Origin of the sequence: Nonomuraea sp. NPDC050310 (assembly GCF_040655795.1) — a bacterium.
In the GTDB taxonomy this organism is placed as follows: Bacteria; Actinomycetota; Actinomycetes; order Streptosporangiales; family Streptosporangiaceae; genus Nonomuraea.
Map to the genome: position 1 here is coordinate 1236996 of NZ_JBFAKP010000001.1, position 56700 is coordinate 1293695.

General features: G+C 71.6%; 51 protein-coding genes. 28 read left to right on the plus strand and 23 right to left on the minus strand.

Annotated elements, in window-relative coordinates:
* Positions 1-126: 126 nt before the first annotated feature.
* On the minus strand, positions 127-1413 hold the full coding sequence (locus AB0I67_RS05825; RefSeq protein ID WP_357918153.1) for an MFS transporter: 1287 nt from the start codon (positions 1411-1413) through the stop codon (positions 127-129).
* Between the two features lie 314 nt (positions 1414-1727).
* Here AB0I67_RS05825 and AB0I67_RS05830 point away from each other — a divergent pair, with 314 nt between their 5' ends.
* From AB0I67_RS05830 to AB0I67_RS05855, 6 genes are all read left to right on the plus strand, one after another.
* Positions 1728-2357 carry a metalloregulator ArsR/SmtB family transcription factor gene (locus AB0I67_RS05830; RefSeq protein WP_357918156.1) on the plus strand — a complete coding sequence of 210 codons (630 nt, stop codon included), beginning with the start codon at positions 1728-1730 and terminating at the stop codon, positions 2355-2357.
* A gap of 323 nt (positions 2358-2680) precedes the next feature.
* Positions 2681-3616: a 30S ribosomal protein S2 gene (gene rpsB / locus AB0I67_RS05835; RefSeq protein WP_357918159.1), complete on the plus strand. Its 936-nt coding sequence runs from the start codon at positions 2681-2683 to the stop codon at positions 3614-3616.
* A 560-nt stretch (positions 3617-4176) separates the two neighbouring features.
* A complete protein-coding gene (gene tsf / locus AB0I67_RS05840; RefSeq protein ID WP_357918162.1) occupies positions 4177-5010 on the plus strand; it encodes a translation elongation factor Ts in 834 nt (277 codons plus the stop codon).
* 105 nt (positions 5011-5115) lie between these two features.
* Positions 5116-5814 (plus strand): UMP kinase, encoded by a 699-nt coding sequence (gene pyrH / locus AB0I67_RS05845; protein ID WP_357918165.1) that lies wholly within the window; start codon positions 5116-5118, stop codon positions 5812-5814.
* A 57-nt stretch (positions 5815-5871) separates the two neighbouring features.
* On the plus strand, positions 5872-6429 hold the full coding sequence (gene frr / locus AB0I67_RS05850; RefSeq protein ID WP_357918167.1) for a ribosome recycling factor: 558 nt from the start codon (positions 5872-5874) through the stop codon (positions 6427-6429).
* 279 nt (positions 6430-6708) lie between these two features.
* Entirely contained in the window at positions 6709-7548 is an 840-nt protein-coding gene (locus AB0I67_RS05855) for a phosphatidate cytidylyltransferase (RefSeq protein ID WP_357918170.1), read from the plus strand.
* 27 nt (positions 7549-7575) lie between these two features.
* On the opposite strand, the gene AB0I67_RS05860 is transcribed toward AB0I67_RS05855, so the two are convergent.
* Entirely contained in the window at positions 7576-8604 is a 1029-nt protein-coding gene (locus AB0I67_RS05860; protein ID WP_357918173.1) for a suppressor of fused domain protein, read from the minus strand.
* A 188-nt stretch (positions 8605-8792) separates the two neighbouring features.
* On the opposite strand from AB0I67_RS05860, the gene rlmN reads away from it, so the two are divergent.
* On the plus strand, positions 8793-9917 hold the full coding sequence (gene rlmN / locus AB0I67_RS05865; RefSeq protein WP_357918176.1) for a 23S rRNA (adenine(2503)-C(2))-methyltransferase RlmN: 1125 nt from the start codon (positions 8793-8795) through the stop codon (positions 9915-9917).
* 122 nt (positions 9918-10039) lie between these two features.
* Here the strand turns inward: rlmN and AB0I67_RS05870 are convergent, their stop codons facing one another.
* The 3 genes from AB0I67_RS05870 to AB0I67_RS05880 form a co-directional block, all read right to left on the minus strand.
* Positions 10040-10828: a GNAT family N-acetyltransferase gene (locus AB0I67_RS05870; protein WP_357918179.1), complete on the minus strand. Its 789-nt coding sequence runs from the start codon at positions 10826-10828 to the stop codon at positions 10040-10042.
* 238 nt (positions 10829-11066) lie between these two features.
* A complete protein-coding gene (locus AB0I67_RS05875) occupies positions 11067-11774 on the minus strand; it encodes a hypothetical protein (RefSeq protein ID WP_357918181.1) in 708 nt (235 codons plus the stop codon).
* A 23-nt stretch (positions 11775-11797) separates the two neighbouring features.
* Positions 11798-12532, minus strand: a complete 735-nt coding sequence (locus AB0I67_RS05880; RefSeq protein WP_357918184.1) for an ABC transporter ATP-binding protein — start codon at positions 12530-12532, stop codon at positions 11798-11800.
* A gap of 331 nt (positions 12533-12863) precedes the next feature.
* Here AB0I67_RS05880 and AB0I67_RS05885 point away from each other — a divergent pair, with 331 nt between their 5' ends.
* A complete protein-coding gene (locus AB0I67_RS05885) occupies positions 12864-13409 on the plus strand; it encodes a DivIVA domain-containing protein (protein WP_357918187.1) in 546 nt (181 codons plus the stop codon).
* A 29-nt stretch (positions 13410-13438) separates the two neighbouring features.
* On the opposite strand, the gene AB0I67_RS05890 is transcribed toward AB0I67_RS05885, so the two are convergent.
* The 4 genes from AB0I67_RS05890 to AB0I67_RS05905 all read right to left on the minus strand — a co-directional run bounded on the left by AB0I67_RS05890 (position 13439) and on the right by AB0I67_RS05905 (position 18269).
* The gene (locus AB0I67_RS05890) at positions 13439-14470 is read right to left on the minus strand and encodes an AI-2E family transporter (RefSeq protein ID WP_357918190.1); all 1032 of its coding nucleotides are present in this window, start codon (positions 14468-14470) and stop codon (positions 13439-13441) included.
* A 204-nt stretch (positions 14471-14674) separates the two neighbouring features.
* On the minus strand, positions 14675-16558 hold the full coding sequence (gene iolD, locus AB0I67_RS05895) for a 3D-(3,5/4)-trihydroxycyclohexane-1,2-dione acylhydrolase (decyclizing) (protein ID WP_357918193.1): 1884 nt from the start codon (positions 16556-16558) through the stop codon (positions 14675-14677).
* Complete coding sequence (gene iolB, locus AB0I67_RS05900; RefSeq protein WP_357918196.1) at positions 16555-17385, minus strand: 5-deoxy-glucuronate isomerase; 831 nt, start codon at positions 17383-17385, stop codon at positions 16555-16557. The genes iolD and iolB overlap by 4 nt, the downstream gene beginning before the upstream one ends.
* The gene (locus AB0I67_RS05905; protein ID WP_357918199.1) at positions 17382-18269 is read right to left on the minus strand and encodes a deoxyribose-phosphate aldolase; all 888 of its coding nucleotides are present in this window, start codon (positions 18267-18269) and stop codon (positions 17382-17384) included. The genes iolB and AB0I67_RS05905 overlap by 4 nt, the downstream gene beginning before the upstream one ends.
* A gap of 267 nt (positions 18270-18536) precedes the next feature.
* Here AB0I67_RS05905 and AB0I67_RS05910 point away from each other — a divergent pair, with 267 nt between their 5' ends.
* The 8 genes from AB0I67_RS05910 to AB0I67_RS05945 are packed head-to-tail and all read left to right on the plus strand — an operon-like array spanning position 18537 to position 28298.
* Positions 18537-19862, plus strand: coding sequence for an extracellular solute-binding protein (locus AB0I67_RS05910; protein WP_357918202.1), 1326 nt, complete (start codon positions 18537-18539; stop codon positions 19860-19862).
* Positions 19837-20766: a sugar ABC transporter permease gene (locus AB0I67_RS05915; RefSeq protein WP_357918205.1), complete on the plus strand. Its 930-nt coding sequence runs from the start codon at positions 19837-19839 to the stop codon at positions 20764-20766. Before AB0I67_RS05910 ends, AB0I67_RS05915 begins: the two co-directional genes overlap by 26 nt.
* The gene (locus AB0I67_RS05920) at positions 20763-21581 is read left to right on the plus strand and encodes a carbohydrate ABC transporter permease (protein WP_357918208.1); all 819 of its coding nucleotides are present in this window, start codon (positions 20763-20765) and stop codon (positions 21579-21581) included. The genes AB0I67_RS05915 and AB0I67_RS05920 overlap by 4 nt, the downstream gene beginning before the upstream one ends.
* On the plus strand, positions 21578-22636 hold the full coding sequence (locus AB0I67_RS05925) for an ABC transporter ATP-binding protein (RefSeq protein ID WP_357918211.1): 1059 nt from the start codon (positions 21578-21580) through the stop codon (positions 22634-22636). Before AB0I67_RS05920 ends, AB0I67_RS05925 begins: the two co-directional genes overlap by 4 nt.
* Complete coding sequence (locus tag AB0I67_RS05930) at positions 22633-23790, plus strand: CehA/McbA family metallohydrolase (RefSeq protein WP_357918214.1); 1158 nt, start codon at positions 22633-22635, stop codon at positions 23788-23790. The genes AB0I67_RS05925 and AB0I67_RS05930 overlap by 4 nt, the downstream gene beginning before the upstream one ends.
* Positions 23781-24623, plus strand: coding sequence for a sugar phosphate isomerase/epimerase (locus AB0I67_RS05935; protein WP_357918217.1), 843 nt, complete (start codon positions 23781-23783; stop codon positions 24621-24623). The genes AB0I67_RS05930 and AB0I67_RS05935 overlap by 10 nt, the downstream gene beginning before the upstream one ends.
* Positions 24620-25690 (plus strand): Gfo/Idh/MocA family oxidoreductase, encoded by a 1071-nt coding sequence (locus AB0I67_RS05940; RefSeq protein WP_357918219.1) that lies wholly within the window; start codon positions 24620-24622, stop codon positions 25688-25690. The genes AB0I67_RS05935 and AB0I67_RS05940 overlap by 4 nt, the downstream gene beginning before the upstream one ends.
* The gene (locus AB0I67_RS05945) at positions 25680-28298 is read left to right on the plus strand and encodes an alpha-mannosidase (protein WP_357918222.1); all 2619 of its coding nucleotides are present in this window, start codon (positions 25680-25682) and stop codon (positions 28296-28298) included. Before AB0I67_RS05940 ends, AB0I67_RS05945 begins: the two co-directional genes overlap by 11 nt.
* On the opposite strand, the gene AB0I67_RS05950 is transcribed toward AB0I67_RS05945, so the two are convergent.
* The gene (locus AB0I67_RS05950; protein ID WP_357918225.1) at positions 28299-28793 is read right to left on the minus strand and encodes an Lrp/AsnC family transcriptional regulator; all 495 of its coding nucleotides are present in this window, start codon (positions 28791-28793) and stop codon (positions 28299-28301) included.
* A gap of 163 nt (positions 28794-28956) precedes the next feature.
* Here AB0I67_RS05950 and AB0I67_RS05955 point away from each other — a divergent pair, with 163 nt between their 5' ends.
* From AB0I67_RS05955 to AB0I67_RS05980, 6 genes are all read left to right on the plus strand, one after another.
* Positions 28957-30390 carry a gamma-aminobutyraldehyde dehydrogenase gene (locus AB0I67_RS05955; protein ID WP_357918404.1) on the plus strand — a complete coding sequence of 478 codons (1434 nt, stop codon included), beginning with the start codon at positions 28957-28959 and terminating at the stop codon, positions 30388-30390.
* On the plus strand, positions 30387-31484 hold the full coding sequence (locus AB0I67_RS05960) for an ABC transporter ATP-binding protein (protein ID WP_357918227.1): 1098 nt from the start codon (positions 30387-30389) through the stop codon (positions 31482-31484). The genes AB0I67_RS05955 and AB0I67_RS05960 overlap by 4 nt, the downstream gene beginning before the upstream one ends.
* Before the next feature lie 34 nt (positions 31485-31518).
* Positions 31519-32715, plus strand: coding sequence for a spermidine/putrescine ABC transporter substrate-binding protein (locus AB0I67_RS05965; protein WP_357918229.1), 1197 nt, complete (start codon positions 31519-31521; stop codon positions 32713-32715).
* A 3-nt stretch (positions 32716-32718) separates the two neighbouring features.
* The gene (locus tag AB0I67_RS05970; protein WP_357918232.1) at positions 32719-33573 is read left to right on the plus strand and encodes an ABC transporter permease; all 855 of its coding nucleotides are present in this window, start codon (positions 32719-32721) and stop codon (positions 33571-33573) included.
* A complete protein-coding gene (locus AB0I67_RS05975) occupies positions 33570-34343 on the plus strand; it encodes an ABC transporter permease (protein WP_357918235.1) in 774 nt (257 codons plus the stop codon). The genes AB0I67_RS05970 and AB0I67_RS05975 overlap by 4 nt, the downstream gene beginning before the upstream one ends.
* A 166-nt stretch (positions 34344-34509) precedes the next feature.
* Positions 34510-35907: an FAD-dependent oxidoreductase gene (locus tag AB0I67_RS05980; RefSeq protein WP_357918238.1), complete on the plus strand. Its 1398-nt coding sequence runs from the start codon at positions 34510-34512 to the stop codon at positions 35905-35907.
* Positions 35908-35967: 60 nt separating this feature from the next.
* On the opposite strand, the gene AB0I67_RS05985 is transcribed toward AB0I67_RS05980, so the two are convergent.
* Entirely contained in the window at positions 35968-36816 is an 849-nt protein-coding gene (locus AB0I67_RS05985) for an expansin EXLX1 family cellulose-binding protein (protein WP_357918241.1), read from the minus strand.
* Positions 36817-36906: 90 nt separating this feature from the next.
* Between AB0I67_RS05985 and AB0I67_RS05990 the strand changes: the two genes are divergently transcribed.
* From AB0I67_RS05990 to AB0I67_RS06000, 3 genes are all read left to right on the plus strand, one after another.
* Positions 36907-37779 carry an alpha/beta hydrolase gene (locus AB0I67_RS05990; RefSeq protein ID WP_357918244.1) on the plus strand — a complete coding sequence of 291 codons (873 nt, stop codon included), beginning with the start codon at positions 36907-36909 and terminating at the stop codon, positions 37777-37779.
* A 71-nt stretch (positions 37780-37850) separates the two neighbouring features.
* Positions 37851-38750 carry a serine hydrolase gene (locus AB0I67_RS05995; protein WP_357918246.1) on the plus strand — a complete coding sequence of 300 codons (900 nt, stop codon included), beginning with the start codon at positions 37851-37853 and terminating at the stop codon, positions 38748-38750.
* Positions 38751-39017: 267 nt separating this feature from the next.
* Positions 39018-40265 carry an MFS transporter gene (locus tag AB0I67_RS06000; protein WP_357918248.1) on the plus strand — a complete coding sequence of 416 codons (1248 nt, stop codon included), beginning with the start codon at positions 39018-39020 and terminating at the stop codon, positions 40263-40265.
* Here the strand turns inward: AB0I67_RS06000 and AB0I67_RS06005 are convergent.
* The 8 genes from AB0I67_RS06005 to AB0I67_RS06040 all read right to left on the minus strand — a co-directional run bounded on the left by AB0I67_RS06005 (position 40167) and on the right by AB0I67_RS06040 (position 49623).
* A complete protein-coding gene (locus AB0I67_RS06005) occupies positions 40167-41654 on the minus strand; it encodes an MFS transporter (RefSeq protein WP_357918250.1) in 1488 nt (495 codons plus the stop codon). The two genes, AB0I67_RS06000 and AB0I67_RS06005, sit on opposite strands and share 99 nt — an antisense overlap.
* Positions 41655-41688: 34 nt before the next feature.
* Entirely contained in the window at positions 41689-44691 is a 3003-nt protein-coding gene (locus AB0I67_RS06010) for a BTAD domain-containing putative transcriptional regulator (RefSeq protein ID WP_357918253.1), read from the minus strand.
* Between the two features lie 7 nt (positions 44692-44698).
* The gene (locus AB0I67_RS06015) at positions 44699-45466 is read right to left on the minus strand and encodes an isocitrate lyase/phosphoenolpyruvate mutase family protein (protein WP_357918256.1); all 768 of its coding nucleotides are present in this window, start codon (positions 45464-45466) and stop codon (positions 44699-44701) included.
* Between the two features lie 49 nt (positions 45467-45515).
* Positions 45516-46160, minus strand: coding sequence for a hypothetical protein (locus tag AB0I67_RS06020; RefSeq protein WP_357918259.1), 645 nt, complete (start codon positions 46158-46160; stop codon positions 45516-45518).
* 96 nt (positions 46161-46256) lie between these two features.
* On the minus strand, positions 46257-46913 hold the full coding sequence (locus AB0I67_RS06025; protein ID WP_357918262.1) for a DUF998 domain-containing protein: 657 nt from the start codon (positions 46911-46913) through the stop codon (positions 46257-46259).
* Positions 46910-48109 (minus strand): glycosyltransferase, encoded by a 1200-nt coding sequence (locus tag AB0I67_RS06030; protein ID WP_357918406.1) that lies wholly within the window; start codon positions 48107-48109, stop codon positions 46910-46912. The genes AB0I67_RS06025 and AB0I67_RS06030 overlap by 4 nt, the downstream gene beginning before the upstream one ends.
* An 11-nt stretch (positions 48110-48120) precedes the next feature.
* On the minus strand, positions 48121-48936 hold the full coding sequence (locus tag AB0I67_RS06035) for a DMT family transporter (protein WP_357918265.1): 816 nt from the start codon (positions 48934-48936) through the stop codon (positions 48121-48123).
* Positions 48937-49002: 66 nt separating this feature from the next.
* On the minus strand, positions 49003-49623 hold the full coding sequence (locus tag AB0I67_RS06040) for a DedA family protein (protein WP_357918268.1): 621 nt from the start codon (positions 49621-49623) through the stop codon (positions 49003-49005).
* 310 nt (positions 49624-49933) lie between these two features.
* On the opposite strand from AB0I67_RS06040, the gene AB0I67_RS06045 reads away from it, so the two are divergent.
* Complete coding sequence (locus AB0I67_RS06045; RefSeq protein WP_357918271.1) at positions 49934-51046, plus strand: histidine kinase; 1113 nt, start codon at positions 49934-49936, stop codon at positions 51044-51046.
* A gap of 62 nt (positions 51047-51108) precedes the next feature.
* Positions 51109-52086: a hypothetical protein gene (locus tag AB0I67_RS06050; protein WP_357918274.1), complete on the plus strand. Its 978-nt coding sequence runs from the start codon at positions 51109-51111 to the stop codon at positions 52084-52086.
* Here the strand turns inward: AB0I67_RS06050 and AB0I67_RS06055 are convergent.
* The 4 genes from AB0I67_RS06055 to AB0I67_RS06070 form a co-directional block, all read right to left on the minus strand.
* Complete coding sequence (locus AB0I67_RS06055; protein WP_357918277.1) at positions 51994-52623, minus strand: VC0807 family protein; 630 nt, start codon at positions 52621-52623, stop codon at positions 51994-51996. The two genes, AB0I67_RS06050 and AB0I67_RS06055, sit on opposite strands and share 93 nt — an antisense overlap.
* A gap of 168 nt (positions 52624-52791) precedes the next feature.
* On the minus strand, positions 52792-53436 hold the full coding sequence (gene leuE / locus AB0I67_RS06060; protein ID WP_357918280.1) for a leucine efflux protein LeuE: 645 nt from the start codon (positions 53434-53436) through the stop codon (positions 52792-52794).
* 47 nt (positions 53437-53483) lie between these two features.
* Positions 53484-54686: a serine hydrolase domain-containing protein gene (locus tag AB0I67_RS06065; protein ID WP_357918283.1), complete on the minus strand. Its 1203-nt coding sequence runs from the start codon at positions 54684-54686 to the stop codon at positions 53484-53486.
* An 81-nt stretch (positions 54687-54767) separates the two neighbouring features.
* On the minus strand, positions 54768-55361 hold the full coding sequence (locus AB0I67_RS06070; RefSeq protein WP_357918286.1) for an Lrp/AsnC family transcriptional regulator: 594 nt from the start codon (positions 55359-55361) through the stop codon (positions 54768-54770).
* Between the two features lie 94 nt (positions 55362-55455).
* Between AB0I67_RS06070 and AB0I67_RS06075 the strand changes: the two genes are divergently transcribed.
* Positions 55456-56130, plus strand: coding sequence for a nitroreductase family protein (locus tag AB0I67_RS06075; protein WP_357918288.1), 675 nt, complete (start codon positions 55456-55458; stop codon positions 56128-56130).
* Positions 56131-56700: the final 570 nt, after the last annotated feature.

The window sequence follows — 56700 nt, forward strand, 5'->3', positions numbered from 1 at the left end:
CGAGGTGAGGCTCGCTCACCGAGATGGGGCTGGCCTGGCCAAGGTGGGGGTGGCCTGGGCGTGGTGGGGCTGGCCTGAGCGGGGTGGGGCGGCGGGGTAGGTGGCTGGAGGCGGTGGGCAGAAGGGTCAGGGGCGGCGGAGGGGGGAGGCCCAGATCCAGATGATGCTCAGGGCGATGCCGGCGGCGCAGACCCAGATGACGGGGCGGAGGCCGATGAGCTCGGCGAGGAGGCCGCCGGCGACGCCGCCAATGGCCATGACGCCCTGGGTGGCGAAGGAGATGGTGGAGTTGACGCGGCCACGGGCGGCCTCGGGGGCCTCACGGAGGAGGACGGCGCCCAGGCAGGTGGAGAAGGCGACGACGATGGCCCCGGTGATGGCGCCGGTGACGAGCAGGGCGGAGAACTTCCACCAGAGCGGGCCGTCGAGGGCGGCGACGGCGACGATGTCGAGCGGGAAGAAGAGGATCGAGCCGAGCAGGACGCGGTTCTCGCCGAAGCGCTTGACCAGGCGGGTGGTGGCCCAGGCGCCGAGGAGGCCACCGACGCCGCCGACGGCGATGAGGAAGCCGATGAGGGCCTGCGGGATGTCCAGGACGTTGACCATGTAGAGCATGTAGACCGCGATGTACGCCATGGCGAAGAGGTTGATCGTGGTGCCGGCGCCGAGGAGGGCGCGGAGCGTGGGGTGCATGACGGTGAGGCGAAGGCCCTCAAGGACGTCACGGGTGAGGCCGCGGGAGACGGCGGGCTCGTGGGTCTCGGGGGTGCGGATGGAGCGCAGGAGCAGGGCGGAGACGAGGAACGAGCAGCCCTCGACGAAGACCGCGATGGGCGCCGTCAGCGCCTGGACCAGGAGGCCGGCGAGGCTGGGGCCGGCCACCGAGGCGAGGGAGTAGGAGGCGTGGAAGCCGGCGAGGGCCTCGGTGCGCTGCTCGGCGGGGACGACGGCGGCGAGGTGGGGGAAGTTCGCGGCCTTGAAGACGGTGGCGGCCGAGCCGATGACGAGGGCGACGACGATCAGCCAGGTGACCGAGAGGTGGCCGAGCAGCCAGGCGACGGGGACGGAGAAGGCGGCGACGGCGGCGACCAGTTCGCAAGCGATCATCACCGGGCGGTGACGGCGCAGGCGGTCGGCGATGGCGCCGGAGTGCAGGCCGAGGAGCAGGGCGGGGAGGAAGGCGGCGGAGGTCAGCAGGCCCATCTGGGCGGGGGAGGCGGAGAGGAGGAGCACCGCGGTGAGGGGGATGGCGAGCTTGGAGACCTCGGAGCCGGTGATGGAGGTGGTTCGGGCCAGCCAGAGGAGGCGGTAGTCGCGCTGCTTGCGGAGGGGGGTGTGGTGGAACATCTCGGGCTCCGTGGTGTGGGGGTGGGGGCGGGTGTTGGACATCGGGCGGGTCCTCTGGTCGTGCATCGGGCGGGTCCTCTGGTCGGACACTGGGCGGGTCCTCTGGAGCGGGCGGGGATCTGGGGTGGGGGTCTTGGCCGGGAGAGCGGGTCCTCTGGGGGCGGGTCTCCCGGTCTCAGGGGGGCAGGTCCTCTGGGGACGGGTCTCCCGTGTCAGGGGCGGCGCAGGTTCTCTGTGGGTGGGCCCCGTGTTGGGATGTGGTGCGGGTCTGGGGTGAGGCGGGGTAGGGGTTTGCGGAGTCGTGAAGGGTTTGCTTCACGACTATGAAGGTAATCCTTCACAACTGTGAAAGCAACCCTTCAGATTGGTAGTCTTCACGCATGAGCGAGAGCCGACCTGTCCTGAGCGATCCCAAGGCCATGCGGGCGCTGGCGCATCCGGCCAGGCTGGCGATGATCAATCGGCTGTCGGCGGTGGGGAGCGCCACGGCCACCGAGCTGGCCGAGGTGACCGGGGTGACGCCGAGTGCGGCCAGCTATCACCTGCGGATGCTGGCGAAGTACGGGTTCGTCGAGGACGCGCCCGGGCGGGCCGACGGGCGGGAGCGGGTGTGGCAGAACGTCGAGGGCGGGTTCTCGGTCGGGTATGAGCCGGACGAGCCGATGGAGGTCCGGGCGGCCAAGGAGTTTCTGGTCGACGCGATCTGGCGGGACGCCGACGAGATGGCGCGGCGGGCGATCGAGCAGGCGGATCGGTTGCCGGCGGAGTGGCGGGACGCGGCGACGATGACGCATGCGACGCTGCTGGTCACGGCTGAGGAGATGCGCGTGCTGGGAGAGCGGATGAACGAGCTGCTTCAGCCGTACGGGGCCAATGTGCGGCGGCAGGAGGGGGTGCCGGAGGGGGCTCGGATCGTGCAGTCGCAGGTACGGATCTTCCTGCGGCCGGAGATGCGGACGCCTGGTTTGCCCACCGAGGACCACGGAGCCGCTGACGGGCCGACGGACTGACGGGCCCAGATGGCCGGCGCGGGCGGCTGGGCGCGGGGTGGCTGGGTCCAGGGGGCTGCCCCGGGTGGCTGGCGCGGGGGTTTGGGGTGGTTGGGGGGTGGGGGTGTGGGTGACGCGGGTCGAGTGCGCGCGGTCAGGAGGTACACTTTCCGATGGCCTGTAACTACGGGCCAACTTCGCATGCCCCGCAGCGAACCGGTCCTTCGGTCCTGGTGAGAGCCAGGCTGGAGCGGTTCAGGGGCATCAGGGGCGGGAGCCGTCAAAAGCCCCCGCGTGACAACCGAGAACCGCGCACCATGCGCGCCGACCTGGAGGACCAGCACATGGCCCCCGTCGTAACCATGCGACAGCTGCTCGAGAGCGGCGTTCACTTCGGTCACCAGACCCGCCGCTGGAACCCGAAGATGAAGCGCTTCATCTTCACCGAGCGCAACGGCATCTACATCATCGACCTGCAGAAGTCGCTGTCGTTCATCGACCGCGCCTTCGACTTCGTCAAGGAGACCGTCGCCCACGGCGGCACGATCCTGTTCATCGGCACCAAGAAGCAGGCCCAGGAGGCCATCGCCGAGCAGGCCACCCGCGTCGGCATGCCGTACGTGAACCAGCGCTGGCTGGGCGGCATGCTCACCAACTTCTCCACCGTGCACAAGCGCCTGCAGCGTCTGAAGGAGCTCGAGGAGCTCGACTTCGACAACGTCGCCGGCTCGGGGCTCACCAAGAAGGAGCTCCTCATGCGCCGCCGCGAGAAGGAGAAGCTGGAGCGCACCCTCGGCGGTATCCGTGACATGGGCCGCGTGCCCAGCGCGGTGTGGGTCGTGGACACGAAGAAGGAGCACATCGCGATCAGCGAGGCCCGCAAGCTGGGCATCCCGGTCGTCGCGATCCTCGACACCAACTGCGACCCCGACGAGGTCGACTACCCGATCCCGGGTAACGACGACGCCATCCGCGCCGTCGGCCTGCTGACCCGCGTGGTCGCCGACGGTGTGGCCGCCGGTCTGATGGCCCGCTCCGGCGCCGCCCGCGGTGACGAGAAGCCGGCCGCCGCCGAGCCGCTGGCCGAGTGGGAGCGCGAGCTCATCGAGCAGGGCGGCACTGAGCAGCCCGGCACCGAGCAGCCCGCCGCCGAGAGCGCGGTCGAGGACACCGACGTCGCGGCTGAGGCCGTGGCCGAGGACACCGCTGAGGTCACCGCCGAGACCGAGGCCGCTCCGGCCGAGGCTGAGGCCGGCGCCGACGACCAGACCACGGTCTGACTCGCGAACGACGTGACCGGTCGGCCGTCTGGTCCGATCCTGGTTCTGTCCGGTCCGGTCCGGGATCTTTCCCGGGCCGGACGGCGCGGTGATCGGGGCAGGCAGCCGGCCTGATCGGCGGTGACTCCGCCCGAGTAGGCGGTGGCCGGCGGCCTGGTTGTCAGGGTGCCGGAGGGACACGCCGTCCGGAACGGCCGATGGGCGCGGGTAGCCGGTCGTCCGCGGGTAGCCGCGGGACCGACGATCAGCGATATGCCGGTCGCCAGCGGGTAGTGGCCAGCCGTCCGCGATGAGCCGGTCACCGGGTACGGCAGGCCGTACCTGATCGAGAGGAATGCCGGGTCGGGCAGCACGTGTTACGGAGTCGGCGCCGAGGGGAACCTGGGCACCGGAGCCGCAGCAGCACGAGGCAGCCGCACCAGGCAGGCCGGTCGCAGCAAACGCAGGGTCCCACGAGGGCCCACGCCGGGTGGCGAGAGCCGTACCGGCACTGAGGCTTCAAGGGCGGGCGTCCCAGGACGTCCTCCCGATCCACGACGACATCCCACGAGGAAAAGCACATGGCTTCCGTGAACATGGCCGACGTCAAGCGGCTCCGTGAGCTGACCGCCGCCGGCATGATGGACTGCAAGAAGGCGCTGGAGGAGTCCGAGGGCGACTTCGACCGCGCTGTCGAGCTCCTGCGCCTCAAGGGCGCCAAGGACGTCGGCAAGCGCGAGGCCCGCACCGCCTCCAACGGCCTGGTCGCGCTCAAGCAGGACGGCGACGCCGCCGCGGCGCTGCTCGAGCTCAACTGCGAGACCGACTTCGTCGCCAAGGGCGAGCGGTTCCAGGAGCTGGCGGCCGAGGTCGTCGCGCACGTCCTGGAGAGCAAGCCGGCCGACGTCGCGTCGCTGCTGGAGTCCTCCTACAACGGCAAGACCGTCAAGGAGCACCTGGACGAGGCGAACGCCGCGCTGGGCGAGAAGATCGAGATCCGCCGCTTCGCGGTGCTCGAGGGCGGCTACATCGGCGCCTACATGCACAAGACCGACCCGCAGCTCCCGCCGGCGGTCGGCGTGCTCGTGCAGCTCGACAAGCCGAACGCCGACGTCGCCAAGGACATCGCGCAGCACGCTGCCGCGATGGCGCCGAAGTTCCTCAACGCCGAGGCCGTTCCCGCCGACGTCATCGAGAAGGAGCGCGCGCTCTTCGAGGAGATGACCCGCGAGGAGGGCAAGCCCGAGGCCGCGATCGCCAAGATCGTCGAGGGTCGCGTCAACGGCTGGTACAAGGACTTCACCCTGCTCCAGCAGGCGTTCGTCAAGGACAACAAGAAGTCGATCGCCAAGTACGCGGAAGAGAACGGCGTCGAGGTGCTCGCCTTCGTTCGCTTCAAGGTCGGTCAGGCTTAGTCTCTGTTCTAGACACCAACAATCGAGGAGGCCGCCGTCGTGCCGGAGAACCAGGAGCCAGCTTCGTCGGCGGCTTCCCCGCATCCACTGACGTGGAAGCGGGTCATGTTGAAGCTGTCCGGCGAGGCCTTCGCCGGCGGTGAGCCGCTTGGCATCGACGCCCACGTGGTCGGCCAGCTCGCCGACTCCATCGCGGACGCCGTGCAGGAGGGCGTGCAGGTCGCCGTCGTGGTCGGCGGCGGGAACATGTTCCGTGGCGCCCAGCTTTCCAAGCAGGGCCTGGACCGTGCTCGCGCCGACTACATGGGCATGCTGGGCACGGTGATCAACTGCCTGGCGCTCCAGGACTTCCTGGAGAAGCGGGGCATCGACACCCGGGTCCAGACCGCGATCACGATGCAGCAGGTCGCCGAGCCGTTCCTGCCGCGCCGCGCGATCCGGCACCTTGAGAAGGGCCGCGTCGTCATCTTCGGCGCCGGGCTCGGCTCGCCGTACTTCTCCACCGACACCTGCGCCGCGCAGCGCGCCCTGGAGATCGGTGCGGAGGCGCTGCTCAAGGGCACGCAGGTGGACGGGGTCTACGACTCCGACCCGCGCAAGAACCCCGACGCGGTCAGGTTCGACCACCTCGACTATGCCGAGGTGCTCGTGCGCGACCTCGCCGTCATGGACCAGACCGCGATCTCCCTGTGCAGGGAGAACGACCTGCCCATCGTGGTCTTCGACCTGATGGGTGAGGGCAACATCCTGCGCGCCGTGCGCGGTGAGAAGATCGGCACGCTGGTCAGTCCGGCAGGGAAGTAGGGGAGCGGGCCGGCCGCCGCGAGGTGTCCGGCACGCGACCAAGAGACAGGAGCCGCTGTGATCGACGAAACTCTCCTCGAAGCCGAGGAAAAGATGGACAAGGCCGTCGCGGTCGCGAAGGACGACTTCGCGGGCATCCGCACGGGCCGGGTCACCCCGTCGATGTTCAACAAGATCAACGCCGAGTACTACGGCACGCCCACCCCGATCCAGCAGCTGGCCTCGTTCCACGTTCCCGAGGCCCGCATGGTCATCATCCAGCCCTACGACAAGGGTTCGATGGCCGCGATCGAGAAGGCGATCCGTGATTCCGACCTCGGCGTCAACCCCGGCAACGACGGCCAGGTGATCCGCGTGGCGTTCCCCGAGCTTTCGGAGGAGCGGCGCAAGGAGTACATCAAGGTCGCCCGGAACAAGGCCGAGCACGGCCGCGTCTCCGTCCGCAACATCCGGCGCTCCGCCAAGGAGACGCTGGACAAGATGGTCAAGGACGGCGAGGCCGGCGAGGACGAGGTGCGTCGCGCCGAGAAGGAGCTCGACGACCTCACCCACAAGCACGTCGCCAAGATCGACGAGCTGCTCAAGCACAAGGAAGCCGAACTGCTCGAGGTGTGATCACCGGCTTCGGAGGAGGGCCTCGCGCCCTCGCCGCCCTGCACGGGGCCGGCCGCTCGTCGGCCGGCCCTGTGCCATAGGGGGCCCGGTTCGTGCGGGCGGGCAGGTCTCACGACCTGCCCGCCCGTGGTTCCCGCCACCCAGCCGGTACGGCAGGCACGGCAAGGCCCAGTCGCCGTACGTGGCCGGGGGCCTCCAGGGATACGGCCTCTGACCCCGCACGTGGCCGGGCGCCGTAACGACGTATCGTTGGGCCGAAGAAGTGGCCTGGGAGTGTTTGTGGAAGAACGTACGGCTGGCACCAGCCCGAGCGGCGGCAGCCGTACCGGAAGAAACCTGCCTGCCGCCATCGCGGTGGGCGTGGGGCTCGGCGCGCTCGTCATCATCTCGCTCTTCACCGTCAAGGAGATCTTCCTCGCGGTGCTCGTCGGCGCGGTAGGCGTCGGCGCGGTCGAGCTCGTGCAGGCGTTCGGCACGCGGGGGATCAAGGTCCCGGTCGTGCCGGTCCTCGGCGGGCTGGTCGCGATGATCGCGGGCGCTTACTGGGGTGGCCCGGCGTGGTTGCTGGGCACTTTCGTGGTCTCCGTCTTCGTGATGCTGATCTGGCGGATGTTCGCCGGCGGCTCCGAGGGTTATGTCCGGGACGGTACGGCTTCCGTCTTCGCGCTGGTGTATCCGCCGCTGCTGGCCGGGTTCGCGGCGTTGTTGCTGCGGCCGGAGGACGGCCACCTGCGGGTGCTGCTGTTCATCGCGGTGACCGTGGCGAGCGACATCGGGGGTTATGCCTTCGGGGTGCTGTTCGGCAAGCACAAGATGTCGATCATCAGCCCAAAGAAGACCTGGGAGGGGTTCGCCGGGTCCGTGCTCGCCTGCGTGGGGGTCGGAGCCTGGCTCGTCGTCTGGCTGCTGGACGGGGAGATCTGGCAGGGCGCGCTGATCGGGGCGCTCGCGGCGGCGCTGGCCACGATCGGGGACCTGATCGAGTCGATGATCAAGCGGGATCTCGGGATCAAGGACATGGGGTCGATCCTGCCGGGGCACGGCGGGTTGATGGACCGGCTCGACTCGCTGGTGGCGACGTTGATTCCGGTGTACCTGCTGCTCAGCTTGTTCTTCTAGCCTCTTTGCCTTCTGGCCTCGTCCCGGTCAGCGCCAGGGCTCGAGCCAGAGCCAGCGGACCGCTTCGCCGCCGAAGGTGAAGCCGGACATGTCGGGCAGGTCGGCGGGCTCGGCGTTGAGCACGACGCCGGAGTACTCCGGGCCGAACGGGAATGTCGCAGGCTCGTGATACCACTTGGCGGTGTGACCGTGCCCCAGCCAGGTGACCGAGTGCCATGGGTACTGCGCGAGCCAGACCAGCAGCAGCGCGGCCTCGCGCGGGTCGTCACGGGTGGCGACGGCGAGCTCGATGCGGGCGTAGGCGTCGGGCTGGTCGATCCACTGCTCGACGGTCGGCATGCGCTGGCAGCTCATCCCCACCGTGGACAGCACGGTCACGTCGCGGTCGCCGTGCGGCGGGCGTTCGCTGATGCCGACGGTGGGCAGGCGCTCGCCGCTGGCGTCCCAGTAGCGGCCGGGTGGACCGAGCGCCCGGTCGAGATGCCCCATGACGAACTGCTGGAACGAGGCCCAGCTCCCCCCGGCGTGCCGCCACTGCCAGTAGGAGCGCGCCTTGGCCAGGCGCGGGGCCAGCCCTTCGAGCGCCTCCGACAGCGCCCACGCGAAGGGCGTCTCGTCGATCGCGTCACGCGCGTAACCGGGCATTCCGCGGCTCATGTCCGCCCAGCCCGGAATGACGGCGAGAAGATCCTCGTTCTCATACAGGGCGACGCCGTCGCCCTCCTCGAACCAGAGGGGGGTCAGCTCGCCGAGCGGGCGCCGCCCGCCGGGGTGGCGGGTGTTCGCGCGGGGCATCAGCGGCGGCAGTCCGGCGTTGACGCGGCTCAGGTCGACGACGACCGGGGCGGCCCGGTGGTTGGCCAGCCAGACGGCGCCATGGACGGTGCCGTCGGGTGAGCACAGGTAAGCTACCGAGGACTCCTCGTCACGCTCGACCAGCAGCGTGCGGCTTCCATACGGATTGCCGGTTGTGAGGACGACCTCGGTGGTGTGCCCCTCGCCTGTGTCTCCGCGTTCCGGATCTCCGGAACCGAAGGCCGACCGGAAAATCGCCATACATCTCGATACTTTAGATCGTCCTGGAGACTCGCGTGAGCCAGAACAGCGGACCTGACCTCGTCGGGCCCGGCACCACCCAGGACGATCCCCCAGCAACCCGGACGAACTCAGCAACCCGGACGAACCCGGTAAAGCCGACCGACCCGGTAACACAGACGCGGACGAACAGCAGGAAGGGCGCGACGATGACGACGCAGGCGAAGGCGGACCAGCCCAAGGAGCGGCCGCTGCTGCAGTTCGCCGCGCCGCGCCGGGCCAAGCCCGCCCGGCACCTGGCCGACCTCACCCTGACCGAGCGCAAGGCCGCCGTCGCCGAGCTCGGCGAGAAGCCCTTCCGCGCCGACCAGCTCTCGCGGCACTACTTCACGCACCTCACCACCGACGTCTCGGCGATGACCGACCTGCCTGCCGCGGCGCGGGAGAAGCTGGGCGTGCTCTTCCCGAAGCTGCTCACCTCCGTGCGGGAGATGGCGACCGACGCGGGCACCACGCGCAAGACCTTGTGGCGGCTCTTCGACGGGGCGCTGGTCGAGTCGGTGCTCATGCGGTATCCCGACCGCGCCACCATGTGCGTGTCGTCCCAGGCCGGGTGTGGCATGAACTGCCCGTTCTGCGCGACCGGCCAGGCCGGGCTGACCCGGAACATGTCGACCGCCGAGATCGTCGAGCAGGTCGTGGCCGGTGGGCGGGCGCTGGCTTCCGGTGAGGTGCCCGGTGGGCCGGGGCGGGTGAGCAACGTCGTCTTCATGGGCATGGGCGAGCCGCTGGCCAACTACAAGGCGGTCATCGGGGCGGTCCGGCGGATGGTGGACCCGGCTCCCGAGGGGCTCGGCATGTCCGCGCGTAACATCACCGTCTCTACCGTCGGCCTCGTCCCGGCCATCGGCAAGCTGGCGGACGAGGGGCTGCCGGTGACGCTGGCGCTCTCGCTGCATGCGCCGGACGACGAGCTGCGGGACACGCTCGTGCCGATCAACACTCGGTGGAAGGTCGCCGAGGTGCTGGACGCGGCCTGGGCGTATGCCGCCAAGACCAAGCGGCGGGTTTCGATCGAGTATGCGCTGATCAAGGACATCAATGATCAGGAGTGGCGGGCTGACCTGCTTGGGAAGTTGATCAAGAACAAGCTGGTGCATGTCAACCTCATCCCGCTCAACCCGACTCCTGGGTCGAAGTGGACGGCTTCCCGGCCGGAGGACGAGCGGGCGTTCGTGCGGCGGCTGGAGTTCCACGGGGTTCCGGTGACGGTCCGGGACACTCGGGGGCGGGAGATCGACGGGGCCTGCGGGCAGCTTGCTGCGGCTGAGTGACCAGGCTGGGGCTGAGCTGCGGCGGATTGTGGCTGCTGGCTTGAGCAGGGCTCTGCCAACCGCGTGGCTCGGTGGTCCGTGCTCAGGGGCTCTCGTGATTCAGGGGAGTCCCTCGGCTGGGATCAGGGGCTGAGGTAGTGGTGGAGGAGGGCTGGTTCGCCGGCGGCGTTGAGCCAGGTCGCGCGGTGGCTGCCGATTCGGCGCCAGCCTAGGCGTTCGTACAGGGTGATGGCGGCCTCGGCTTCGGAGGAGACCTCCAGGCTGAGGGGGCCGGCCGTCGCAGTACGGGCGGTGGTGAGGAGGCGGGCGGCCAGGCCCCTGCCTCGGGCCGCCGGGGTGACGAACAGCCGGATCACCTCAGCGGCGGCCTGAGATGTCGCGGGTCGGTGGTGTGTCTCTGCTGCTTGGGTGGGCTCGGCGTGGCTGCGCATCAGAGCGTCGTAGCTGTGTGCGTGAGTGTCGAGCCCGTGCACTTGAGTGGCGTGGCTGGGCGCCTGAGCACCGTGGCTGTGCACCTGGGCGATTTGGCTGGGTGCCTGAGTGCCCTGGCTCTGCGCCGGGGCGGTATGGGTGTGCGCTTGAGCGGTGGGGGTGACCCGTGCCTGGCCGCTGTATCCCCTCGGTCCTTCAGCGGCGACCGCGTGGTGCTGCGCCTCCGTGGGTTGGGTTGCGCCCGAGTGGCGGTATGTCTTCAGGCCCTCGGTGGCTTCGGTGTGGGCCGGGGCGAGGGCGATGTGGCCGAAGATGGTGCCTGACTCTTCCGCGATCCAGGCCGCCGTCAGTTTCGGTGGGGTCAGCCAGGCTGCGGGGTCGGCGGGCCAGTCGACGGGGTAGCGGTCGACGGCTTGGACCAGGGCGAGGGCGGCGACGCAGGCGGGAAGGTCCTCGGGGGTTCTGGGGCGGATCCTCACCCGCGTTAGCGTAGGACAACCGGGCCCGGGTGATCACGCGGGGTGGCGGAGGATCTCAGCCCGAGTACGGCGAAGCGAGCCGGCCAGGTGGGTAGGCGGGCGCCGTACGGTCAGGGGTGGGTAGGCGGGCGCCGTACGGTCGGGGGTGGGGACGGCGGGAGCCGTACGGCAGTCGGTGTGGTCGGGAGCTGTCCGCCCGTGGCGGGGAACTGGGCGGAGAGCCCGGTTAAGGCAGGGGTCAGGGGCGGGTGCGGCGGAGCCACGTGTACAGGGTGAGGCCGGCGAACAGCCAGGCCAGTGACAGGGCGCCCAGCCAAGGCACCTGGGTGACCAGGGTGCCGGTGCCGGCGGCCTTCATCCAGGCGGTGAGCGGGACGGTGAGCCAGTAGAGGGCGGTACGGCTGAGGACGAGCATCGCCAGGAACCCGAGCACCAGGGCCATGATCGAGATGGCGGGTGAGGGGAGGATGGCGCGGCTGGTGAGGGCGCCCAGGGTGGTGCCGGTGAGGGCGGCCAGGACGTGCAGGGCGACGCCGGCCCACAGGACCGAGGCGGTGGGGAAGGCGGTCAGGCCCAGGAAGAGGCCCCAGAAGAGCGTGATGGCGGCGAACAGCAGGTTGACGGCGAAGGCGGCGAGGAGGCCGGAGAGTACTTCCCGGCTGCGGGTGCCGACGCTGGTGGCCGAGAGGATGCGCTGGGTGTCGGGCTCGGTGTCGAGCAGGCTGCGGGCGCTCCAGGCGAGGAACGGGATGACCAGGACGGCCGAGTCGGTGAGGGCGGGGGCTTCCTGGCCGGCGGGGGCTCGGGTGGCGTAGGAGATGGCCAGCAGGGCGAAGATCGGGAGCAGGGCCTGGTAGATCCGGTGGGAGCGGATGTAGGCGGCGATGCGGAAGGCGGTCAAGGCCATCAAGGCGGACAGGGCGGTCATGGAGGTCGTGGGGGTCATGGGGGCAGTGGGGGGCATGGCGGTCATGGCTGGCCTTCCTCGGCTTCCTGGGCTTCGTAGCCGGCCTGGCGCATCCGGGTGAGGAAGGCGTCCACCTCGGTGGCGGGGACGGTGACGTGCACGACCTTGGTGGGTGGGCCCGACGGCTCCGAGGTGGCGGACGGGGCGGATTCCTTGAGGTGGCCGCCGTGGAGGGACCAGTGGCGGACGGAGGGCAGGTCGTCGAGGCCGCCCTGGTGGTCGCTGAGGATGACGATGGCGCCGCGGGTGCGGGCGGCGGTGATGATGGCGGGGAGTTGTGCTCGGGTGTCGGCGTCGAGGCCGGCGAAGGGTTCGTCGAGGATGAGCAGGCCGGGGTCGGGCATCAGTGCTTGGACCAGGCCGACCTTGTGGGCACTGCCTTTGGAGAGTTCGGCCAGCCGTACGTCCAGGAGGTCGTCCAGGCCCAGGCGGGTGGCCCAGGGGCGCCAGGCGGGGTTGCCGCGGATGCGGGAGATGTGGGTCAGGTACTGGGTGACGGTGAACGGCTGGTCGACGGGGAAGCGGTCGGGGGCGAAGCCCACGACCCGGGGGCGGTCGGTGACGGTGCCGTGGGTGGGGCGGGTGATGCCGGCCAGGAGGCGGAGCAGGGTGGACTTGCCCGCGCCGTTCGCGCCGACGACCTCGATGACGTCGCCCGGGGCGAGGTCGGCGTCCACGTCTCGCAGCACCGCGGGGGCGCGGCGGCGATAGGCGAAGGAGACGTTCGACAGGCGCATGAGGCGTAACGGTATAGGGGCGGCTCGCGGTCAGGCGAGGGGAGCGGCGGACTCTAGGGCGGCCGGGCGAGGTGGGTCGGCGCGGGAGCGGTCGAGTCTAGGGCGGCCGGGTGAGGTGAGTCGGCGGGGGAGCGGTCCGGCGACGGGTGGGTGAGGGGAGAGTGCCTGGAGGGGCCAGGGGGTGGTTGTCAGGGGTGCGGTCAAAGTGTTGCGGACTGTTAAATTGCCTGACATGTAACCGTATTGGCACAACTCACCAGTAGCCTCCCCGCGACCGGGACAATGGCTGGAAAGCGGGAGGAGTCAGGATGTGAATCGCTTTCCGCGTGTCATGGGTCTGCGCTCAGGCTACGAGCCCGCGGAAGTCGACGCCCTCATCGCACGCATCGAGGCCACCCTCGGCCGGGGTACCACGCATCTCCAGCCGGTCACCGCGGATGAGGTGCGCGACGCCACCTTCTCCGTCCGTCGCGGCGGATATCGCGAGATAGCGGTGGATTTCGCGCTGGAGGCCTTCCTGGTGGCGCTGGAGACCAAGCAGCACGCACCGGTACGGCTGGCACTGACCGAGCCCACGGATGAGCTGCGGCGGGAGCAGTGGTTCGAGGCACAGGCGGCCCGGGTCGAGCGGGTGGGGTTCCGGCCGGGGCGGATGGGCGGGGGCTACAACGAGGACGTGGTGGACGCGTTCCTCGACCGGATCGTGGCCACGCTGCGCGGCACGACCGGGCAGCCGGTGACTGCCCAGGAGGTGCGGACGGCGCGGTTCCCCACGGTGATGGTGCGTCCGGGGTACCTGATCAAGGACGTGGACGGGTTCCTGCTGGAGATCGCCGAGGTGGTCGAGAAGCGGTCCCCACGGGTCGCCGCCTGGTGAGCCGCGCCTGGGCGGGGTGACGACGACGGTCAGACCGGGGCGGCGGTGACCTGGGCGGTGTTCTCCTGGCGGTTGCGGATGAGGGCGACGATCGCGGAGGTGACCGGTGCCGCGAGGAAGGCCCCGGTGATGCCGGCGAGCACGCTGCCCAGGGCGATGGCGACCAGGATGACCGCGCCCGGCAACTCCAGGGCCCGGCCGTAGATCTGCGGAGCCAGGACGTGCCCCTCGATCTGCTGCACCGCGATGGTCACCCCGACGACGATGAGCGCCACCACCCAGCCGTGCGCCGCGAAGGCGACCGCGGCGGCGAGCAGCCCGGCCAGGAAGGCACCGACCACCGGCAGGAAGGCGCCGATGAAGGTGAGTACGGCCAGCGGGAGCGCGATGGGCACCTTGAGGACCCACAACGCCAGGCCGATGAAGAAGCCGTCCACCAGCCCGACCAGCGCGACGCCGCGGATGTAGCGGCCGACGACGTCGAAGATGACGTGCCCGCCGTCCCGCACTCGGGGACGGACCCGCACGGGCAGCAGGTCCACGATCCAGGCGAACAGGCGGTCGCCGCCGTGGACGAAGTAGATGGCGAGGATGGCGGCCAGGACGGCGCCGACGAGGATCTCCCCGGCGACCTTGGCCCCGGACAGCGCGCCGGTGGCGATCTGCTCGCCCTGCTTGGTGAGGTACTCGCGGGCCTGGGTGACCATGTTGTTGAGCGTGGTGTCGTCGAGGCCGACCGAGATGGCGACGTTGTGGAGCTGGTCCATGGCGTCGCCGACGCTGTCGCGGAGCTGGGCGATGCCGCTGACCGTGGGCGGCACGAGCAGGGCGATGAACGCGCCGCCGAGCAGGAGGCCGCCCAGGCACACCACCGTGGTGGCCAGGCCCCGGCCCATGCCGCGAGAGCGGAGCCAGCGGGCCGGGGGGAGCAGGAGGGTGGTCAGGAAGACGCCCAGGATGATGGGCAGGGCCACCGTCCGGACGCTCCACAGGAGGTAGAGGATCACCACGACTAGGGCGATCACGCCTAGTGCTCGCCACGCTCTGGTCATGGTCGTCATGGGGCGATCTTTCCCAGGTTGACCTGAGACAACACTCTCCGTAGTCGGTTGGGCACGGGAGGGGAAGGTGTGCGCCGCACAGTCGAGCCCGCCGCTAGAAGAGGCCCAGCCCGTCTCCAAGAACAGGCCCCAAAACAGGCCCGAAGAACAGCCCGCAAGAACAGGTCCCGAAACAGGCCCCGGAAAACAGGCCCCCGAAACGGGCTAGACCGCGGGGAGTTGGTTCTGTTTGGCCGCGTCGTAAGCCGCCCGAAGCTCGCTCCCCTCGGCGATGGGCACGTCCCACCAGGCCTCCGACGACGGCGAGTCCACCGAAGGGTCGGTCCGCACGTACACGACGGTGGGCACGGTGGCCTCCCGCGCGGCGGTGAGGGCCTTGCGCAGCTCCTCCAGCGTCTCGGCCCGGATCACCGAAGCCCCCAGGCTGGCCGCATTCGCCGCGAGGTCCACCGGCAGCGGCCCGCCGTCGTAGGCCCCGCTGCCGCGGTAGCCGTACGAGGTGCCCAGCCGTCGCGCCCCCACGCTCTCGGACAGACGCCCGATGGAGGCGAAGCCGGAGTTGTCGACCAGCACCACGATGATCTTGATCCCGTCGGCCACCGCGGTGACGAGCTCCTGCGCCATCATCAGGTACGACCCGTCCCCCACCAGCACGAACACCTCGCGCGACGGGTCGGCCAGCTTCACGCCGAGCCCGCCGGCGATCTCGTACCCCATGCAGCTGTAGCCGTACTCCACGTGGTAGCACCCCGGCCCGCTGGGCCGCCAGAGCTTGTGCAGGTCGCCGGGCATCGACCCGGCGGCGCAGACGACCACCCCGTCCTCGCCGGCCGCCGCGTTGACCGCGCCGATGACGGCGGTCTGCGGGAGCGGGCTGTTCTGCATGGGCAGCGGCGGCAGTTCGGCGCGGAAGGGCCCGGAGTCGGTGGTGACGGTGCCGAGGGAGTAGGCGGCCTCGACGGCGTCGTCCCAGCGCCGCACCAGCTCGGCGACGCGGGAGCGGTGCTCGGCCGTGGTGCCGCTCCAGCCGGAGCAGGCCTCGTGGAGCTCGGCCAGGCCGGTGCGGGCGTCGGCGACGAGCTGGAGTCCGGTCAGCTTGGCGGCGTCGAAGGCGGCGATGTTGAGGTTGAGGAAGGGCGTGCCGGGCGCGAAGAGGGTGCGGGAGGCGGTGGTGAAGTCGCTGTAGCGGGTGCCGATCCCGATGATCAGGTTCGCGTCGCGGGCGAGCGCGTTGGCCGCCGTGCTGCCGGTCGCGCCGACCGCGCCGGCCGCGAGCGGGTGACCGTACGGCAGGCTGCCCTTGCCCGCCTGCGTCTCGCCGACGGGGATGCCGTACTGCTCGGCGAAGGCGGCCAGCGCCTCGGTGGCCTCGCTGTAGATCACCCCGCCGCCGGCGATGATCAGCGGCCGGGCCGAGCCGCGCAGCAGCGCGACGGCCCGGCGCAGCGCGGTCTCCTCGGGGCGCGGCCGGGGGACGGCCCAGACGCGGCGGGCGAAGAGCTCCTCGGGCCAGTCGAACGCCTCGGCCTGCACGTCCTGCGGCAGCGCGAGGGTGACCGCGCCGGTCTCGACCGGGTCGGTGAGCACGCGCATGGCGGCCAGCAGCGCCGACGGCAACTGCTCGGGCCGGTTGATCCGGTCCCAGTACCGCGAGACCGGCCGCAGGGCGTCGTTGACGGAGACGTCGTAGGAGCGGGGGTCCTCCAGCTCCTGCAGCACCGGCCCGGCGGCGCGGGTGGCGAAGATGTCGCCGGGCAGCAGCAGCACCGGAAGCCGGTTGATGGTCGCGCCGGCCGCGCCGGTGACCAGGTTGGTCGCGCCGGGCCCGATCGAGGTGGTGCAGGCCAGCGTGGCCAGCCGGTTGCTGGCCCGGGCGTAGGCGGCGGCGGTGTGGACCATCGCCTGCTCGTTGCGCGCCAGGTAGTACGGCAGGTCGGCGTGGACCGCCAGCGCCTGGCCGAGCCCGGCGACGTTGCCGTGGCCGAAGATGCCGAAGACGCCGCCGAAGAAGGCCCGCTCGGCGCCGTCGCGCTCGGAGTGCTGGGCGGCCAGGAAACGGGTGACCGCCTGAGCCACGGTCAACTTCACGAGGTCCTCCCGAAGGGCAGCCGCGGGTCGATCTCCTGGTCCTGCCAGGTGGCGCGGATCCAGGCGTGGGCCGGGTCGTCGCAGAAGGCCATCGACCTGGCCTCCGCCGGCCCGGCCAGCACGTTGAGGTAGTAGAGGTCATACCCCGGCGCGGCCATGGACGGACCGTGGTAGCCGAACGGCACCAGCACCACGTCCCCGGACCCGACCTCGGCGAGGGTGTCGATGGCCCCGCGCTCGGAGCTGTAGACCCGCTGGTAGCCGGGCCCGCCCTCGAAGTAGTAGATCTCCTCCAGCTCCGCCTCGCACTCGCCGGCGGTGTCGTGCTTGTGCGGCGGGTAGGACGACCAGTTGCCGCCGGGCGTGAGCACCTCGACCGCGACCAGCTTGTCGCACTCGAAGACCTCGGGCGCGCAGAAGTTGTTGACCTGCCGGCTGGCCTGCCCCGCCCCGCGGATCTCGACCGGTACGGCTGCCGCCGGCACGTAGCGCGCGGGCAGGGCGCGGGTGGCCTCCGCGCTGGGGATGGCGATCCGCCCCGAGCCGGTCAGCGTGACCTCCGACCCGATCGGGAGGTAGGCGAAGTCGCTCGGCCCGGCGAAGACCGACTCCCGCCCGGCCAGCTCGAACCGCTCGCCACCGGCGGTGACCGTACAGGATCCGGCCAGCGGCAGCACCAGCGCCTCGGTGGAGCCGGTGGCGAAGCCGACGGGTGAGCCGTCGAGGTCGATCACCCGCAACCCCGAGTAGGTCCAGCCCGCGACCGAGGGGGTGATCTCGACCAGCCAGGGCGGCGCGGCCGCCTTGCCGAGGGGTAGATAGGTCACAGCGCAGTCTCCCGGACCAGGGTGGCCGCGGCGTCCACCGCGGACACGACGTCGTCGTCTGGAGGGTAGAGCAGGGCCCTGCCCACGACGAGCCCCCGCACGCCCGGAAGGCGCAAGGCTTTGCCCCAGGTGTCCAGGGCGGCCTCCAGGGAGGACGGGTCGCCGCCGAGCAGCAGGGCGGGCAGGGTGGTGGCGGCCATGACCCGTTCCATCTCGGGCAGGGCCGGGATCTTGAGCCAGGTGTAGGCGGAGGTGGCGCCGAGGGACTGGGCGACGCTGATCGCGCGGATGACCGCCTCGGGGGACAGGTCGTTGCGCAGGGCGCCGCCGCTGCGGTGCGACCAGAAGGGTTCGACCAGGGCGAGGAGCTGCCGCCTGGCCAGCGAGGTGACCGCGTGCGCGCACGCCTCCAGGGTCGCGACGGTGGCGGGGTCGCCGGGGTCGATGCGGCAGAGCATCTTGCCGCCGTCGAGGCCGAGCGCGGCCAGGGCGGTGGCGTCGAAGCCGGTGAAGCGGTCGTCGGCCTCGAAGACGCTGCCCGGCAGCCCGCCGCGGTTCATCGAGCCGATGACCACCTTGGAGTCGAGCGCTCCGAGTAAGAGCAGGTCCTCGATCAGGTCGGGGGCGGCCAGGACGCCGTCGACGCCTGGCCTGGACAGGGCCAGCCGGAGGCGGTCGAGCAGTTCGTGCCGGCTGCCCATGGCCAGGGGCCGGTCGCGGACCGCCAGCGCGCCGCGGGCGGGATGGTCGGCCGCGATGAGGAAGAGCCGCTCGCCGGGCACGCCGCGGACGCGGGCGGCGGCGGCCTCGGCGATGAGCTGGGGCCGGCCGGCCCGGATGTCGGTGATCCGCTGGTACCCGCCCCTGGTGATCAGCTCGTCCAACGCGCCTCCCGTGTGATGGATACACATAATGTCATGACATCAGCATGTCCGCTATGTCCGAGATTTCAGCATGACCGAAACCCGCCACGGGTGGAATCGTTTACCGCACACGTAACCGCAGCGTACGCCAAGGCTGCTAGATGGTAACAAGTCTTTACGTCGTCTTCATGTCATGACATTGTGGGCCTGCTAATGCCTCCCATTTCGGACTCCCGGAGGACATGCATGGGAACGCGTAGGTTAGTCGCGGCACTCGCCGCTTCGGGGTTGGCTCTCGCCGCGTGCGGCCAGTCCGGGGGCACCGGTGGGGGCGGCGACACGATCGAGATCACCATCACCCAGAACGCCATCGCCGGCGGCAAGAACGCCAACGCCGCCGACCACCTCACCAAGTGGGTCATCCCCGAGTTCGAGAAGAAGCACCCGAACGTCAAGGTGAAGTTCCTCCCGAACGGCGTGGACGACGAGCAGTACAAGACCAAGCTCGCCCTGGACCTCAAGTCCGGCAAGGGCGCCGACGTCATCGACATCGACGGCATCTGGGCCGGCGAGTTCGCCGAGGCCGGCTACATCAAGCCGCTGGCCGAGGTGGCGCCCGCCGCCGAGAGCTGGGACGGCTGGGCCCAGATCCCCGAGGCCGTCCAGGGCCTGACCACCTTCAACGGCAAGAAGTACGCCCTGCCGATCGGCACCGACGGCCGGGTCCTCTACTTCAACAAGACGCTGTTCGAGAAGGCCGGCCTGCCCGCCGACTGGCAGCCCAAGAGCTGGCAGGAAGTCCTCGACGCCGGCCAGAAGCTCAAGGACTCCGGCGTGCCGGTGCCCATCCAGATCAACGCCGGCACCGCCATGGGCGAGGCCACGACCATGCAGGGCGTGCTCCCGCTGCTGGCCGGCGCGGGCGGCGAGGTCTACAAGGACGGCAAGTGGAGCGGCGCGACCCAGCCGCTGAAGGACGCGCTCGGCCTCTACCAGAAGATCTACGGCGGCAGCGGCCTCGGCGACCCCAAGCTCCAGCAGGAGGCCAAGGGCCGCGACAAGTCCTTCGCCCAGTTCGCCGAAGGCAAGATCGGCATCCTGATGGAGGGCGACTACTTCTGGCGCGGCGTGGTCAACCCGACCGACGGCGTGGCCAAGATGGCCGACCGTGACACCGTCGTCGGCTACGCCAAGATCCCGGCGATCGAGCCCGGCAAGGGCATCCGGGGCCAGGACTTCGTCAGCATGTCCGGCGGCGCGCTGCGCGCGCTCAACCCCAACACCAAGCACCCGAAGGAGGCCTTCGAGCTCCTCGCCTTCACCCTCTCGCCCGAGGCGCTGAAGCAGGAGACGAAGAACGCCGTGCGCATCACCCCGCGCACCGACGTCAACAAGGAGATCCTCGCCGGCGACCCGCTGCTGAGCTTCATCTCCGAGAACGTGCTGCCGAACACCGCCTACCGCCCGCCGCTCGCGGTCTACCCGCAGGTCTCGGTGGCGCTGCAGGAGGCCAGCGCGGCGGTGATCAACGGCACCCCGCCCGACCAGGCGGCGGCCGAGTACGTCAAGAAGCTCGAGGGACTCGTCGGTGGCGCTGGAAACATCGCGTCCTGACGGCACGAAGACCGAGACCCCGGCCGCGCCGGTGCGTTCCTACAGCACCGACGCGGCCGGGCTCGGCACCCGCCGCGCCCTGGGGTTCGTCGCGCCCGCGCTGGTGCTGATCGCCCTCTTCCTGGTCTTCCCGGCCCTCTGGGTGATCGTCCTGGGCCTGACGAACTACAGCCTCACCGGCGCCGCCGCGGCCGATCCCGGCTTCGTCGGCCTCGACAGCTTCGTGCGCGCCCTGGGCGACGGCCGGTTCTACAACTCCACCTGGCTGACCTTCCAGTTCGTGCTCGGCTCGGCCGTCATCGGCCAGGCGATCCTCGGCTTCACGCTGGCCAAGGTGCTGCAGGGCCGGATCAAGCCGTTCGTCGAGGGCCTGGTCATCCTGGCCTGGATCCTGCCCGGCGCGGTCGTCGCCTTCCTGTGGGTGGCCCTGCTCGACCGCGACAGCGGCTCGCTCAACGCGCTGCTCGGCATCCCCGGCTTCGCCTGGCTGATCGACCACCCGATGTTGTCGATCATCATCTTCAACACCTGGCGTGGCACGGCCTTCTCGATGATGTTGTACGGCGCCGCCCTCGGCAACGTGCCGCCGAGCCAGCTCGAAAGCGCGCGGCTGGCCGGGGCCAGCGGCTGGCAGCAGCTCCGGGACGTGATCTTCCCGCACATCCGCGGGCACATCCTGACCAACCTGCTGCTGATCAGCCTCTGGACCTTCAACGACTTCTCGCCCTTCCTGCTGACCGCGGGCGGCCCGGACGGCAAGTCCGAGGTGCTGGCGGTCTTCGTCTACAAGGTGGCCCTGTCCGGCGGCGACCTGGGGTACGGCGCGGCCGTCTCCACGGTCATCCTGCTGATCAATCTGGTGGTGGCGGTGTTCTACCTGCGTCTGCTCAGGACGAGACGATGACCCGGTTCGTCCTTCGCCGCATCGGCTACTACACCTTCGTCGCGGTGGTGCTCGCCTTCTTCGCGCTGCCGCTGCTGTGGCTGCTCACCGCGCCCTTCACCGACACGCCCACCTACCGGGTGGAGTGGCCGGACTTCACCTTCGCCAACTTCGCCACCATCTGGGAGCACCCCTACGCGCTCGGCTCGCTGCTGAACTCGGTGATCCTCGCCGGCGGCACGGCCGTGATCGTCGTCGCGCTCTCCGCGCTGGCCGCCTACGCGCTCAGCCGGGTGCGCATCCCCGGCCGCGACGCGTTGCTCTACACGCTGCTGCTGCTGTCCTCGATCATCACCGGGACCGCCGCGATGGTCCCGCTCTTCCAGCTCGCGGTCACCGCCGGGCTGATCGACTCGCAGCTCGGCCTGGTGCTGATCATGACCGGCGGCCTGCTGCCCGCGGCCATCTTCATGCTCAAGGACTTCATGGACACCACGCCCAAGTCCTACGAGGAGTCCGCGCGCGTCTTCGGCGCCTCGCCGCTGCGCATCGTGTGGGATGTGGTGGTGCCCGTCGTCCGGCCCGGCCTGGCCACCATCGCCGTCTGGTCGGTGGCCAACGTCTGGGGCAACTTCCTGATGCCCTACCTGCTGCTGAGCGACGTGGAGAAGCAGCCCGCCGCGGTGATCATGTACACCCTGTACACCGAGGGCGGCTCGCCCAACCTGCGGCTGCTGTCCACCTTCGGGCTGCTCTACTCCGTCCCCGTGGTGCTCATGTACCTGTTCGTCAGCAAGAAGTACGGCTTCCGCTTCCACGGAGGGATCAAACGGTGATCGAGCTCAGAAGCCTGACCAAGGTCTACCCAGGCGGGGTCAAGGCGCTCGACGCCCTCGACCTGGAGGTACGGGACGGCGAGTTCTTCGCCCTGCTCGGGCCGTCGGGCTGCGGCAAGACCACGCTGCTGCGGACCATCGCCGGGCTGGAGACCGCCACCTCCGGGCAGGTCGTGATCGGCGGCCGGGACGTGACCAACGTGCAGCCGGGCGGGCGGGACGTGGCGATGGTCTTCCAGGACTACGCCCTCTTCCCGCACATGGACGTCACCGACAACATCTCCTACCCGCTGCGCATCAAGAAGGTGCCGCGGGCCGTACGGGCGGACAAGGCCCGGGAGGTCGGCGAGCGGCTCGGCCTGGAGCGGCTCATGGACCGCCGGCCCGGCCAGCTCTCCGGCGGCCAGCAGCAGCGCGTCGCGCTGGCCCGCGTGATGGCCACCCAGGCGCAGGCCTTCCTCTTCGACGAGCCGCTGTCCAACCTGGACGCGCGGCTGCGCCTGGAGGCCCGCACCTTCCTCAAGAAGCTCCAGCGCGAGCTCGGTGTCACCACCGTCTTCGTCACCCACGACCAGGCCGAGGCGCTGGCCATGGCCGACCGCATGGCGGTCATGGACGCCGGGCACATCCGGCAGATCGGCACGCCGGCCGAGGTCTTCCAGCGGCCCGCCAACACCTTCGTCGCCGCCTTCATCGGCTCCACGCCCATGAACCTGCTCGACGGCGTGGTGCGGGGCGACACCCTGGAGGTGGCCGGCAGCTCCGTGCCCGTGCCCGCCTCCGCCGCCGGCCGGCTCACCGACGGCGAGAAGATCGTGTACGGCGTGCGTCCCGAGTACCTGACCTACTCGGCCGAGCCGGTCCCCGGGGCGCTGCGCGGCGAGGTCGTGCTGACCGAGAGCCTGGGCGCCAGCCATCTGGTCACGCTGGAGGCGGCGGGCGAGACTGTCCAGGTGATCGTGGCCGAAGGCAGCGAGCCGGAGCTCGGCGACCTCGGCCACGCGGTGCCACGGGCCGACCGGTCCCTGGTGTACCGAGACGGGGAGCTGGTGTGAGAGGCCGCTGGACGCTGGACGACCGGCTGGAGCAGATCCTGCGCGAGGTGCCGTTCGAGGTGCCGCCGGGCACCCGCTCGATCACCGTGCGGCTGGCCTACGACCGGTCCAAGGGCGTGCTCGACCTGGGCTGCGGCTCGCCGTACGGCTTCCGCGGCTGGTCGGGCGGCGCGCGCGACGAGTACACGATCACCGCGGAGTGGGCCACTCCCGGCTACCTGCCGGGCGAGCTCGAAGCGGGGGTGTGGCAGGTGTGGCTGCGGCTGCACCGCATCCCGCCGGAGGGCCTGGACTACACCCTCGACATCGACTTCGGCCCGGTCGCCCGACCGGTCGCCGCCCCGGCTCCGCCGATGGAACGGCCGCCGCGCCGCGACATCCCGGACGTCGAGGGGCTGCGCTGGTGGGCGGGCGACTTCCACGCGCACACCGTGCACAGCGACGGCGTGCTGACCGTCCCCGAACTGGCCGCACTGGCCGCCGGGCGCGGGCTCGACTTCCTGGCCGTCACCGACCACAACACCGTCAGCCACCACCCCGAACTGGCCGCCGTCCGCGGGATCACCCTGCTGCCCGGCCAGGAGGTCACCACCGACCGGGGGCACGCCAACGTCTTCGGCGACGTCGGCTGGGTCGACTTCCGCGAGCCCGCCGACCGGTGGGCCGAGCGCGGCCTGATGTCGATCAACCACCCGCTCGGCGGCGACTGCGCCTGGCTGCTGCCCCTGGCCAAGGAGCGGCCCCGGGTCGCCGAGGTCTGGCACTCCGGCTGGTGGGACCGGCGCTGGGGCGCGCCCCTGGCCTGGGCCGAGGCCTGGCGCGACGACGTGATCGCGATCGGCGGCAGCGACTTCCACCGCGAGGGCTCCGACGGGCTGCCCGGCGCGCCGACCACCTGGGTGCTCGCCGAGGACCCGGCCGCCGCCTTCGACGCGGTCCAGGCCGGCCGGACCGCGATCTCCGCAGGTCCCGACGCGCCGGTGCTGCTCCGGCTCGGCGCCGACCTGCTCGCGCTGGACGCCGACGGCCTGGTCCTGGTGCGTCCGGACGGCCGCCGCCAGGTGGTCCGCGGCGAGCGCGTGCACCTGCCGGCCGGGCCGGGACTGCACCGCCTGGAGACCCACGAGAACGAGGTGATGGCGCTGTGCGGCTAGAGACCCAGTGGCTCGTCGCGGGCGCACCGGTCAGCTTCGGCGTCTTCGAGGCGGGCGCCGCGCCGCTGCCCGCCGGTGAGATGGTCGCGATCCTGGCCGGGGCGGGCTACGCCGGCATCGATCTCGGCCCGCCCGGCTACCTCGACCTGGACCGGCTCGACGGGCTGCTGCTGGCCGGCGGCTGGGCGGACGTCCCGGCCGGGGACTTCGCCGACCTCGACGCCGTGCTCGACCTCTTCGACCGCGCCCCGGCCGCTCCGGCGGGCTTCGAGCCCCGCCCGACGCTCGGGCCGCCTGGCCTGCCCGCCCGGTTCGCCGCGCCCGGCGGGAACGCGCCAGGACTCGGCCGCGCCGACTGGCCGGCCTTCGCCGCGCAGGTGCAGGCCGCCGCCGACCGGTGCCGCGAGCGCGGCTACGAGCCCGCGCTCCACCACCACCTCGGCCACGCCGTGGAGACCACGGAGGAGATCGACCGCCTGCTGGAGCTGACCGACGTCGGCCTCTGCCTGGACACCGGCCACCTGCTGCTGGCCGGCGGCGACCCGGTCAAGGCGCTGCGCGACTGGGCCGGCCGCATCACCCAGGTGCACGTCAAGGACGGCTCCCACCGGCTGCTCGCCGAGGGCGGCACGCTGCGCGAGCTGATGGGCCGCGGCGTCTTCCCGCCGCTCGGCGCCGGTGACCTCGACCTGCCCGGCGTGCTCGGCGCGCTGGACGGCTACCGCGGCTGGATCGTCGTCGAGCAGGACACCCTGCCCGCGCACCGCCCCACCGCCGACATCGCCGCCGACCAGGCGGCGAACCTGAGGAAGCTGAAGGAGCTCGGACTGTGAAGATCGCGCTGATCGGGTGCGGCGCTGTCACCCAGGCGGTCTACGTGCCGTTGTTGTCGCGCCGCCGGGAGCTGTTCGAGGTGAGCGCGGTCTGCGACCTGTCGCCGACGCTCGCCGGGGCGGTGGCCGACCGGCTGGGCGCCGCCGGGCGCTTCACCGACGTGGGCGAGATGCTGCCCGCGGGCGGCTTCGACGCCGTGCTCGTGCTGGCCTCCGGCTCGCACGGCGAGACGGTACGGCAGGCGCTCGACGCGGGGTACGCGGTGCTGTGCGAGAAGCCGCTCTCGCTGACCAGGGCCGAGGCCGCCGCGCTGCCGCCGGACGGGCGGCTGATGGTCGGCTACATGAAGCAGTACGACCCGGCGGTCCTGCGCGCCGAGGCCCTGCTGGACGGGGTGCGGATCCGCTCGGTTGAGGTGACCGTGCTGCACCCGAGCGGCGAGGCGCAGCTCGCCTTCGCCAACCTGGTCCAGGCGCGCGACGCCGACCTCACCCAGGTGCGCAAGGCCGAGGCGGCCCTACTGGACGCCGCCCTGGGCGCCGACGCCCCGGAAAGCCTGCGCAACCTGTACAACGTCACCCTCGGCTCGATCTGTCACGACCTGTCGTTGCTGCGGCGCTTCACCGGCTCGCCCGAGCGCATCGACCACGTGGCCGCCTGGGGCGAGGCGCCCGGCTCGATCGAGATCTCCGGCACGCTGCCCGGCGACTCCGGGCGGTTCGCCATCCGGTGGCACTACCTGGAGGACTACCCGGCCTACCGGGAGACCGTGGCGATCCACCACGACCAGGGGACGCTGGAGCTGGCCTTCCCCTCGCCCTACCTGATGAACGCGCCCACCGTGCTCACCGTCGTGGCCCCCGGCGAGGCCCGCACCGAGTGGCGGGAGGTCACCGAGGCGTTCGAGACGCAGCTCCTGGCCTTCCACGCCTTCGTCACCACGGGCGAGACGCCGCGCACCGGCAGGGACGGGGCGCTGGAGGACATCGTCACCGCGCAACGCATCGCCGCCCGCTACGCCGTACAGCACGGGTTGCCGCTGGGAGGAGAGGCACGTGAGCTCTGAGATCGTCGTCGTCCCGCACACGCACTGGGACCGCGAGTGGTACGAGCCGTTCCAGCGCTTCCGGCTGCGGCTGGTGGCGCTGCTGGACGAGGTGCTCGACCGGATGGAGCGCGAGCCGGACTACCACTTCACCCTCGACGGGCAGCTCGCCTGCGTGGACGACTACCTGGAGGTCCGGCCGGAGCACCGCGCCCGCATCGAGGCGCTGGTGGCCGAGGGGCGGCTGGCGATCGGGCCGTGGCAGATCCTGCTGGACGAGTTCCTGTGCTCCGGCGAGACCATCGTGCGCAACCTGGAACTCGGCCTCGACCGGGCGGACAAGCTGGGCGGGGCTATGATGGTCGGCTACCTGCCCGACATGTTCGGCCACGCCGCGCAGATGCCGCAGATCCTGCGCCGGGCCGGGCTGGAGCACGCCTGCGTCTACCGGGGCGTGCCGGCCGCGGTGACCACCTCGGCCTTCGCCTGGGTCGCGCCCGACGGCACCGAGATCCGCACCCAGTACCTTCCGGAAGGCGGCTACGGCAACGGCGCGCACCTGTTCGAGGAGCCGTCGAGGCTGGCCGAGCGGGCCGCCGAGTTCACCGAGCGGATGGGCCGCTGGGGACCTGGCCCGTTCCTCGCGATGTACGGGGCCGACCACTCCGCGCCGGTCGCCGGGCTGCCGGCGATGGTGCGCGAGCTCGGCGCCCGCATGGACACCCTGGACGGCTTCATCTCCGGAACCACCGAGGGCCTGCCCCGCGTCGAGGGCGAGCTGCGCTCGCACGCCCGCGCCAACATCCTGCCCGGCGTGATCTCCGTCCGGGCGCACGTCAAGCAGGCCATGAGCCGCGCCGAACGCATGGTCGAGCGGTACGCGGAACCGCTGGCCGCGCTCTGGGGCGCCGAGTGGCCCGGCCGCTTCCTCGACATGGCGTGGTGGCGGCTGGTCGACGCCAGCGGCCACGACTCGGTCACCGGCTGCGGCGTCGACGAGACCGCCCAGCAGGTCGCGGCGCGCATCGCCGAGGCCGAGCACCTCGGCCAGGCGGTCCGCGACCTGGTCACCGCCAAGCTGGCCGCCACCGTGCCGGCCGGCGGCGTGCTCGTGCTCAACCCCACCCCCGCGCCCCGGCGCAGCGTCGCCTTCTTCGAGGTGGGCGGCTACGACGGGCTCGGCGTCCCGGCGCAGACCCTGGAGTACGCGCCCACGCTGCTGTTCGACGAGGAGATCGACCCGGCGGTCGCGCTCTCCTTCATCCACGGCACTGAGCTGTACGGCAGGCACGTCACCGGCTGGGAGGTCGAGGACGGCGTGCTCACCTTCACCGTCGCGCGCGAGTCGGCCGTGCCCTTCAACCGCGCCGACCTCGACGGGTCGCTCGACGGCGTCACCCGCGTCCGCATCCTGGCCGAGCCCCGCCGTACCGTCGCCGCGCTCGTGGAGGTGCCCGCGCTGGGCCACCGCGCGCTCGCCCCCGGCGGCGCACCGGCCGGCGACTTCGTGCCGGTCGTGGCGAGCGGGCAGGCCCTCGACAACGGCCTGCTCCGGGTCGAGGTCGCCGAGGACGGCACCCTCACCCTCGTCGCGCCCGGCGTGCGGATCGAGGGCGCGGGCCGCATCGTGGACGGCGGCGACGTGGGCGACACCTACAACCACGCCCCGCCCGCCCACGACCTGCTGGTCGAGCGGCCCGAGTCGGTCGAGGTCGAGCCGGTCTGGTCCGGGCCGGTCGTCGCCGCCCTCGACGTGCGCCGCACCTACCGCTGGCCCGCGCACGGCGGCCACCGCACCGGCGAGCCCGACCCCAGGGCCTGGGCCGACGCGCCCCCCGAGGACGGCCCGCGCGCGGTCGAGGAGACCGTCGTCACCACCCGCGTCGAGTTGCGGGCCGGTGAGCCGTTCGTCCGGCTGGCCGTCGAGTTCGACAACCGCTCCACCGACCACCGGGTCCGCCTGCACGTCCCGCTGCCCGCGCCGGCCACCGGCTCGCTGGCCGAGGGGCAGTTCGCCGTGGTGGAGCGCGGTCTGAGCGCCGAGGGCGGCTGCGGCGAGACGCCGCTGCCCACCTTCCCGGCCTCCGGCTGGGTCGCCGCGGGCGGCGCGGCCGTGCTGCTGGAGCACGTCACCGAGTACGAGGTCACCGGCGGCGAGCTCGCCCTCACCCTGCTGCGCTCGGTCGGCTACCTGTCGCGCAACCGCAACGGCCTGCGGCCGGAACCGGCCGGGCCGCAGCTCCCCACGCCCGCCGCCCAGTCCCGTGGCGTGCGCCGGGTGACCCTCGCGCTCATGCCGTACGGCCCCGCCGTACCCGAAGCGGCCGAGCACTTCCGCCACGACCTGCTCGCCGTCCCCGGCGCCGGCCCGGCCGATCTGCCGCTCCCGGACGAGGCCACCGGCCTGGAGGTGCGCGGCGCGGTCATGACCTCGCTGCGCCGCCGCGACGACTGGCTCGAACTGCGCGCGGTCGCCCACGAGGCCGGCACCGTGCGGGTGGAGGGCGCGTTCACCGAGGCCCGCCGGGCGGACCTGCGCGGACGCCCGGGGGAGCGGATCCCGGTCGCCGGCGGGACGGCCGAACTCCCGGCCGGCGCCTGGGAGATCGTGACCGTCCAGCTCCGCTGACTAGCGGGTGCCCCACGAATAGGTCTGCTTGCGAAGCTTGAGGTAGACGAACGACTCGGTGGCCCGCACCGCGGGAATCGCGCGGATCTTGCTGAGGATCTCCAGCAGGTGCGGGTCACCCTCGCAGACCACCTCGACGATGACGTCGAACGAGCCCGCGGTGAGGACGACGTAGTCGATCTCCTCGATCGCCGCGAGCTCGTCGGCGACCGCCTCCAGGTCGCCCTCGCAGTTGATGCCGATCATCGCCTGCCGGGGGAAGCCCAGGGTGAGCGGGTCGGTGACCGCGACGATCTGCATGACCCCGGTCTCCTGCAGCCGCTGCACCCGCTGGCGCACCGCCGCCTCCGACAGGCCGACCGCCTTGCCGATCGCCGCGTACGGCATGCGCCCGTCGCTCTGGAGCTGCTCGACGATCTGCTTGGAAAGGTCGTCGAGCACGACGGATCCCGCGAGAGCGGCGTTCGCGCGGCGGGCCTTCGGCGGGGTAGTCATGGATCACCTTCCGCGAGCGTCTTTGGTGCGACATGTTGTCAGTTCTTCCGGGGGTGTCAAGCGAATTCGTAGCAATTTGATATCTTCACCACGAAATCCCTTGTTCAGAGCTGACGGCTCTGTCAGAGTCGCGGCAATCCAGCCACCCTCACCAGGAGGTCAGATCTTGACCCGTCTGCAGAACTTCATCAACGGTGAGTTCGTGGATGCCAAGAGCGGCCGGTTCTCCGACGTCATCGACCCGTGCACCGGCGAGGCCTATCTCCAGGCTCCCGTGTCCGGGCAGGAGGACGTCGACGCGGCCTACGCCGCCGCGGCCGCCGCTTTCGAGACCTGGGGCGCCACGACCCCGGGCGAGCGCGCGAACCTCCTGCTCAAGGTCGCCGACGCGATCGAGGCCAGGGCCGACGAGATCAACGAGGCGGAGTGCCGCAACACCGGCAAGCCGCGGGCCCGCATGGCCGAGGACGAGACGCCGGTGGCGGCCGACCACTTCCGCTTCTTCGCGGGCGCCGCGCGCACGCTGGAGGGGCCGACGGCCGGGGAGTTCCTGGCCGAGCACACCAGCGTCATCCGGCACGAGCCGATCGGCGTCATCGGCCAGGTCACGCCCTGGAACTACCCGATGATGATGGCCGTGTGGAAGATCGCCCCGGCGCTGGCGGCGGGCAACACCGTCGTCCTGAAGCCGAGCGACACCACCCCGGTCTCCACCGTCAAGCTGGCCGAGATCATCGGCAGCGTGCTGCCGGCCGGCGTCTTCAACGTCGTCACCGGCGACCGCGAGACCGGCGCGCTGGTCGTCAGCCACCCGACCGCGGCGATGGTCGCCATCACCGGCTCGGTCGGCGCGGGCATGGCCGTCGCCAAGAGCGCCGCCGACGACCTCAAGCGGGTCCACCTGGAGCTCGGCGGCAAGGCGCCGGTCGTGGTCTTCGAGGACGTCAAGAACATCGCCGACGTCGCCGAGAAGATCGCCACAGCGGGCCTGTACAACGCCGGCCAGGACTGCACCGCCGCCTGCCGCGTGCTGGTGCACGAGAGCATCCACGACGAGTTCGTGGCCGCCCTCACCCAGGCCGCCGCGGACACCGTCACCGGCGACCTGGGCAACGAGGACGCGCTGTTCGGCCCGCTCAACAACGAGAACCAGCTCGCCCGGGTCAGCGCCTTCTTCGAGCGGCTGCCCGCGCACGCCAAGGTGCTCACCGGCGGCCACCGCGTCGGCGACAAGGGCTACTTCTTCGCTCCCACCGTCGTGGACGGCCTCCAGCAGGACGACGAGATGGTGCAGAACGAGATCTTCGGCCCGGTCATCACCGTGCAGACCTTCTCCGACGAGGCCGACGCCCTGGCCAAGGCCAACGGCGTGCAGTACGGGCTCTCCGGCTCGGTGTGGACCTCCGACCACGGCCGCGCCATGCGCATGTCCAACCGGCTCGACTTCGGCGTCGTCTGGGTGAACACGCACATCCCGTTCGTCAGCGAGATGCCGCACGGCGGCTTCAAGCACTCGGGTTACGGCAAGGACCTGTCGGTCTTCGGCCTGCACGACTACACCCGGGTCAAGCACGTCATGCACTACATCGGGGAATGACCGATACTCGCGACTCAGCACATTTGGAGTCTGCATTGCACGCGATCCAGCTTGACGGCGTCGTCAAGGAATACACGTCGCACGGCGAAGTCGTCCAGGCTGTGAAGGGCGTGACGCTGGACATCGCCGAGGGGGAGTTCTTCTCCCTCCTCGGCCCGTCCGGTTGCGGCAAGACCACGACCATGCGGATGATCGCCGGGTTCGAGGAGCCCACGCGCGGCGTGGTGCGGCTCTACGGCCAGGACGTCACCAACGTCCCCCCGAACCGGCGCGACGTGAACATGGTCTTCCAGTCCTACGCGCTCTTCCCGCACATGAGCGTGTGGGACAACGTGGCCTTCGGGCTCAAGCAGAAGAAGGTCCCGGCCGCCGACATCAAGCGGCGCGTCGGGGAGATGCTGGAGATCGTCGACCTGACCGGGCGCGAGAAGCGGCGGCCGCGCGAGATGTCCGGCGGCCAGCAGCAGCGGGTCGCCCTGGCCCGCGCGCTGGTCAACCACCCGCGCGCCCTGCTGCTGGACGAGCCGCTCGGCGCGCTCGACCTCAAGCTCCGGCAGGCGATGCAACTGGAGCTGAAGCGCATCCAGCGCGAGGTGGGCATCACCTTCGTCTACGTCACCCATGACCAGAGCGAGGCGCTCACCATGAGCGACCGCATCGCGGTGATGAAGGACGGCCTGGTCGAGCAGCTCGACTCGCCCAGGGAGATCTACGAGCGGCCCGCCACGGCCTTCGTAGCCGGATTTATTGGGACATCTAATCTTCTGTCCGGGCCGGTGAGCGGGGGCGAGCTCAAGATCGGGAACGGCAGAGTGCTCGTGACCGGGCACGAAGGGGACGTGACGGTCACCGTACGGCCCGAGAAGATCACCATCGGCACCGACGAGCCCGTCTCCGGGCTGAGCGCCGTGCCCGGCCAGGTGGCCGAAGTGGTCTATCTAGGGACGTATAACAGCTACACCGTCCGCCTGGCGGACGGCGCCGAGGTCACGGTGTTCCAGCAGAACGCGGTCGACGCCACGACCACGGCGGAACGGGGCGACTCGGTGTGGCTGTCGTGGCAGCCGCAGCACTCGTACGTAATCAGCACGTGATTGGAACTTGATGGATCCCCTCATGCTTCGCGGGATGACCCAGCCCCGCACCCGGCGAAATGTCCTGAAGCTTGCTGGTTTGTCGGCCGCCGGTCTGGCGCTCGCGGCCTGCGGTGTCCAGGGCCAGAAGGCGCAGAACAGCCCCAAGCCCGAGGCGGTCAAGGACTTCTGGTCCCAGCAGAAGAAGAACGGCAAGGTCGTCTTCGCCAACTGGCCGGAGTACATGCCCGAGGGCCAGGCGCCGCTCAAGCAGTTCCAGCAGGCCACCGGGATCGCCTACGAGTACAAGGAGGTCATCCAGGAGAACGCGGAGTTCTTCGGGAAGGTCCGCCCGGTGCTCCAGGCCGGCCAGTCGCTGGGCTACGACATCGTCGTCATGACCAACGGCGTGCAGCTCCAGCACATGATCGACCTCGGCTTCGTCGTCGAGCTCGACCACAAGCAGCTGCCGAACTTCGCCGCCAACGCGGGGGAGAAGTACAAGAACCGGGCCTACGACCCCGGCAACAAGTACACCGTGCCCTACACCAGCGGCATCACCGGCATCGCGTACAACACCAAGTACGTCAAGGAAGACATCACCAGCATCCAGTCCCTGTTCGACCCCAAGTACAAGGGCCGGGTCGGGATGATGGCCGACGCCCAGGAGATCGGCAACTTCGGCTGCTTCGCCATCGGCGTCGACCCGGAGAAGTCCACCGAGGCCGACTGGAACAAGGCCGGCGAGCTGCTGAAGAAGCAGCGTGACGACGGCCTGGTCCGCAAGTACTACGACCAGGGCTACATCGACGCCGTCGCCAAGGGCGACGTCTGGCTGACCATGGCCTGGTCGGGCGACGTCTTCCAGCGCCAGCTCGCCGGCGAGCCGGTCAAGTTCATCGTGCCCCAGGAAGGCGGCACGATCTGGACCGACAACATGCTCATCCCCAAGGGCGCGGCCAACCCCGTCGACGCGCTGATGCTCATGGACCACCTCTACCAGCCGGCGGTCGCCGCCGAACTGGAGGAGTTCATCCAGTACATCTCCCCGGTCAACGGCGTGGTGGACATCCTCAAGCAGAAGGCCGCCGAGGCGAAGGGCGAGGACAAGGAGGCGCTCGACCTGATGATCGAGAGCCCGCTGATCTTCCCCTCCGAGGAGGACTACGCCAAGCTGCGCTCCTACCGGACGCTGACCACGGCCGAGGAGCAGGTCTACAACCGCGTCTTCCAGTCGATCACGCAGGCCTGACCCATGCGGCGCCGTCTCACCCCCTACCTGCTCGCCCTGCCGGCCTGGCTGTGGCTCGCGATCTTCCTGGTCGTGCCGCTGGCCGCGATGGCCTCCGTCTCCACCCAGACGGGCAACGTCATCGACGGCTTCCAGCAGACCTTCACCTTCGCGAACTACACCGACGCGATCAGCCGCAACAGCCCCCAGTTGCTCAGATCCCTGTGGTACGGCGCGGCCGCCACGGTGGCGATGCTGGTGCTGGGCTATCCGGTGGCCTACTGGATCGCCTTCAAGGGCGGCGCCCGCAAGTCCGTCTACCTGTTCCTGCTGCTCCTGCCCTTCTTCGTCTCGTTCGTGCTGCGGACCATCTCCTGGGGATTCCTGCTGGCCGACGACGGCATCCTGTTCGGGACGCTGAAGGGCTGGGGGCTGCTCCCCGCCGACTTCCACGTGCTGGCCACCTCGTTCGCGGTGATCGCGGGGCTGACCTACAACTGGCTGCCCTTCATGATCCTGCCGATCTACGTGGGCCTGGAGCGCGTGGACCCCCGGGTGATCGAGGCCTCCCAGGACCTCTACGCCACGAAGACCACCACCTTCCGCAAGGTCGTGCTCCCGCTCTCGCTGCCGGGCGTCTTCGCCGGCGTGCTGATGACCTTCGTCCCGGCGGTGGCCGACCCGATCAACGCGGCGGTGCTCGGCGGCACCCAGAACACCATGATCGGCAACATCATCCAGACCGAGTACCTGACCAACGCCCAGTACCCGACCGCCTCGGCGCTGTCCTTCACCCTGATGGCCGTGCTGCTGATCGGGATCTTCACCTACGCCAAGGCGCTGGGCACCGAGAACGTGCTGGAGGCGGCGGCCCGATGAAGAACGGCGGCTTCCTCAAGCTCTACACCTGGCTGATCATCATCTGGCTGTCGTCGCCGATCGCGGTGATGGTCCTGTTCGGCTTCAACGACAAGCAGAGCAAGTCCAACACCACCTGGCAGGGCTTCACCCTCAAGTGGTACGGCAAGCTCTTCGAGATCGAAGGCCTCACCGGCGCGCTGGTCAACTCCCTGCTGATCGCGCTGGCCGCCACCGTCGTCACCGTCGTCATCGGCACCATGCTGGGCCTGGCGCTCGGCCGCCACCGCTTCCGCGGGCAGGGCGCGACCAACTTCCTGGTCTTCGCCGCCATCTCCACGCCGGAGCTGGTGATGGGCGCCTCGCTGCTGTCGCTGTTCGTCTCGGCCAACCTGCCGCGCGACGCGGTCACGATCATCATCGCGCACGTGCTGTTCTCGCTGTCGTTCGTGACGGTGACCGTACGGGCGCGGGTGCTGACCCTCGACCCGTCGCTCGAAGAGGCGGCCAAGGACCTCGGCGCCTCGCCGTGGGGCACCTTCCGGCAGGTCACCCTGCCCGCGATCCTGCCCGGCGTGGCCGCCGGAGGCATGCTCGCCTTCGCGTTGTCCATCGACGACTACGTGGTCACCAGTTTCGTCAACGGCTCGACGATGACCTTCCCCCTGTGGATCGTGGGTTCGGTGAAAACCGGCATCCCGCCCCAGGTCAATGTGATGGGGACGCTAATCTTTGGTATCGGGGTGCTGATCGCGGTCGCCAACTCGATCGCGGCTCGGCGCAGGGCCTGACAGCCGGGCCCCAAGGCGGGTCCGTGGATCGCCACGGGCCCTCACCCAGGCAAGGAACAGGGAGGCGAGATCGGATCCAGGCGGGGGGAACCCGCGCGCGGTCAACTGACTGATCGGGCAATCAACGAAAAAACTTTCTTTTACTCACGACAGGGATGTGAGATTTGTGGATCCGCTGAAGGCTCTTGCTGACGCGGAGCGCAAGCCGTACTGGCTGGATGAGGATCCGGCCGAACCCGAGACGTTGCCCCGCTTGTTCGGGCCGACGACCGCCGACCTCGCCGTCATCGGCGGCGGCTTCTCGGGACTGTGGACCGCGCTACTGGCCAAGGAGCGCGACCCGTCGCGCGACGTCGTCCTGCTCGAAGCGCAGACGGTGGGGTGGGCGGCCACGGGCCGCAACGGGGGCTTCTGCCACGCCAGCCTCACCCACGGCCTGGAGAACGGCCTCGAACGCTGGCCGCAGGAGATCGGGCAGCTCTACCGGATGGGCATCCAGAACCTCGACGAGATCGAGGAGACCATCCGCCGCTACGACATCGACTGCTCTTGGGAGCGCACCGGCGAGATGAACGTCGCCACCGAGCCCTGGCAGCTCGACGGCTTCGAAGAGGCGTACACGATAGGGCGCGAACTGGGCATGGACATCTCGCTCCTGAGCGCCGAGGAGGCCAGGGCCGAGGTCAACTCGCCCACCTACCTCGGCGGCCTGTGGGAGCGCGGCGACTGCGCCATGCTCGACCCGGCCCGGCTGGCCTGGGGCCTGCGGCAGGCGTGCCTGTCGCTCGGGGTGCGCATCTACGAGCACTCGGCCGTCCTCGGCCTCGACCGCTCGGCCAACTCACTGGAGCTCACCACCCAGTACGGCAAGGTCCGCGCCGCGCGCGTGGCCCTCGGCACCGGCGTCTTCTCCCCGCTGCTCAAGCGGCTGAAGTACTACGTGGTGCCGGTGTACGACTACGCCCTGATGACCGAGCCGCTCACACCCGAGCAGCGCGCGTCGATCGGCTGGGAACACCGCCAGGGCATGGGGGACAACGCCTACCAGTTCCACTACTACCGGATCGCCGACGACAACAGCATCCTGTGGGGCGGCTACGACGCCGTCTACTACTCCGGTGGCCGGATCAAGTCCGCCTACGACCAGCGCGACGAGACCTTCCGCAAGCTCGCCGGGCACTTCTACGAGACCTTCCCGCAGTTGGAGGACGTGCGCTTCTCCCACCGCTGGGGCGGGGTCATCGACACGTGCAGCCGCTACTCGGCCTTCTACGGCACCGCCTACAACTCCAGGCTGGCCTACGCGGTCGGTTACACGGGCCTGGGCGTGGCCGCGACCCGGTTCGGCGCCAACGTGATGCTCGACCTGCTCGACGGCAAGGAGACCGAGCGCACCCGGCTGCAGATGGTGAGGGAGAAGCCGGTGCCCTTCCCGCCCGAGCCGCTGCGGTCGGCGGCGATCCAGCTCACCCGCTGGTCCATCGCCCAGGCCGACCGCCGGGAGGGCAGGCGCAACCTGTGGCTGCGCACGCTCGACCGGTTCGGGCTCGGATTCGACTCCTGATCCGGGATCGAGGGGTACGGCAGGCGGCTCACCCCGCCTGCCGTACCCCGGCCTAGGGGGTCAGCACCGGTCGAGCGGTCGGCTGGCGGTCACCGGGGAGGGCTCCGGCGGCCGGGGCCGCGGCCGGCTCTCGCGTTCCGGCGACAGGCTGGGCAGCGGGGTCGGCAGCGGCGCCAGCTCACGGACCGGCCCGCCGTACAGCTTGACGTCGGTGGTCTGCACCTTGCCGGGGGCGAGCCTGAGCCCGGCGGCGGTGCGGCGATGGCCGTAGACGTCGCGCACCCGCAGGTCGAAGCGGTCACGGCCGACCCCTTCCGCGGTGACCCAGTAGTTGTCGCTGCCGCGCGTCAGGCCACGCCAGCCGTCGCCGTCGCGCAGCTCGACCGCGCTGATCGGATTGCCGTGGTCGAGCACCTGGATCGCGGTCCAGCCGCGGCTGGAGCCGCTCTTGACGCGGAAGGCCAGCGCCCGGCTGGGGGCCGGGTCGCGGATCTGCCGGTAGGCGATCTTCGCCGTGCCCGTGCTGCGGTCGGTGAGGCGCGCGAAGGCGGCGCTGTTCAGGTCGAGGTCGCCCACCCGGCAGCCGGGACAGCGGTCCACCACCTGGACGCGGACGATGCCGCGCGGCCCGGCGACCGCCAGGTAGGTGCCGCAGGCCAGCGAGCCCGCGTATTCGCCCGACGCCACCGAGGCGTACAGGCCGCCGCGCGCCTGCTCACCCAGCGAGCAGTTCCCGCTGCCGGTGCCCGGGTGGTAGACGTAGGCGTTGCCCGAGCGGGCCGGTGGTTCCGGGTCCGCGCACGCCGAGTCGCGATCGAGCGCGAAGAGCGTCACCGAGACCGCGGTCAGCACCGCCAGCCCGGTCAGCCCGCGCCGGCGCCAGTCGGGCCGTCTGGTGTGATCCCCCATGGACGATACATAGAGGAATCAGATGGCTACGTTACGTACTTTCGCCCAGCAGATTGGAACGCCAGGTTCCGGCCCTGCATGCTGGTGCCCATGAGAGTGGACTTCACGAGCGACGGGATCGGGCTCGCCGGCGAGCTGCGGCTGCCCGAGGGCGAGGGCCCGCACCCGGCGCTGGTCCTGACCGGACCCTTCACCGGCGTGCGCGAGCAGGTCACCGGCCGCTACGCCGAGCTGCTGACCGGCCACGGCTACGCGACGCTGGCCTTCGACCACCGCACCTGGGGCGAGTCGGGCGGCGAGCCGCGCTGCCACGAGGACCCGCAGGGCAAGCTGCACGACCTGCGCGCGGCGGTCTCCTTCCTGCGCGGACGCCCCGAGGTCGACCCGGAGCGGATCGGCGCGGTCGGCATCTGCCTCGGCGCCGGGTACGCGCTGAAGTTCGCCGCCTTCGACCCCCGGGTCAAGGTCTTCGCGGGCATCGCCGGGGCCTACAACAACCCCTACGGCATGCGCGCCGGCATGGACTACCAGGCGGCGTTGCGCGAGTTCACCGAGGTGCTCGAACGCCAGGACCGGGGCGGGCCGGTGGAGTACGTGCCGGCCGTCGCCGAGACGGGCGAGGCGGCCATGCCCGGCGACGAGCCCTACGCCTACTACGGCACCGAGCGCGGGGCCGCGCCCTCCTGGCGCAACCAGGTCACCCGGGCCAGCATCCGCGAGCTCGTCACCATGGACAACATGATGGGCGCCGACTTCCTGTCGCCCAAGCCCGCCCTGATCGTGCACGGCGTGATCGACCGGTTCTGCTCGCCGGAGGGCGCGGAGGAGGCCTTCAAGCGGCTCGACGAGCCCAAGCGCCTGGTCTGGCTGGACGCCCGCCGGCACATCGACCTGTACGACGCCGAGCCGTACGTCACCCAGGCGGTGACCGCGACCGCCGACTTCCTTCGCGAGCACCTCTGAAGTGTGACAAGTCCCCAGGTGGGGAAGTGATCACCTGACCCCCGGAATGAGATCGTTTCGGGGGGTACGGCATGCGTGCTCGGCACGTCGCGGCGTTCGCCGCCTGGTCCGTCGTGGCCACGGCCTGCGGCACCCAACCGGCCACGCCGGTGGGCTTCCTGGTGCGCGAGGTCAAGGCGCCCTGCTTCTGGTCCTACCGCGACGCCGCGGCCGAACGGGCGGCGGCCGCGAAACTGGCCCGCGACCTCGACCGCTACGTGGCCCGCCAGCCGGGCCGGGTGGTCTTCAGCGCCCACGACCTGGTGACCGGCGCGAGCTTCGGCCACCGGGAGCACGAGAACGGCATGATCACCGCCAGCGGCGCCAAGGTGGACATCCTGAGCGCGCTGATGACACGCCGCGACCGCCTGGCCGGCCACGAGCGCGACCTGGCCGAACGCATGATCCGGGAGAGCGACAACCACGCCGCCGACGCGTTGTGGTGGCGGGTGGGCGGCGGTTCCGGCATGGGCGCCTTCTACCGGCGCGCGGGCCTGCGCGAGACCGTGCCCGGGCCCTCGCGGTTCTGGGGCGGCACCAACACCAGTCCCGCCGACCGGATCCGGCTGCTGAAGCTGCTGGTCAAGGGCGGCGGCGGGCTCACTGGCAGCGATCGCGCGCTGATCCTGTCGCTGATGAGCAAGGTCGCCCGCGACCAGGCGTGGGGCGTGAGCGCCGCGGCCCGGCCGGGCGATCGGGTGGCGCTCAAGAACGGCTGGACGCCCCGGCCCTTCGTGCACCACACCTGGGCGGTCACCAGCTACGGCCGCATCACCGGGCCCGGCCGCGACCTGCTGCTGGCGGTGCAGACCGACCTGCAGCCGGGCGAGGGCCGCGGCATCCAGGCGATCGAGGGCCTGGCCCGGCTGCTCGGAAGCCGCCTGGACGGGCTGCGCCAGCCCCGCACCCGCACCTGCCCCGCCCGCCCCTGACCCTGACCCGGGCAGGCTGGTGCCCCCTGGGTGGCGGGCCACCCGGTGGGCTGGCCCCTCTGGGTCGCGGCCACCCGGTGGGCTGGCCCCCCTGGGTTGCGGCCACCCGGTGGGCTGGCGCCCCCTGGGTTGCGGCCACCCCCTCCCCAGGTCGGGTCTTTTGGGCGCCCGGGATGACTTCTGTAGACTGATGCGTTGTCCTGATTGACCGCAAGGCGGCCGACGTTTCGGTATCTACCCCGGTCTGTGATCTCACGAGGGGTAGAGATGAAGTCCTATCTGAACGTCCTGCGCACGCCCGGAGCCTGGCGCTTCCTGGTGCCCGCGCTGATCGCCCGGCTGCCGTACGCGATGGTCCAACTGGGCATCCTGCTGCTGGTGGAGTGGTCCACCGGCTCCTACGGCGCGGCCGGCATCGCCTCGGCCGCCGCGGCGGTCGCCCAGGCGCTGGTCGGTCCGCAGACCGGCAAGCTGGCCGACCGGTTCGGCCAGGCCCGGGTGCTGTTCCCGCAGGTGGCGGTGCACGCGCTGGCCTTCGGCTCGCTGCTGGCCCTGGCCGCCGCGCACGCCTCCGTCCCGTTGCTCGTGCTCGCCGCCGCGCTCGCCGGCGCCTCGGTGCCGCAGGTCGGCGCGATGGTCCGGGCCCGCTGGTCGCACACGCTGAGCGGCTCGCCCCTGCTGGGCACCGCCTTCGCGGTGGAGTCCATCACCGACGAGCTGACCTTCACCCTGGCCCCCGTGCTGCTGGTGGCGCTGTCCACCGGCTTCTCGCCCGTGGTGGCGCTGCTGGCCGCCGTGGTGCTGGTGGTGGCCGGCACGGTGATCTTCGCCTCGGTCCGGCTCGGCGCGCCCGAGCCGATGCCGGTCAAGGTGCGCTCCAGCGGCGGCGTGCTGCGCCTGCGCGGCGTCGCCCTGCTCGCCGCCGCCTTCCTGGCGATGGGCTCGGTCTTCGGCAGCCTCCAGGTCGGCATCACCGCCACCGCCGGCGCCCAGGCGGGCACCGTCTACGGCAGCTTCTCCGGCGCCAGCGTCGTCGGCGGCCTGCTCTACGGCCTCATCCGCTGGCGCATCCCCGCCCACGTCCGGCTCGGCGCCGGTCTGCTCCTGCTGGCCGCCGCCACCTCCGCGCTGCTGGTCGCCAACACCGGTGCCCTGCTGTACGGCGGAGCCGCCCTGGCCGGCTTCGTGATCGCCCCCGTGGTGATCACGGGCTACACCATCATCGACGGCCTGGTCCCCGACGAGGTGCGCACCGAGTCCTTCACCTGGCTGAACGGCGCCATCGGCCTGGGCATCGCGACCGGCGCGGCGCTGGCCGGCCAGCTGGTGGACCACTTCGGGCCGTCGGTGGCCTTCGTGGTGCCGCCCGCCATGACCGGCCTGGCCGCCCTGCTGGTGCTGCTGCGCCGCCGCTCGCTAGTGGGACAGCAGCTCCTCCGGGATGACCTTGGGCACGCCGCGCAGGCCGAAGTACGCCAGGAGAGCCACGCCGGCCAGGATCGCGGCGGTCACTAGCGCGGTGACGTGCATGCCGTCGACGAACGCCTGCCGCGCCATGGTCAGCAGCGGCCCGGCCTGCTCGGCGGGCAGCGTCGCGGCCACCTCGATCGCGCCGGCCAGCGACTCCCTGGCCGCCTCCGGCCCGGTCATCGCGCTGGTGTAGGCGGTGTTGAGCACCGTGCCGAGCACCGCGATGCCCAGCGCGCCGCCCAGCTCGAAAGAGGTCTCCGAGATCGCCGCCGCGGCCCCGGCCCGCTCGCGGGGCGCGGTCGCCAGCACGTTGTCGTTGTTGACGGTGAAGATGAAGCCGATGCCGATGCCGCCGAGCATCATCGGGCCGACCAGGAGCAGGTAGTTCAGCTCCAGCCCGAGCGTGTAGTAGTAGGCGAAGGAGGCGGCCGCCAGCAGCAGGCCGGCGGCCACCAGGCCGTTGCGGCCCAGCCGGGCGATCAGCACCGGGGCCAGCGCTCCGCCGCCGGCCGCCGCCAGCGCGCCGGGCAGGCTGCCGAGGCCCGCCTGGAGCGGGGACCAGCCGAGCACCATCTGGAAATACCAGACCGAGACCAGGTTCATCGCCATCATCGCGAAGATGGCCAGCAGGTTGGTGGCGATGGAGGCGCTGAAGGCGCGGCGGCGGAACAGGCGCAGCTCGATCAGCGGTTCGGCGAGCCGTACCTGGCGCAGGCAGAACAGCACCAGGGCCACGACGCCGACGACCGCCGCCACCTGGCCGGGGAAGTGGCCGAGACCGCGGTCGGCGAGTTCCTTGATCGCGTAGATGACGCCCACCACGCCGGTGACCGACAGCAGCACGCTGAGCAGGTCGATCCGGCCCGGACGCGGGTTGCGCGACTCGGGCAGGATCAACGCCCCCGCCACCACCAGCACGGCGGTGACCGGCACGTTGACCAGGAACACCGACCCCCACCAGAAGTGGTCCAGCAACACCCCGCCGATGACCGGCCCGAGCGCGAAGCCGCCGGCGGCCATGCCGCTCCAGATGCCCACGGCCATGGTCCGCTCGCCGGGCTCGGTGAACACGTCGCGCACGATGGAGAGCGTGGACGGCATGATCGTCGCCCCGGCCACCCCGAGCAGCGCGCGGGCGGCGATGAGCAGTTCGGGGTTGGGGGCGTAGGCGGTCACGACGGAGGCCACGCCGAAGGCGACGGTGCCCAGGAGCAACAACTTCTTGCGGCCGATGCGGTCGCCCACGTTGCCCATGGTGATCAGCAGGCCGGCGAGGGCGAAGCCGTAGATGTCGCCGATCCACAGGAGCTGGGTCGAGGTCGCGCCCAGGTCGCCCACCAGCCGGGGGAGCGCCAGATGGAGCACGGTCAGGTCGATGGACAGCAGCAGGGTCGCGGTGCACGCGATGGCCAGGACGGCCCATTTGTTTCGCATGTCCTCAGCGTCGGGCGCACCGCTGACCGGCCGCCTACCGCCCGCTGACCGCCCGCTCACCGTCCTTCCGGAGGCGGAGCAGGGCCAGGGCCTCGGCGGGGGAGAGCTGCGGCAGCCGCGCGGCCAGCTCGGCGTCGCCGCAGGCCTCCACCACCTCGCCGAGCCGCTTCATGGCCAGCACCGCCACGCCCGCGTTGCCCGCCACCCCCCAGGCCAGCACGTCCACGCACCGCCGCAGCGCGGTCCGCGGCTCGCCGTCGGCCAGGTCGGCGCGGGCCAGCGCGAGCTGGGCCCGCTGCTTGAGCTCCTCCGCGCTGTACCAGGCGTCCGGGCACTCGGCCAGCGCCTGCTCCAGCAGCGTCCGACCGGCCCCGCTGTGCCCGGCGGCCAGTTCCACCTCGCCGAGCCCGATGAGCGCCCGGGCCAGGCCGTCGGCCGCGCCGGCGCGCCTGGACAGCTCCACCGACGCCTGGAAGCTCTCGCGCGCCTGCTCCAGCTCGCCCAGCAACAGCAGGCAGTCGGCCTTGCGCGCGAGGTACTCGGCCTCGTCCGCCCCCGAGCCGAGCTCCCTGGCCAGCACGCCGCCCCGCTCGGCCAGCCGCAGCGCCTCGGCGTGGTCGCCGCTCTGGAAGGCCAGGTCGCCCAGCCCGGACAGCGCCAGCGTGGTGCCCCAGCGGTCGCCGATCTCGGTGAAGGCGGCCAGCCCCTCGCGCAGGGCCTGCTTGGCCAGCTCGGTCTCGCCCGTGTTGACCCAGACGAAGGCGGGCCCGATGTGGGTGAGCGCGCAGATCCACGGGCTGAGCCCCTCGCGCGGGTAGTTGACCAGGTCGTCCACGACCAGATCGTCCGGCGGTCCGGTGAACATCGACAGGAACATCGACAGGAACTCCACCCGGTACGGGAAGTTCTTGATCGACACCTCGGCCCGCAGCCGCCGCAGGCGCTCGGTCAGCTCGGGCGTCGGCCGGCCGGTCCAGCCCGCGATGAGCACGCACATCGCGTACTCCTCCCACAGGCCCGGAGGCGGCTCGGGGCCGACCAGGCCGAGCAGCTCGCCGACGAGTTCGGCGCTGATCAGCCGGTGCCCGCGCAACCACCAGTAACAGGCCACCGCCGTCACCAGCCGCAGCCCGAACGCCACCTCCCCGGCGGAGATCGCCCAGCCCAGCGCCGCCCGCAGGTCGTCGCTCTCGGCGTCGAGCAGCGCCAGCCACTCCAGTTGCTCGCCCCCGCGCAGGTGCGGATCGGCGCGCTGGGCCAGCTCCAGGTAGAAGGCGGCGTGCGCGCGCCGGGTCGCCTCGACCTCACCGGCCTCGGCCAGGTGCTCGGCGCAGAACGCGCGGATCGTCTCCAGCATCCGGTAGCGGCCGTCCACCTCCGCCACCAGCGACTTGTCCACCAGCGAGTGCAGCAGCTCCTCCGGCAGCCCGCAGACCCGCTCGGCCGCCTCCAGGCTCGCGCCGCCGACGAACACGGTCAGCCGCCTGGCCAGCGCCTGCTCCTCCGGGTCGAGCAGGTCCCAGCTCCACGCCACCACCGCGCGCAACGTCTGGTGTCGGGGCAGGGCGGTACGGCTGCCGCGGGCCAGCAGCCGGAAGCGGTCGTCGAGCCGTCCGGCCAGCTCGCCCAGCGGCAGAGTGCGCAGCCGCGCGGCGGCCAGCTCGATCGCCAGCGGCAGCCCGTCCAGCGCCCGGCAGATCCGCGTCACGTGCTCGACGGTCGCCTCGTCCACCGCGAACTCGGGCCGGACCGCGGCGGCCCGGTCGGCGAACAGCCGCACGGCCGGGTAGGTGAGGGCCTCGGCCGCGGGCAGCCCGGGCGGCGGCGGCTTGAGCGGCGTGACCGGGTGCACGGCCTCGCCGGTGATCGCCAGCGCCTCCCGGCTGGTGGCCAGCACGCGCAGGTCGGGACAGGTGGCCAGCAGCCGGTCGGCCAGGCCGGCGGCGGCGTCGACGACGTGCTCGCAGTTGTCCAGGACCAGCAGCAGCCGCCGCCCGGCCAGGGCCGTGATCAGCCGCGCGGCGGGGTCGGGCGTGGGCACGTCGCTGCGCAGCGACTCGCGCACCCCGAGCGCGTCCAGCACGGCAGCGGTGAGCTGCGAACCGTCCGGCACCGGGGCCAGCTCGACCAGCGTGACGTCGCCCGGCTCCGCCGCCGCGGCCTCGACGGCCAGCCGGGTCTTGCCCGCCCCGCCCGGCCCGATCAGCGTGACCAGGCGGCTGGTGGTCAGCAGCGTCGCCAGCCGGGCCAGGTCGCCGGAGCGGCCGACGAAGCTGGTGAGCTGGGCGCGCAGGCCCACCCGGGCGGGCGGGACGGGAGCGTTCCGGACGGCGCCGAGCGCGGGATCGGCCCGCAGCACGGCGAGCTGCGCGGCGGCCAGCTCGGGGCCGGGCTCGACGCCCAGCTCCTCGTCGAGGATGCGGCGGCCCTCCTCGAAGACGGCCAGCGCGTCGGCCTGCCGCCCGCTGCCGTACAGCGCGCGGATCAGCAAAGCGCGCAGCCCCTCGCGCAGCGGGTGCAGCCGGACGAGCTCGCTCAGCCTGGCGACCAGCTCGCGGTGGCCGCCCAGGTCGAGCCGAGCCCGCACCTCGTCCTCCACCGCGGCCAGGCGCAGCTCCTCCAGCCGGGTGGCCTGCGTCTCGGGCACTTCGGGACGGCCACGCCACAACGCCAGCGCCTCGCCGAGCAGCGCCGCCGCCCGCTCGGGGTCGCCCTCGCCCCGGGCCCGGCGGCCCTCGGCGGCCAGGCGCTCGAAGCGGTGCAGATCGACCTCCAGCGGGTCGACGGCCAACCGGTACCCGGCGGGGTGGTGCTCGATCAGCTCCCGGCCCAGGGCGCGGCGCAGCCGCGAGACCTGAGACTGGAGCGCGTTGGCCGCGTCCTCAGGGGGGCGCTCGCCGTACAGGCCGTCGATGAGGCGGTCGGCGGGCACGATCCGGCCCGCCTCCAGCGCCAGGAGCACCAGCAGGGCCCGCACCCGCGGACCGCCCACCTCGGCCTCACCGGCACGGACGGGACCCAGGATCTCCAGCCGCATGCCCCGATTATCGCGGTTCGGCGAGCATCCGCACGATTTCCGCGGCGGTGGGCAGGGCGGGCGCGGGCTCGCCCCTAAGCTCCAGTACGGTCGCCAGCGCGGTGCGCAGGGCGGCGCGGTACAGGAGCGAGCCCATGCTGATGCACGCCGCCCCGGCCGCCGCGAGCTCGGCCACCGAGGGACCGCCGGGCTGGTAGAGCACGTTGAGCGGCCGGGGCGTGACCGCCACCACGGCGGCGACCGCCTCGGGGTCGGTCAGGCCGGGCACGAACAGGCCGTCGGCCAGGGCGTAGGCCTCGGCGCGCTCCAGGGTGTCGCCGGTGCCCAGCCAGCAGGTGTCGGTGCGGGCGTTGACGAACACGCCCTGACCGCAGGCGGCGGCGAGGATCTCGCGCTGGTGCCCGACGTCGCGCAGGGTGCCGTCGGGCTTGCCGTCCTCCAGGTTGACCCCGGCGACGCCCAGGTCGCGCAGGGTCGTGACCAGCTCGGCCACCTTCGCCGGGTCGTCGCTGTAGCCGTTCTCGGCGTCCACGGTGACCAGCACCGGCAGCCTGGTCAGCAGTCCGGCGAGGGCGACGGCCTGGTCGCGGGTGGCCTCCTGGCCGTCCGGCAGGCCGTGCACGGCGGCCACACCGAGGCTCGTGGTGGCGACCGCCGGGAAGCCGTGGGCGGCCAGCAGCGCGGCCGAGGCGTAGTCCCAGGCGTTCGGCAGCACCAGCGGGTCACCGGGCCGGTGCAGCAGCGCGAACGCCTGCGCGGGAGAGGCGGCGGTCATCGGCTCAACGACCTTTCCGGTGTAGGGGTGGCGGTGGCGCGGGTAGGGCTCATCGGCTCAGCCAGCCTTCGGCGATGGCGCGGGCGTGGGGTTGGCCGGGGCAGGCGCGCGGGCCGTACCCGAAGGTGAGGCAGGGGCCGTCCTGGTTGGCGGCCGGCACGTCGATCTCGACGCCCTCGCGCCGCAGCACCCGCACCGGCGGGTCGTCGCGCAGGACCTCGTCGAGGTCCCGGCCGGCCGCGGCGGCCAGCAGGGCGCCGGTGGCGGCGTGCGCCTGGAGCAGGACGGTCAGCTCGGCGATCGGGAGGCGGCCGATGAGCTCGGCCACCGCCGCGTCGGCCTCGGCGTCCGCCTCGCCGGACAGGTAGCCCCGCGCCGCCGCCGCGACCTGACCGGCCAGCGTCTCCAGGTCCTCGACCCCGAGGGCCGCACCGAGCACCAGCACCGCCACCCGCTCCGGCGGTTCGTGCCTCAGACGCGCCGCAGCCTGCCGCAGGACGTGCGGGTCGAGCCGGTCGAGCACCGCGGTGACCGCGGCCCGGCGTTCGGCGTGGGCCGCGCCGGAGGCGAACCGGGAGACCTGGCCGCGCAACCAGGCCAGGGTGCCCCGGGGCGCGCCCGCCTCGACCGGGGCCGGCGCCCGCAGCGGGTCGGACAACACCGCCAGGGCCTCGGAGTTTCGGGTGATGAGCATGCGTCCACGGTAGGACGGAGAGGTTTCGACCCCCGTCGAAACGTGCCCGCCGCCCCAGATGACAGGGGAGGGACTGCAAGGGACGGGCGCGGCGGTCTAGGCGACGAGGCGGAGCGGGCTGGGCTCGTCGGCGTCCGGCTCGGCGGGTTCCGGGGCAGCGGTGCGGGCGGTGGCGGTGGCGCCCGTGGCGATCGCCATCCCGACCAGGAGCACCAGGTCCACCCCGACCAAGGCCCGCTCCAGCAGCCCGTAGTAGGCCGCACCGTCGATCCAGCCCGAGATGAAGCTCGCCGGGTGCGCCAGCAGGTAGGCGGCCAGCACCAGCCCGGCCCCGCCGCTCAGCACCCGCACCGACCCCCAGCGCGCCCCCGCCTCGCGCCCGCGGGCCAGGACCCAGCCGGCCACCGGCAGAGCGGTGAAGAAGACGGCGGCGGCCCAGCGGTGGATCTCCCCGCCCAGGGTGTCGGCGCCGCTGTGCGGATCGGTCGGGAAGATCGCGCTGAGCATCAGCCCGCCCCCGGCCGCCATCAGCAGCACCCGGGCCGCCGCGCTCCGGTTCGGCTCGCGCAACGTCAGCCCGTAGGCCAGGCTGAGGCACCCGCCGGCCAGCGCCAGCATGCCGAGCATCACCGGCAGCATGCCGCCGGGCAGCAGGGCGTAGTCGCTGAGCAGGGGCTGCATCGGCAGGGCCACGTGCACGTAGATCATCCCCGCCAGCGCGGCGCCGCAGCCGGCCACGACCCCTTTCGTCATCGCGCCACCTCGTCGTAGATCTGCTCGAACCGGGCCAGGGAGGTCTGGTGGTCGTGGGTGAGCGCGAGCTCGCGGCTGGCCTTGCCCAGGCGCTCGCGCAGCGCCTCGTCGGTGAGGATCGAGGTCAGGTGCCGGGCCAGGGAGATCACGTCGCCCGGCTGGTAGAGGTAGCCGTTGCCGTCCACCAGGTGCGGCAGGGCCATCGCGTCGGCGGCCACCACGGGCAGCCCGCTGGCCATCGCCTCCAGGGTCGCGATCGACTGCAGTTCGGCGACGCCCGGCATGCCGAACGCGTCGGCCGCGGCGAAGGCCTGCGGCATCTGCTCGTCCGGCACGAACCCGAGGAACCGCACCCGGTCGCCCACGCCGATCCGGCGGGCGAGCTGCTCCAGCTTGCCGCGCTGGTTGCCCTTGCCGACGAAGGCGAGCTGCGCGTCGGTCTCGTTCAGGATGTACGGCAGCGCCCGCACCAGCTCGTCCAGCCGCTTCTCCTCGTCCAGCCGCCCGACGAACAGCACCGTGGGCCGGTCCTCCAGGTCGAAGAGCTTGCGCGCCCACGCCTTGGGCTCGGTGTGCGGGTGGAAGCGGGCCAGGTCGATCCCGCAGGAGACCGCCTCGACCTCGCGCTGGAAGCCCTGGTCGGACAGCAGCTCGGCGGCCAGCCGGGTGGGCGTGGTGATGTGGTCGGCCTTGGCGAAAATCCGGGCGAAGTCGCGCCAGGCGATCCGCCCGGCCTTGATCCGGAGCCGGTCGGGGATGTGCGCGAACTGGAAGAGGTTGTCGGGCATGAAGTGGTTGGTCGCCACCACCGGCACCCCGCGCCGCCGGGCCGCGGCGATCGCCGCCCGGCCGACGACGAAATGCCCCTGGGTGTGCAGCACGTCCGGCTCGATGGCCGCCATCAGCCGGTCGAGCCGGCCCGGCACCGTCACCCGCATCGTCGGGTGCACCAGCAGCGGGGCCGACCGCAGCCGGTGCACCACCACGCCGTCCACCAGGTCGGTCTTGCGCGGCCCGTCCTCCGACTGGCAGATCACGTGCACCTGGTTGCCGCGCTCGGCCAGTCCGGTGGCCAGGCGGTGGGTGAAGTAGGCGGCCCCGTTGACGTCCGGCGGGTAGGTGTCGGTGGAGATCAGCACGCGGCGCGGCCGGGCGGGCGCCGGGGCCGGGGCGAGCTGCGGTGTCAAGGTGTGCATCGGGGTGGCCATCAGAGGGTCCTTTCCAAGGGGCGTGCGTCAAGGGGGGTGGTGCGCGCGAGCGCGACGGTGCCGGCCGCGGCGAGCGCGGCGGCGAGGACCGGGAGGACCCCGGTGGGCAGCGGTTCGCCCAGCAGCAGAGCGCCGAAGGCGACCGCGGTGAGCGGGTCGGCGATCTGCAACGAGGCGAAGGAGACGCCGAAGTGGCCGAAGGAGTAGGCGCGCTGCAGCATCATCAGGGCGAGCAGCGCGGGGATCGGAAGAGCCAGGGCGTACCACCAGTTCCAGCCGCCGTCGATCAGCACGCGGACCAGGGTGGCGGTCGCGCCGTACAGCACGCCGGAGCTGGTGGCCAGCAGGGCCGCGCGCCCGGCCGGCGAGGCCACGCGCGAGCCGGCCCACAGCAGCACCGCGGCCACGCCGGACACGCCCAGCAAGGTGACGGCGCCCTGGGGGCTGAGGTGGGTGGGGCCGGTGTGCTCGGGCATGAGCAGCACGAGCCCCATCAGGCCGATGGCGACCACGGCCGCCGCGGCCAGTTCCTGCCGCGCGGGCCGGCGCCCGTGCAGCCCGGCGGCGATCGGGAGGGCGAACAGCAGGCTGGCCACGCCCATCGGCTGGACGACGGTGAGCGGTCCGAGTCCGAGGGCGGCGATGTGCAGGCCGCCTCCGGCGAGGATCGCGGCGCCGCCGATCAGCCAGCGCGGCCGGCGCAGCAGCGCGCGCAGGCTCGGCTTGGCGACGCTGGCCTCGAACTGTTGCAGGGCGGCACCGAGGGCGAAGAACAAGGAGCCCGCCAGTGCCACCGCGGCGGCCAGGACCGTCATGCGCACTCCTTTCAGGTGGATGGTCTCCGTGGTGGGTGACCGCCGCGTGACGGCGGGCCGAACAGGTCAGAAGTCTTGGTGGGCGTTCTGGGTGGCCGGGACGAGTTCCCGGGCCGCGCGCCGCTTGCGGATCCAGCGGACCACCTCGACCACCGCGGTGATCGTGACGGCGATGCCCAGGCCCAGCAGCAGGCCCTTGATCGGGTCGTTCTCGAAGGCCATGCCGCCGAAGAAGCCGATGAGGGCCGAGTAGACCGCCCAGGAGGCGGCGGCGATGGCGTCGAAGAAGGTGAACGAGCGCAGCGGATAACGGACCGCACCCATGGTCAGGGTCGTGGCCGTCCGGCCGCCGGGGATGTAGCGGGCGATCACCAGGACCAGGCCGCCACGCTCCTCCAGCGCGCTGCGCGCCCAGACGAAGGCCTTCTTCTCCCGCAGCCGGTGCCCGGTCTTGCGGCCGATCAGGTAGGAGATGTGGTCGCCGGCGAAGGCGCCGAGCGCGGCGACCGGGATGAGCAGCGCCAGGCTGGTGTCACCGGTGGCGGCGAAGACGCCCGCGGTGATGACCGAGGTCTCGGCGGGGACGATCGGGAAGAACCCGTCCAGCACCGCCAGCGCGAAGATCGCGACGTACAACCACGGTGACGCCATCACCTGGTGGATCAGGTCGAGGATTGCCTGCGACACGTACTGCTCCGATCGACATGGGGAGATCGCTCCCAGCCTGTCCGCACCGGCCTGGTGCGGGCCATCGGGAACAACCCCGGTCAACCATGGGCCCGCCCCCGAGTCCCGTCAGGGACGTCTCCGACGTTAGGGAAGGGGCGGATGCGCCCACATCGGCCGTTCGGCAGGGCGTCACCCTGACTTTCGTCGTGCTCACGATGACGATCCAACCGGTCGCGGGCTCGCCGATCAGTAGTGCTCAAGCCGCTTTTCGCGGTGGTCCTGGCTCCACCCCGCAGGGGAAGGGAGCGCCACCGCTAGGGTCGGACCGGTGAAGCGCACGCTCGTCGCCGACCTGGTGTGGTGGCTCGTCCTGTCCGTTCTGGCCGCCGCCGGCGGCCCTGACCCTCTCAGGGATCTCCCCGCCTTCCTCCTGGTGACCGGGGGGCGGATCGTGCTGCTCGGCGTCGTGGTGGCGGTGGGCCGGCGCCTTCCGCCGCTCGCGGTGGTGCTGCTGCTCGGGGCGGCGCCGTGGAACCTGGCGGAGGGGCTGGCGACCACGAGCCTGTTCGCCTCGATCGATCCCGCGCTCGTCCAGATCAAGCTGGTTCCCATCGGGCTGCTGCTGCCCGCGGTGGTCTGGTACGCGTACCTGTGCGGCCGGCGGATGCCGGGGCGCTGGTCGCTGGCCGCCTTCGCGGTGGTGGCCGTGGCGGGGGTCTGGACGGTGCTGGCCGCCGGGGGCGGCGTGGCCAGGTGGATCACCATGATCTCCGGGCTGCTGGGCAGCTACGCCCTGCCGTACACGCTGGGGGTGTTGCGGCGCGGGCTGCTCCAGCAGCGGGAGCGGGCGGCGAGGTCCGCCGAGGAGCAGGCCAGGCTGCGCGAGCGCACCCGGATCGCGCACGACATGCACGACTCGCTCGGGCATGACCTGGCGCTGATCGCGGTGCGCGCGGCGGCGCTCGAACTCGCGCCCGGGCTGGCGCCGGAGCAGGCCAGGGCGGCGGGGGAGGTGCGGGCCGCCGCCGCGGAGGCGACCGAGCGGCTGCGGCAGATCGTCGGCTTCCTGCGCGAGGAGGGCGAGGCGCCCTCGCTGACGCCGTCCGGGGAGAGCGTGGCCGAGCTGGTCGAGCGGGCCCGCGAGTCAGGCATGGACGTCCGGCTGGAGCAGGAGGGGCCCGCGCCCGAGCTGGCCCACCGGGTGGTGCAGGAGGGGCTGACCAACGCCGCCAAGCACGCCCCGGGTGCGCCGGTGCGGGTGACCGTCACGCCCACGCTGGTCTCCGTCCGCAACGGCGCGCCCGCCCGCCGCGCCACCGTCCGGTCCGGCGGCCTGGGACTGGCCGGCCTGCGCGAGCGGGTACGGCTGGCCGGCGCCACCCTGGAGGCGCGGCCCGACGGCGACGGCTTCCTGCTGGCGGTCCGGCTCGATCCCCCGTGAGGGGGAGGCGCTTCCCCGGCTCGCGGGAGGCCCGCCGGAGCCCTGCCCGGCACGCTTGAGGCATGCGAAACGACACCGGCCGGATCGTCGCCGGCACCGTGGCCATCGCCGCGATCCTGCCCTACCTGACGCTGAAGACCCTGTGGATGACCGGCAACCCGGTCGGCGTCCACGAACCCGACCTGATGGCGGGCTCGGAGATGACCGGGCTCAACGCCATGACGCTCGGCCTCGACCTGGTCGCGCTGGTCCTGGCGGTCGGCTTCACCTTCGGCTGGGGCCGGCGACTGCCCGCCTGGCTGGTCCTGCTGCCGCTGTGGGTCGGCACCGGGCTGCTGGTCCCGATCGTCGTCGGCCTGCCGGTCACGCTGGCGCTGGACGGGCCGGGCGCCTTCGCCACCGGGCCGCTGGAGAGCTGGGTGTACGTCGTCGTCTACGGCGGCTTCACGGTGCAGGGCCTGGCGCTGGGGGCCTCGCTGGTCATCTACGCCCGCGACCGCTGGCCCGCCGTCTTCGCCGGCCGGTACGGCGGAGCCGTCCCCGCCCTGATGACGCTGATCGCCCGGGGCGCGCTGGGCCTGTGCGCGGTGATCGGCGGCGTGCGGCTGTACTGGGCGCTCGGCGGCACCGCCGGGCTCGACCCGGCGATGGCGGCCGGGCTGAGCCTGTCGGGCGCGGTGCAGCAGGCCTTCACCGCGCTGCTGACCATCGCCGGCGGGGTGGCCTTCCTGGCGCTCGTGCGCGGGGCGCGGCGCGTGCCGTACCTGTTCGTGGCCTGGCTGGGCACCGGCTCGCTGTTCGCCTGGGGCCTGTACTCGCTGATCCTGCTCGCGGTGGGCGGCCCGCTGCGGCCGGAGGGTGTCGAGACCGCGGTGCCGAGCCTGGTGGACCTGTTCTCGACGCTGACCGGCCTGGTGATGGGCGTGGCCGGGGCGGTGGAGCTGGTCTCAGGCGGGCGCGTGGTGCAGCCGGCGCAGGACCCGCTTGAAGGCGATGATCGAGACCGTGATCGCGCTACCGCTGATCAGGGCCACCACTGAGGTGCGGATCAGCAGGTAGCCGCCGAGGGTGTCGTGCAGCAGCAGCCAGATGCCCAGGGTCGAGTTGGTCAGCAGCACCAGCGCCCACAGCAGCGTGACGCGGACGAAGAACTGCCGCACCCGCTCGTTCTGGAGCACGGCCTTGGGCAGGTGGATGTAGTCGAGCGCGAGCTTCTCCGCCAGCGGCTTGTTGAGGCCGATGGAGATGAGGAAGGCGATGCTGATGCAGACCGTGCCGAGCTCGGGCGGCAGGAAGAAGAACTTGGGATCGCCCAGGAAGACCGAGATGACGGTGCGGGCGGTCGCGGCCAGCGCGGCCAGGAACATGGTGGCCGGCACCTTGGAGCGGCGGACCAGGCGGATGCCCACGCACAGGTAGACCCAGCTCGTCGCGGCGATCATCGCGCCCAGCTCGCCCAGCGTCACGAGGGTGAGGTAGAAGACGGCCAGCGGCGCGACCACGCCTTCGAGCAGGCGGGGTGTCGCCTGCTTCAACAACGTGGTCAGGCGGGGGAGGGTGACCTGGTGCTGGTTCAAGGACTGCTCCGCGGATCGTCCGGTGGGCAGCCGCTACCCACACATCACCCGATCAGTCGGGAAATGTCTGTTTTTGGGGATTGCCGGCTTACCCGGGGAGGTGGCTTACGGTACCTGACGGTCCCGAGTGCCACTGTCGCTTTGTACTCGTTCGGACTTGCCGCTCACTTACAACCCGGCGGTGGCCAGCTTGGCGCTGAAACCCAGGAAGATCGCCCCGACCGCGGCGGTCAGGCCGGAGGACAGCTTCTGCCTCGACCGGAACTGGGTGGCCAGATACGTGCCGCCGAAGATGAGCAGGGTGAGGTAGAGCACGCTGAAGACCTGGATGATCGCGCCCAGGATGAGGAAGGAGATCGCCGGGGCCGCGTAGTTCGGATCCACGAACTGCACGAAGAAGGAGACGAAGAAGAGGATCGCCTTCGGGTTCAGGATGCTCACGATCAGCGCCTTGCGGAACGGCCGGCCCGCAGGCGTGCTGGCCTCGGTCGTCTCGGCCGCCCGGCGCCCGCGCAGCGAGCGGACCGCGCCGCGCAGCATCTGCACGCCGATCCACGCCAGGTAGACCGCACCGGCGTACTTGACCACGGTGAACGCCAGCGGGCTGGCCTTCAGCAGCGAGGCCGCGCCCGCCGCGGTGAGCACCATGAGCACGGTGTCGCCGACGAACACCCCGGCCGCCGCCCGGTAGCCGTCGCGCACGCCCCGCTGCGCGGCCAGCGACAGCACGTACAGCGAGTTGGGCCCGGGGAGCAGGATGATGAAGATCGCACCCACGATGTAGGCCCAGATGTCGGTGATGCCGAAGAACATGGCGTCATGATACGAGGGCGGCTTGTGCCCCGGTACGGCGGAGCGAGCTAGTCGGGCCGGTACCAGAGCGAGCCTGCCTGCCGGTGGCCCAGCGCCCGGTAGACCGCGTCGACCAGCGCCTGCCCGCGCGGGTTGATGCCCAGCCCCGGCCCCTGCTTGTTCATCGTGTAGCCGAAGGCCAGCCGCGCCGGCGGATCGCAGAAGCCCACCGAGCCGCCCATCCCGGGATGGCCGAACGCGGTCTCGGTATAGCCGATGCCCTCCCGGTCGGCCGGCGGCAGGTAGCCGTTGTCGACCGCCTTGGCGAACCCCAGCGAGAACCGGGTCGGCACCTGCAGCACCGCGTCGGTGCCCGCCGAGACGGCCGGGGCCATCAGCGCCAGCCGCTCGGCGCTGACCAGCCCGCCGCCGCCCAGCGACAGCGGCCGGTAGAGCCCCGCCAGCCCGCGCGCGTTGGTGATCGCGCCGACCGCGCCGATCTCGGCCGCGTGCGCCGCCCGGCTGTCGGACTCGCCGGGGGTCAGCAGGTAGCCGCCGTCGTTGCCGATCAGCAGCGCGGCCGTCGAGGCCGGGTCGGCGAAGGCCGTGCGGTAGAAGGCCGGCAGGTCGGCCGAGGGGTCGGCCGGGATGGTCGGCGCCACCCGCCCCTCGTGCTCCTCCGGCAGCCCCAGCCAGAACTCCAGGCCCAGCGGCTCGGCGATCTCCTCGCGGAAGAAGGTGCCCAGCGAGCGCCCGCTGACCCGGCGCACCACCTCGCCGACCAGGAAGCCGAAGAGCAGCCCCTGGTAGCCGTGCCGCGTGCCCGGCGGCCAGAACGGCTCCTCGGCGGCCAGCGTCTCGGTCATCTGCTTCCAGTCGTAGAAGGCGCCCTTCGGCAGCGGCGTGCGCACGACCGGCAGTCCGGACTGGTGGGCCAGCAGGTGCCGGACCAGCGTGCCTTCCTTGCCGTTGGCGCCGTACTCGGGCCAGTAGCGGGTCACCGGCGCGTCCAGGTCGAGCTCGCCCCGGTCGGCCAGCAGGTGCGCGCACAGCGCGGTGGCGCCCTTGGTGCACGACCAGACGTGCCCGACGGTGTCGCGCCGCCACGGGCGGCCCGGGGGTACGGCCGAGCCGCCCCACAGGTCGACGACGGTCTCGCCGTCCACGATCACGCAGACCGAGGCGCCGATCTCGCCCCGCTCGCGCAGATTCCGCTCGAACTCCTCCGCGACCTCGGTGAAGCGAGGCTCGCACGTGCCTTCCACTGTCATGGACCGAATCCATCATCCGGCTGGCCGACCGTCCAGTCTGTCCGCCGAATTCGCGCTTTACCTATAATTCCCACTGGTTTACTATGAATTGAGCGAGCCCTCCGCCCGCGCCGTGGCTGGCGGTGTGCGGGCGGGCCTCGCCGGCGGAGGGGGTACGGCTCGCGCGGCTGGGGTGGTCGCGCGAGCCGTACCCGGCCGGTCGCCCCCGGCGGCGGCCAGGGGCAGCACCCGGTGCGGGACGACGGTCGAGAGGGTGATCACGGTGCTGCTGCGCCGTACGCCCTCGATGGTGAGCATGCGGTCGATCACCTCCTGGATGTGCTCGTGATCGCGGCCCGCGATGCGACACCACACATCGCCCGGCCCGGTGACGATGTGCGCCTCCAGGAGTTCGGGGATGGCCTCCAGGGCGGCGGAGATCACCTCGCGCGAGGCCTGCTCGACCTCCAGCGTGGTGAACGCCTGGACCGGGTGGCCGAGCGCGCGGGGGGAGAGGTTCGGGCCGAAGTCGGTGACCACGCCGTCCTGCGTCAGCCGGTCGAGGCGGGCCTGGACCGTGCCCCGTGCCACGCCCAGCAGGCGGGCCAGCTCCAGCAGGCCGCTGCGCGGGCGGTCACGCAGCAGGTGGAGCAGGCGCAGGTCGAGCTCGTCGAGGCCGGAGCGGCGTGCTGGCATATTCGACACCTATCCCACGAGTTTTCACGATATTTCGCAGCATAGAGGGGTGGGTGTTGTCAGGATTGGCACCCGCCTTCGAGACTTTACGAGCATGAACGAGCAGAAGCACCGCCACCCCTTCGTCCCCTACCGCCCGGAGCGCTACGAGCCCGAGGAGATGCTCCGCCGGGGCCGCGAGTTCTACTCCCTGGTCGACCGCCGGCGCAGCGTGCGCTTCTTCTCCCCGGAGCCGGTGCCGCGCGAATGCGTGGAACTGGCCGTCATGGCGGCCAGCACCGCCCCCTCCGGCGCGCACCAGCAGCCGTGGAAGTTCATCGTCGTCGGCGACCCCGAGACCAAGAAGCGCATCCGGGAGGCCGCCGAGGTCGAGGAGCGGCAGAACTACGAGGGCGGGCGGCTGACCCCCGAGTGGCGCGAGGCGCTGGCCCCGCTGGAGACCACCTCCGACAAGGCCTACCTGGAGGTCGTGCCGTGGCTGGTGGTCTGCTTCGCGGAGAAGTACGGCGTGCGTCCGGACGGCTCGCGGGTCAAGCACTACTACGTCAACGAGAGCGTCGGCATCGCCTGCGGGCTGTTCATCACCGCCCTGCACGCCATGGGCCTGTCGACGCTCACCCACACGCCCAACCCGATGGCCTTCCTCACCGAGATCTGCGGCCGGCCCGGCAACGAGCGGCCCTACATCCTCTTTCCGGTCGGCTACGCGGCGCCCGACGCCGAGGTGCCGGATCTGCGGCGCAAGCCGCTTCCCGAGGTGCTGGGGTGACCTGCGGTTCTTGAGGTTTTGATCTTCCCTTCGGCAGACAAGGCCGCCGAATACCAGGATTTGGGCCTTGTGAGGCCCTGATGTCAAAGCTACGATCGCGACAACTCTTAGGAAACTTTCCTAAAAGAAATCATGGATTGGGACTCCAGATGTCTCTGTCACCCCCCTGATCCCACCGGACAACCTGCACAAACAGTCGCCGCCCAGCGTCACGCGCGCCGCCTCGCGCGAACCACCCCCCGAAGTTCCCTCGCCATGGGAGCGATCATGCAGCGCGACCTTCCCTTACTCGTCCTGACAGCCCCGGCAAGCCTTTTCTTCACCGCCGATCCCGAGTGGCGGCCAGGACCCCCTCCGCACCAGAGCCCGCGGGCCGGCAGCCGGGCCAGACCGGCGCCGCCCGCCCCGCCAGACCCGCCTCCGGCCGCCCCGGTCCGCGAGCCCCACGGCTCCCCGACCGCCGCACCGGCCGCCGGTCTGCGCTGAGCCCCTCCACAACGACCCTCGACGCGCCTGCCGACGAGGGTCCGGCCGTACGGCTTGCGTCGCCTCACACCCCCCGCGCAAGCC

Coding starts and splice junctions, on each gene's coding strand:
- AB0I67_RS05825 (WP_357918153.1), bottom strand. CDS start 1,413: ATGCACGACCAGAGGACCCGCCCGATGTCCAACACCCGCCCCCACCCC.
- AB0I67_RS05830 (WP_357918156.1), top strand. CDS start 1,728: ATGAGCGAGAGCCGACCTGTCCTGAGCGATCCCAAGGCCATGCGGGCG.
- rpsB (WP_357918159.1), top strand. CDS start 2,681: ATGGCCCCCGTCGTAACCATGCGACAGCTGCTCGAGAGCGGCGTTCAC.
- tsf (WP_357918162.1), top strand. CDS start 4,177: ATGGCTTCCGTGAACATGGCCGACGTCAAGCGGCTCCGTGAGCTGACC.
- pyrH (WP_357918165.1), top strand. CDS start 5,116: ATGTTGAAGCTGTCCGGCGAGGCCTTCGCCGGCGGTGAGCCGCTTGGC.
- AB0I67_RS05860 (WP_357918173.1), bottom strand. CDS start 8,604: ATGGCGATTTTCCGGTCGGCCTTCGGTTCCGGAGATCCGGAACGCGGA.
- rlmN (WP_357918176.1), top strand. CDS start 8,793: ATGACGACGCAGGCGAAGGCGGACCAGCCCAAGGAGCGGCCGCTGCTG.
- AB0I67_RS05875 (WP_357918181.1), bottom strand. CDS start 11,774: ATGACCCCCACGACCTCCATGACCGCCCTGTCCGCCTTGATGGCCTTG.
- AB0I67_RS05880 (WP_357918184.1), bottom strand. CDS start 12,532: ATGCGCCTGTCGAACGTCTCCTTCGCCTATCGCCGCCGCGCCCCCGCG.
- AB0I67_RS05885 (WP_357918187.1), top strand. CDS start 12,864: ATGGGTCTGCGCTCAGGCTACGAGCCCGCGGAAGTCGACGCCCTCATC.
- AB0I67_RS05890 (WP_357918190.1), bottom strand. CDS start 14,470: ATGACGACCATGACCAGAGCGTGGCGAGCACTAGGCGTGATCGCCCTA.
- AB0I67_RS05920 (WP_357918208.1), top strand. CDS start 20,763: ATGACCCGGTTCGTCCTTCGCCGCATCGGCTACTACACCTTCGTCGCG.
- AB0I67_RS05950 (WP_357918225.1), bottom strand. CDS start 28,793: ATGACTACCCCGCCGAAGGCCCGCCGCGCGAACGCCGCTCTCGCGGGA.
- AB0I67_RS05960 (WP_357918227.1), top strand. CDS start 30,387: ATGACCGATACTCGCGACTCAGCACATTTGGAGTCTGCATTGCACGCG.
- AB0I67_RS05965 (WP_357918229.1), top strand. CDS start 31,519: ATGACCCAGCCCCGCACCCGGCGAAATGTCCTGAAGCTTGCTGGTTTG.
- AB0I67_RS05970 (WP_357918232.1), top strand. CDS start 32,719: ATGCGGCGCCGTCTCACCCCCTACCTGCTCGCCCTGCCGGCCTGGCTG.
- AB0I67_RS05975 (WP_357918235.1), top strand. CDS start 33,570: ATGAAGAACGGCGGCTTCCTCAAGCTCTACACCTGGCTGATCATCATC.
- AB0I67_RS05985 (WP_357918241.1), bottom strand. CDS start 36,816: ATGGGGGATCACACCAGACGGCCCGACTGGCGCCGGCGCGGGCTGACC.
- AB0I67_RS05990 (WP_357918244.1), top strand. CDS start 36,907: ATGAGAGTGGACTTCACGAGCGACGGGATCGGGCTCGCCGGCGAGCTG.
- AB0I67_RS05995 (WP_357918246.1), top strand. CDS start 37,851: ATGCGTGCTCGGCACGTCGCGGCGTTCGCCGCCTGGTCCGTCGTGGCC.
- AB0I67_RS06000 (WP_357918248.1), top strand. CDS start 39,018: ATGAAGTCCTATCTGAACGTCCTGCGCACGCCCGGAGCCTGGCGCTTC.
- AB0I67_RS06005 (WP_357918250.1), bottom strand. CDS start 41,654: ATGCGAAACAAATGGGCCGTCCTGGCCATCGCGTGCACCGCGACCCTG.
- AB0I67_RS06010 (WP_357918253.1), bottom strand. CDS start 44,691: ATGCGGCTGGAGATCCTGGGTCCCGTCCGTGCCGGTGAGGCCGAGGTG.
- AB0I67_RS06015 (WP_357918256.1), bottom strand. CDS start 45,466: ATGACCGCCGCCTCTCCCGCGCAGGCGTTCGCGCTGCTGCACCGGCCC.
- AB0I67_RS06020 (WP_357918259.1), bottom strand. CDS start 46,160: ATGCTCATCACCCGAAACTCCGAGGCCCTGGCGGTGTTGTCCGACCCG.
- AB0I67_RS06025 (WP_357918262.1), bottom strand. CDS start 46,913: ATGACGAAAGGGGTCGTGGCCGGCTGCGGCGCCGCGCTGGCGGGGATG.
- AB0I67_RS06030 (WP_357918406.1), bottom strand. CDS start 48,109: ATGCACACCTTGACACCGCAGCTCGCCCCGGCCCCGGCGCCCGCCCGG.
- AB0I67_RS06035 (WP_357918265.1), bottom strand. CDS start 48,936: ATGACGGTCCTGGCCGCCGCGGTGGCACTGGCGGGCTCCTTGTTCTTC.
- AB0I67_RS06050 (WP_357918274.1), top strand. CDS start 51,109: ATGCGAAACGACACCGGCCGGATCGTCGCCGGCACCGTGGCCATCGCC.
- leuE (WP_357918280.1), bottom strand. CDS start 53,436: ATGTTCTTCGGCATCACCGACATCTGGGCCTACATCGTGGGTGCGATC.
- AB0I67_RS06065 (WP_357918283.1), bottom strand. CDS start 54,686: ATGACAGTGGAAGGCACGTGCGAGCCTCGCTTCACCGAGGTCGCGGAG.
- AB0I67_RS06070 (WP_357918286.1), bottom strand. CDS start 55,361: ATGCCAGCACGCCGCTCCGGCCTCGACGAGCTCGACCTGCGCCTGCTC.
- AB0I67_RS06075 (WP_357918288.1), top strand. CDS start 55,456: ATGAACGAGCAGAAGCACCGCCACCCCTTCGTCCCCTACCGCCCGGAG.